Genomic DNA, 48,982 nt, shown 5'->3' with positions numbered 1-48,982 from the left:
CGTCGCGATCAGGGCCGCGCGCGCGCGCGCGAGTCAGATAAACTCCCAAGAGCTAGGTCGCGGAGCCACCCCCCCCCCCTGCCCGGCCCCCCCCCCGGGCGTTCGGGGGCCGGCCCCCGTGACGGGGTCTAAGGGGCGGCGCCCCTGGAGGACGGGACGGGTAGGGGCGGCGGGGGCGAAGAATCCCCCGCCCCCGGAGGGTCACCCCACCGAAGGCAACGTAAGCCCCCAAGCCCCCTCCCGAACCACCCACGTCCGCGTCCGTACCGGCCCCGCCACCACCGCGTCCGCCCGGTAGCGGAAATCCGCCCCGGACACAGTCACCGACCGCCCCCGCGTGTACAGCGGTGACGCCTCCGCCCCCACCGAGACCGGCCGTACCTCCACCTCGGCCAGCCCCGACGCCCCCGGTCTGACCGACACCGTCTCCACCGGCTGGTCCAGGTCGACCAGGGTGACGCCGTCGACCTCGACCCGCAGCCGGGCCGGGCCGAAGCGGGGCTCGCGGGTGAGCGGCTCCCGTGGCGGGCGGGCCGGGACCAGGGTCCGTACCAGCGACTGGCAGGTCCGCAGCCACGAGGCGTGCCCGGTGCCGGCGGGCGACGGCACCGCGGGTGAGGGGAGCGAGGGGATCCGCAGCGCGCCCAGCACCACCCCGTCGCTGTCGTCGACCAGCAGGTCCATCCGCCGTACGACCCCGTCGAGGACCGCCCGTGCCGCCGCCACCGCCCCCGTGGGCACCCCCAGCGCCCCCGCGAGGGACAGCGCGCCGCCCACCGGCACCATCGACAGGGCGCATCCGGCCAGCTCCCGCTGGCGGTGCAGCAGGGACACGGTCCGCATCAGGGCCCGGTCGTCGCCCACCAGCACCGGTCTCCGTGAGCCCCGCCGGGCCAGGACCCGGGCGAATTCCTCGGGCCCCTCCGGCATGCACACCTTGGTCGCCGCACCCGCGCTGAGCACGTCTTTCGCGATGCGGACGGACTCTCCGTCGGTGCGCCGGGCGACCGGATCGATGACGACCAGGAGCTGATCGGAAGTCGCGAAAGTCGCCACCTCGGCCATGCCTCGCTTCCTCGGGTAGCATCTTTGTGCAAGAGCCCCTTGCGCTATTGCGCCAGGGGCTTCGTCTATTCCGGGGCATCCGGTCCGACGGGTTGCGGCCGACGAGGGTCGCTGACGTACGAGGCACACGCTGTGCGGCGTACGTCTCTGACCTTGGACATGCCCCGCCCGGAAGGGGTGTACGCGCGTGCCCGCACTTGTGCTGCTCGGTGCTCAGTGGGGTGACGAAGGCAAGGGAAAGGCGACGGACCTGCTAGGCGGTTCCGTCGACTATGTGGTGCGCTACCAGGGCGGCAACAACGCCGGCCACACGGTAGTCGTGGGCGATCAGAAGTACGCCCTTCACCTGCTCCCTTCCGGGATCCTCACACCGGAGTGCACTCCGGTCATCGGCAACGGTGTCGTCGTCGACCCGTCGGTCCTGTTCTCCGAGCTGAACGGGCTGAACGAGCGCGGCGTCGACACGTCCAAGCTCCTGATCAGCGGTAACGCTCACATCATCACGCCCTACAACGTGACGGTGGACAAGGTGACCGAGCGCTTCCTCGGGAAGCGGAAGATCGGGACGACGGGCCGCGGTATCGGGCCCACCTACGCGGACAAGATCAACCGCGTAGGCATCCGGGTCCAGGACCTCTACGACGAGTCGATCCTGACGCAGAAGGTCGAGGCGTCCCTCGACGTCAAGAACCAGATGCTCACCAAGCTCTACAACCGGCGCGCGATCGCGATCGAGCAGGTCGTCGAGGAGCTGCTGTCCTACGCGGACCGCCTCAAGCCGTACGTCGCCGACACGGTCCTCGTCCTCAACCAGGCGCTGGACCAGGACAAGGTCGTCCTCTTCGAGGGCGGCCAGGGCACCCTCCTCGACATCGACCACGGGACCTATCCCTTCGTCACGTCCTCGAACCCCACCGCCGGTGGCGCGTGCACGGGCGCGGGTGTCGGCCCCACCAAGATCAGCCGGGTCATCGGCATCCTGAAGGCCTACACGACCCGCGTCGGCTCGGGCCCGTTCCCGACCGAGCTGTTCGACGCGGACGGTGACGCGCTGCGCCGTATCGGCGGCGAGCGGGGCGTCACCACCGGCCGCGACCGGCGCTGCGGCTGGTTCGACGCGGTCATCGCCCGCTACGCGACCCGCGTGAACGGCCTGACCGACTTCTTCCTCACCAAGCTCGACGTCCTCACCGGCTGGGAAGAGATCCCGGTCTGTGTGGCCTACGAGATCGACGGCAAGCGCGTCGAGGAACTCCCGTACTCGCAGACCGACTTCCACCACGCGAAGCCGATCTACGAGAACCTGCCCGGCTGGAGCGAGGACATCACGAAGGCCAAGACCTTCGCGGACCTCCCGAAGAACGCGCAGGCGTACGTGAAGGCGCTGGAGGAGATGTCGGGCGCGCCGATCTCCGCGATCGGTGTCGGACCGGGACGTACGGAGACGATCGAGATCAACTCGTTCATCTAGGACGGCGGTTGCTTGCCGCACTTGGGCCGGTCTTGGGAAACCTTGACCGGCCCTTGGGCTGTCCGTGGTTACGCCGGTAACAGGCGGAGGCCAGCATCTACGCGGGTAGCCCGCCGCGCCCCGCACGCAACACCCGCCCTCTGTGCCCTTCCAGGAGTCCTTAATGCCCGTCAATCCCATGAACCGCCGTGAGTTCGTGCAGAAGTCCGCCGTCACCGGCGCTGTCGTGGCCGTCGCGGGGACGGCGGCGGCGACCCCGGCCGAGGCCGCCGACCGGCACAAGCCGAAGCCCAAGCCCAAGACCTGGTCGTTCTCCGTCCTGGGCACGACCGACCTGCACAGTCACGTCTTCAACTGGGACTACTACACCAACGCCGCCCCGGTGGACTCCAAGGGCAACACCTACGGCATCGCCCGCATCGCCACCCTGGTCAAGAACCTGCGCGCCGAGAAGGGCAAGGACCGGGTGCTGCTCGTCGACGCGGGCGACATCATCCAGGGCACGTCCCTCGCGTACTACTACGCGAACGTCGACCCCATCACGGGCAAGGACGGCAAGCGCGGCCCCAAGCACCCCATGGCCGTCGCCATGAACGAGATGCGCTACGACGCCGCCGCCCTCGGCAACCACGAGTTCAACTACGGCGTCGACGTGCTGCGTGCCTTCGAGAAGCAGTGCCACTTCCCGCTGCTCGGCGCCAACGCCCTGGACGCGAAGACCCTCAGGCCCGCCTTCGAGCCCTACACGGTCAAGCGCATCAAGGTGCCCGGCGCGCCGGACATCAAGGTCGGCATCCTCGGCCTCACCAACCCGGGCATCGCGCTGTGGGACAAGGACAACGTCAGCGGCAAGCTGGTCTTCCCCGGGCTCGTCGAGCAGGCGAAGAAGTACGTGCCGCGGCTGCGCGCGCTCGGCTGCGACGTCGTCTTCCTCACCGACCACTCCGGTCTGGACGGGTCGACGTCGTGGGGCGACGAGCTCCCGTACGTGGAGAACGCGTCGAACCTGGTCGCCCAGCAGGTCCCCGGCATCGACGCGATCCTCGTCGGCCACACCCACGTCGACGTCCCCACCTACACGGTGAAGAACGAGGAGACCGGCGAGGACGTCCTCCTGTCCGAGCCGTACTGCTACGGCTACCGCCTGTCCGTCTTCGACTTCGAGCTGGAACTCGTGCGCGGCTGCTGGAAGATCACCAGCAAGACGGCGACCACGCTCAACAGCAACACGGTCGCGGAGGACAAGAGGATCACCGAACTCCTCACCGCCGACCACGACCTGGTCGTCAAGTACGTCAACACGGCGATCGGCACCAGCACCGAGAACATGCCGACCGCGGAGGCCTGCTGGAAGGACGTCCCCGCCATCGACTTCATCCACGAGGTCCAGATGGAGACGGTGAAGGCGGGCCTGTCGGCGGCGGACGCCGCGCTCCCGCTGATCTCGGTGGCAGCCTGCTTCAGCCGTACCGCCGACATCCCCAAGGGCGACGTGACCATCCGCGACGTCGCCGGCCTCTACATCTACGAGAACACCCTCTACGGCAAGAAGCTCACCGGCGCCCAGCTCAAGGACTACCTGGAGTACGCGGCGAAGTACTACCACCAGGTCCCGGCCGGCACCGCGGTCGACACCGCGACCCTCACCAACGCCAACAGCTTCTGGGACTACATGTACGACACGGCGGCCGGTGTCTCCTACGAGATCGACATCGCGGCGGCCGAGGGCTCCCGCATCAAGAACCTCACCTACAACGGCGCCGCGATCCCCGACGACCAGGTCTTCGTCGTCGCGGTCAACAACTACCGCGCCAACGGCGGCAGCGGCTACCCGCACATCGCCGCCGCGGAGTCCGCCTACAGCTCCACCAACCAGGTCCGCGACCTGATGATCGCCTACGCCACGGCCAAGGGCACCATCGACCCGTCCACCTTCGCAGCCACCAACTGGAAGCTGACCCAGGCCGGCACGCCGGTCTTCTAGACTCCGCACCTACCTTCTGCGCCGAGCGTGAGGAGCACGGATGTCCATGGCAGTCCTGGGGCGGGGCGAGACCCGCACCGCTCTGATCCTGGAGTCCGTGCTCAGCACGGCGGCCGTGGTGTGGTGGTCGACCCTCCTGTGGGCGCACCGCGACGCCCTGTACGCGGTGCCCGACGCCGTGGCGCTGATCCTCGCGGTAGTGCTGTCGCTGCTGGTCACGTGGACCGTGTGGCTTCGGGCCGGCCGGCTGCGGAGCGCGAATCTGACGCTGGTCGCGGTCCGCGGCGTCGCGGTGCTGACGTTGTGTCTCTGGCTCCTTCAGGACCTGTAGGTCAGTCGGGGCAGGTGGGTGGCAGGCCGAGGCAGGCGTGCAGGGCCTGGCTCAACCGGGTGTCGACGGCCGCCCGTTCGGTCTCGGAGGGTGGTTCCTCCGGCGGGATCAGTGCGTACGGCAGCGCCGTGGTGAGTACGGCGAGCGTGACCGTGTCCCGCTCGGCGCTGCCGCGCAGCTGCGGGGTCACATGCTTGGCCAGCCACTGCCGGGCGATCCCGTGCCACTCGGTGTCCGTGCGGAGGACGGCGGCGTACGTCATCGCCGGTTCGGTCCGCGCCATCGCCGCGACGACCGGATGCTCCCGCAACAGCCGGGCCGCCCGCACCACGAAGCGCACCGCCAGACACTCCGGCGGCGGCAACGGGCCGTGGACTTCCAGGGCCACGTGCAGCACACGCTTCAGTTCCTGCAACGCGGCCTCGCGCAGGAGTACCTGGGGAGAGGCCCAATTCCGGTAGAAGTACTGGCGGTTGGAGTCGGCCAGCCGGGCGATATGGGTGACACCCACGCGCCGGGGCCCGCGCACGGCCATCGCGTCCAGCGTCGCGCGGTACACCGTGCCCATTCCGGGCGGGGCCTGGACATGCCGTGAGCTGCTCATGTGAGCAGTTTGGGGTGGGGGGAGGGTGGGTGTCCCAAAAAAGTGTGTCGGTTTCGCCTGAAAGTGTCACGCTTTTTTGAGGAGGGGTAGGGGGCGCTCTCACTGGGACGCTCCCTTTGTCCGGGCATATCCTGAACTTGTCCGCCCCGCGCACGCCGATCAGAAGAAGGTGACTGCGATGCGCATGATGCTGAAAGCGTCCATGGACACGGAGAAGGGGAACGAGGCCATCCGCAACGGGACTCTGGGGAAGCTGATGGAGGAGTCCCTGGAGCAGATCAAGCCCGAGGCGGCCTACTTCACCGCCGACGGCGGCAAGCGCACCGCGTTCCTGTTCTTCGATCTGAAGGACCCCTCCGACATCCCGTCCATCAGTGAGCCGTTCTTCCTCAACCTGGGTGCCGACCTGACCTGGACCCCGGTGATGAACGCGGAGGACGTCCAGACGGGTCTCGGCAAGATCCGCTAGGCCCTCACTGCCGCGGTGTCCCCTGGATCTTGGCGAGGGTCAGGACACCGCCGCCGATACCCCATCCCGCGTCGGCGACCTCTTCCACCAGGACGAGCGTGGTGGCCCGTGCGCCGTCGCCGAAGATCTCGGCGTACAGGTCAGTGGTGCGCGTGATGATCTGCTCCTTCTGCTCGGCGGTGAGGGTGCCGGCGGGGACCTTGAAGTTCGCGAAAGGCATGGTGCTCTCTTTCATTGCGCTGTCGGTGTGGGGCAACTGTCCGTCGCCGGCGTCCGCCAGGCCAGGGCTGAGCCCACCCAGGGGTTGCCATCCCCTGGCTCGGACCCCGCCGCAGGGGAGACGATGAGCGGGTGAACCTTCCCGAGCTCGCGGCCTTCCTCAAGTCCCGGCGCGACCGGGTCCGGCCGGCCGACGTCGGCCTGCCCGTCGGGCCCCGGCGCCGGGTGCCAGGCCTGCGGCGCGAGGAGGTCGCGCAGCTCGCGGGCCTGTCGGCCGACTACTACACCGAGCTGGAGCGCGGACGCGGCGCCCAGCCCTCGGCCCAGACACTGAACGCCCTCGCCCGGGCACTGCGGCTGGGCGGCGACCAGCGTGACCACCTGTTCCACCTCGCCGACCGGCCGCTGCCCGAGTCGGCGCGCGGCACGGGCGCGCGGCACGTACAGCCCGCCCTGCTCGGGCTGCTGGACCGGCTGGCCACCACCCCGGCCCAGGTCATCACCGACCTGCACGAGACCCTCGTACAGAACGAGTTGGCCGCCGCGCTGCTCGGGCGGGCGCCGGAACCGCGCGGGCCCGCCACCGGGTTCGCGTACCGCTGGTTCACCGATCCGGCCGCCCGTGCCCTCTACCCGCCCGAGGACCATCCGCACCACTCGCGGGTCTTCGTCGCCGACCTGCAGGCGGTCGCGGCCCGCCGGAGCCGCGACAGCGAGGTCGCCGGGATGACGGCCGCACTGCGGCGGCGCAGCGCGGAGTTCGCCGCCCTGTGGGACACCCACGACGTCGGCCTGCGCCGCACCGATCACAAGCGCATCGTGCACCCCACGCTGGGCGTCATCGAGCTGGACTGCCACAGCCTGTTCAGCGAGGACGGCCGCCAGCGCCTCCTGTGGTTCACGGCCCCGCCCGGCACCGAGGGCGCCGCCCAGCTCGAACTGCTCGGCGTCATCGGCACGCAGGACATGGCCGCGACCGAGGACCCCTCGCGCACCACCGGCTGACATCGTCTGCGCTCCGGCCGGCAACGCTCCCCCCTCACGCCCGCCTCATGTGGGCCTCGATGTGGTCGAGCATCGCGTCCAGTGCCACCTCCAACGGCCTGACCTGGCGGTGCAGTTGGGTGAGCAGAAGGCCGCCCTGGAGTGCGGCGAGCGTCGCGAGGGCGAGGTCGTCGGGGTCGGTGTCGAGTTCACCGCGGTCGTGCATCGCCTGGAGGCCGCCGCGGATCGCCGACTCCCAGCGCAGGAAGCCGCTGGCCGCGGCGAGCCGTGCCTCGGGGTTGGTCTCGGCGACCTCGCTGCCGAGGGATCCGATCGGGCAGCCGCCGCGGCACTGCATCCGGAGCTGGTACTCGACCAGCGCGTCCCGCCACTGCCGTAGGCCCGACATGGTGTCGAGTCCGGCGAAGAGCGGTCGCTGCATGTCCAGCACCGCCTCGGTCTGGAACTCGATCACGGCCAGCAGCAGTTCCTGCTTGTCGGCGAAGTAGTGGTAGATCTGCGAGCCGCTCACCCCGGCGGCGGCCCGCACATCCTCCAGCGTCGCCTCGGTCACGCCCCGCTCGTACATGAGCTGCGCGGCGGCGGCCACGATCCGGCGCCGGGTCTCCTGACCCTTGCGGGTCAGCTTCTTCTCGGGGGGCCGGCGTACCTCGGTGTTCATGCCCCGACGCTAGCAGATTCTGGATTGGACAACCCATTTTATTCGGACGAGTGTGGGTCATCCAATCCATTCCTGGAAGGACTCGCCATGGAACTCTCCGGCAAGGTCGCCCTCGTCACCGGCTCGACGGGCGGTATCGGTGCCGAGACGGCACGGCTGCTGGCCGCGGCCGGCGCCGAGGTCGTCGTCTCCGGCCGCAATGCCGAGCGCGGGGCCGCGACCGTACGGTCGATCACGGACGCCGGCGGCAGGGCGCGCTTCGTCGCCGCCGACCTCACCGACCCGGACGCGCTGCGCCGCCTCGCCGAAGCGGCCGGGCCGGTCGACATCCTGGTCAACAACGCGGCGATCTTCCCCGGAGCGCCCACCGTGGACCAGGACCCCGGCACGCTCGACGAGACCCTCGCGGCCAACGTCCGCGCCCCGTACCTCCTCACCGCGGCCCTGGTTCCCGCGATGATCGCCAAGGGCTCCGGCTCCATCGTCAACGTCAGCACCATGGCCGCCCGGATCGGCCTGCCAGGGCTGTCCGTCTACAGTGCCAGCAAGGCCGCGCTGGAGTCGCTGACGCGCACCTGGGCGGCCGAGTTCAGTCCGGCGGGCGTGCGCGTGAACACCGTCGCGCCAGGTCCCACGCGGACCGACATGGTCCTGGCGAGCATGGGTGAGGAGAATGCCGTGCAGTTCGCGAAGACCACCCCGCTCGGCAGGCTCGCGGCCCCGCGCGAGATCGCCGAGGTGATCCTGTTCCTCGCCTCGGACCGCGCGAGCTACCTCACCGGCGCCACCCTCGCGGCCGACGCCGGACGCACCGCCGTCTAGCCGGGAGGGGCGGAAGCCGGATCGCGCAGTACTAGCTGAACACGATCATCGAACCCTGCGCCAGGCTCCGCGTCGCCGCCGCGTGCAGCCCCAGCCACACGTGCCGCTCGCGCGCGAACGGGCTGGGGTCGTACGGCGCGGCGACCGCCGGTTCCTCCAACTCCGTGGGAGCAGCGGGGGGTTGCGGTGCCGTGGGCGGGTTCGCGGGGTCGATGCCGATTGTCGGGGCCACGAACTCCAGCTCGCGCAGGAGGGTCTGGGAGGAGCCCAAGGGGCCGCCGCCGGCGAGGAGTTCGTCGTTCGAGAGCGGGTGCGGGAAGTCGACCGGGACGTAGGCGCCCGCGTGGTCGTAGTGCCAGACCAGGTGGGACTGCTGGGCCGTGGTCTCGAACATCTCCAGGAGCTGCTCGTAGTCACCGCCCAGGTCGTCGACCGGGGTCACCGGGAGGCCGCAGACCTGGAGGAGGTAGGCCCGGCGCAGGAAGTGCAGCGCGTCGTAGTCGAAGCCCGCGACCGGCGCGACCTCCCCGGACAGTCCCGGCATGTACTGGTACACCGGCACCGGAGGGAGCCCGGCCTCGGCCAGCAGCGAGTTGTAGAGCGCGAGTTCGTCGGCGAACGGATTGTCGGGGGTGTGGCACAACACGTCGACGAGCGGGACCAGCCACAGGTCACAGGCCAAAAGGGGCTCCTCGGTTACTCGCTGCGCAGCGTGGTGTTCGCATGGTGGTCAGGCAAGAGTAGGGGGAAGAGTAGTCGGTGCGGCCCGGGTCAGCTCCCCTCGTGCAGGTCCCATACCCACACGCCGTCCACCCACCTACCGGGTTTGCCGGTCAGCTTCTCCACCGCCGTACGGAGCTTGTCGTCGTGGGGCTGCGGCGCGATCACCAGGGCGCCCGCGTGCCAGTACGCGAAGTCCGCCTTGGCCTGCGCCTGCCAGTTCTTGCCGATGGTGGGGATGACGCCGGTGTAGCGCACGTCCCGCAGCATGTTCGAGGTGTAACGGGGCGAGGCGCCGTAGATCCCGATGCGGTCGGCGCCGTAGGGGCCGTTGAAGTAGCCGCCGGGCATCTTGAAGCCGAGGCCGGCCGCCGTCTGCCAGTGCAGAGGCTCCGCCGCGCCGGGGTCGGCCAGCGGGATCGGGACCAGGGATTCGCCGGCGCGGACGTACGACTTGTAGGTGCCGTCCGTGAAGAAGGCCGGTACCGCCGCCCGGTCGACCGCCTTGAGCGGCGCGGGGACCAGGGGGAGCAGTGCCAGGCATACGGCGAGCAGGCCCACGTACTGCGTGCCCAACTCCCGTGTCGCCGCGAGCCGTTCGACCGCGAGCGCGACCAGCATGCCCAGCGCGGGTGCGCAGATCATCGCGACCCGGCCCTCGATCACCGACTCGAGGAGCGGCTTGTGGGCGAGCAGGGCCCAGGGGCCGGGGTAGATCGTGTCCGTGAGCGGGATGCGGATCTTGGGGCCCATGGAGAGGATCGCCGCCGCGACCGCCGTGAAGGCGAGGGCCTTGACCAGGGCGTGTTCCCACAGTCGTACGACGATGGCGAAGGCGAGGGCGACCAGCGGCCAGCCGTAGAAGGCGTTCTGTTCGGTGGGGTTGAGGGAGAGGGAGTTGGCGCGGATCTCGTCGCCCGCCATCAGGGAGCGTTCGGCGAACGAGAGGAGCGCGAGGGGGCTGTTGCCCGCGTTGTCGCCGTGCAGGACGCTCTTGTAGCTCTGCGGTCCGACGAACTGATACCAGAGGGGAATCAGGATGATCGGCGCGCAGATTCCCGCCGCGATGCCCAGGCCCGTGAGGAGCGGGCGCCAGGACGCCCGGACGACATCCCTGTTGAGGACGCCGTAGGACGCGGCGAACAGGACCATGCCGATGGAGGCGAGCAGCAGGGGCTCCTCGCCGAGGAAGATCTGGTAGGCCGCCATCAGGCCGAGCACGACGCCGTCGCGGACCACCCGGGTGCCCGTGCACAGGCGCAGGGCGCGGTCGATGATCAGCGGGATCATGAAGAGGATGACGAAGTTGGGGTGCGCGTTGGCGTGGCTGACCATCGGCGGGGCGAAGGCCGCCAGCGAGGCGCCGACGAAGGCCGCGGCCCGTTGCCGTACGACGCGCTTCACGATCAGCCAGTACCAGGCGGCGGCCGTGGCCGCGAGGCCGAGCGTCATGCAGACGCTGAGGGAGACCGCGGGTCCGGCCAGCAGGGTGAGCGGCGCGAAGGGGACCGACAGGCCGAGCATGACCGTGTTGGCCATGAGGTTCACGCCGTCGGGGAAGCCCTGGAGGTTGGAGAAGAACGGGTTGTGGAGGTGGGCCACGTTGTCGGCCGTCACCGCGAAGAACCACTCCCACTGGTTCTGGTCCTGGAGCGAGTCCTCCAGGTAGCGGTGGCTCGGGTCGAAGAAACGGCCCGAGTAGAGGGCGACCGACATCAGGAGGAAGAGGACGGGGACCAGCACGTCCACCGGGCGCAGGGAGCGGGCGCGGAGGCGGGCGAGTTCGGTGAGGACCCGGGCGTAGTCCAGGGGCCGTACCTTCGAACCGGACTGGTGGGCCCAGCGCACCGGGACCTCGGCGACGTCCCAGTCGGCGCGGCGGAAGTGCTGGAGGACCTCTACGTCGATGCCCCAGCCGTTGATGCGGGAGGCGGCGAAGGCCTCGCGGGCGCGGTCGCCGTCGAAGAGCTTGAAACCGCACTGGGTGTCGCGTATGCCGGGGACCGCGGCCTGCCGTATGAGGAAGTTGCCCGCGCGGCCCAGGAGTTCGCGGACCGGGTGCTGGTGGCTCTCGATGGTCGCGCCCGGCGCGGCCCGGGAGCCGATCGCCGCCGCGCGGCCCTCGCTCAGCTCCTTGTCGAGTTTCTCCAACTCCTCGATGGGCGCGGCCAGATCGGCGTCCGTGACCAGGACCCGGCGTCCGCGCGAGGCGGCGACCCCGAGGCGCAGGGCGTGGCCCTTGCCGCGGTTGCGGGGGCTGGTGACCAACTGCACACGGGGATCAGCGCGGGAGGTGACGACCTCACGGGTGCCGTCGTCGGAGCCGTCGTCGGCGACGACGATCTCCCAGTCGCCGAAGCGGCCCTCGTTGTCGCGCAGATACGTGGTGATCGCGTCGAGCGTCGGCCCGAGCCGCTGTTCCTCGTTGTAGGCGGGCACGACGACACTGAGGTCCACGACGACGACACTGGGGTCCACAGAGGCACTGTCCACGGCCGGAGCGGCCCTTTCCGGTCCGGTCACCGGGCGGCCAGCCGCTCGATGAGGTCGAGGGAGTGCTTGTTGTACGCCAGGACGATCGCGCGCGCGGCCGGGGTGTCGCGGCGCGCCAGGGCGTCGACCAGTTCGGTGTGCTCGGACCACAACTGCCCGCGCAGATCGGTCAGTCGGCGCAGATGCTGCACCGTGCACACCCAGGACTGGACGCGCAGCCGGTGCAGGAAGTCACCTAGGTAGGGGTTGCCGAACATGGTGCTCAGCTCGCGCCAGTACCGCAGGTCGTAGCCGATCAGCACGGTGAGGTCACCGGCCTCGGCGGCGCGCTGCGCCTCCTCGCCGCGGCGGCGGACCCCGGCGAGCGCGGCGACCGTGCGGGGGTCGTCGGTGCGGTCGAACGCGGGGTGGCCGCCGGTCAGCGCCAGGAACATGCCCTCGGTGACCAGGGCGCGGGCCTCGATCATGCCGCGGTGGTCGGCCACCGAGTACTCGTGGACGCGGAAGCCGCGGTGCTGGTCGGCCTCCAGGAGTCCCTGCGCGGAGAGATCGACGAGCGCTTCCCGGACCGGGGTCGCGGAGACGCCGTACTGCTCGGCGATCTCCTTCACCGTGAACTCCTGGCCGGGCTGGAGCCGGCCGGCCAGGACCTCGTCGCGAAGCGCGTCGGCGATCTGCTGCCGCAGGGTGCTGCGGGTCACGGCGCCGTTGCCGCTGCTTCCGGGCATCGTCGGAGCGTCTCCCTCGTCGCGTTCGATGGCGTACTCGTATATGTCTACGAGCACGTCACCTTACGCGTTCGGGTTCCCGCCCTGCCCGTATCCGGGCACCAGGGAGACGGACCCGCCCATTCCGGGTACTACGAGGTGAATTCGTCGGCCACGGAGAGCGCTGTGTCGAGCGCGGCGAGGCCCTCCTTCAGCTCGGCCTCGCTCACATTGAGCGGCGGCACGACGTGCGTGCGGTTCATGTTCACGAACGGCCACAGCCCCTGCTGCTTCGCGGCGGCCCCGAACGCGGCCATCGCCGCGTTCGCCTCACCGGCCGCGTTGTACGGCACCAGCGGCTCGCGAGTCTCCCGGTCCTTCACCAGCTCCAGCGCCCAGAACATGCCGACCCCGCGCACCTCCCCGACACTCGGGTGCCGCGCCGCCAGCGCGCGCAGCGCGGGCTCGACGACCGTCGTACCAAGGGTCTTCGCGTTCTCTACGACACCCTCCTCGGCCATGACGTTGATCGTCGCGACGGCCGCGGCACAGGCCAGCGGGTGCCCGGAGTACGTCAGCCCGCCCGGGTAGGCCCGCTTGCCGAAGGTTTCCGCGATGGCACCGGAGATGGCGACCCCGCCGAGCGGCACGTATCCGCTGTTCACACCCTTGGCGAAGGTCATCAGGTCCGGTACGACGTCGAACAGGTCGGCCGCGAACCACTCACCGGTCCGCCCGAACCCGGCCATCACCTCGTCCAGGACGAAGACGATCCCGTACTTGTCGCAGATCTCGCGCACTCCCGCGAGATAGCCCGGCGGCGGCACCATGATCCCGGCCGTCCCCGGCACGGTCTCCAGCACGATCGCGGCGATCGTGGCGGGCCCCTCGAAGGCGATCGTCGTCTCCAGGTGCTCGAGCGCCCGCGCGCACTCCTGCTCCTCGGTCTCCGCGTAGAAACGGGACCGGTACAGGAAGGGCGCCCAGAAGTGCACGACACCGGCGGCGGCACCGTCACTGGCCCAACGCCTGGGATCCCCGGTGAGGTTGATGGCCTGCTGCGTACCACCGTGGTAAGAGCGGTACGCCGACAGCACCTTCGGCCGCCCGGTGTGCAGCCGGGCCATGCGCACGGCGTGCTCGATCGCATCGGCCCCGCCATTGGTGAAGAAGATCTTGTCCAGATCCCCCGGCGTCCGCTCGGCGATCAGCCGGGCCGCCTCCGACCGGGCCTCGATCGCGAACGCGGGCGCGAAGGTGGTGAGGGTCGCGGCCTGCTCCTGGATCGCGGCGACGACCTTCGGGTGCTGGTAGCCGATGTTCGTGTAGACGAGCCCACTGGTGAAGTCCAGGTAGCGCCTGCCGTCGTAGTCCCAGAAGTACGACCCCTCCGCGCCGGCCACGGCGAGCGGGTCGATGAGCTCCTGCGCGGACCAGGAGTGGAACACATGCGCACGGTCCGCGGCCTTCACGGCGGCGCCGGCCTGGGGATTGGGCTGAGGGGTCATGGCGGCGAGCGTAAATGTCCGCGATGCGGAAAAGGTATCGGCGGTCTGTCTGCGGTAGCGGGGTTTCCGCGACAGGTTGTCCAGGGTGGGTGTCCGGTGCGGGGGCCTGCTGGAGTGTGTGCCTGAGACTAACCGCTGTCCACCTCTGTGACCGGTTAGTTTCACCGACACAGTTCAGCGAGATGGTGCCGGGCCCGGCGGGGCCGGTCTGCCGTTACGGAACCGTAGACACCGCTCCGGCCGTCTCGTCGATTCCCAGCACTATTCTCGGTCTGTCGCGGAGCACAGGGGCTCGACCGGGGCGTGACCGGGGATTTCAGGGGAGGCGGCGCGGTCGTGGAGAAACTGGGGGCGGCCGATCCGCAGCGGATCGGGGCGTATCGGCTGCTGGGCCGGCTCGGGGCCGGGGGCATGGGGCAGGTGTACCTGGCCCGGTCGGACCGGGGGCGCACGGTCGCCGTCAAGCTGGTGCGGGAGGACCTGGCCGCGCAGGAGGAGTTCCGCGCCCGGTTCCGGCAGGAGGTGCAGGCCGCACGGAAGGTCGGCGGGCACTGGACCGCGCCCGTCCTGGACGCCGACACCGAGGCCGCGGTGCCGTGGGTGGCCACCGGGTACGTTGCCGGGCCCACCCTGCAACAGGTCGTCGGCCGCGACCACGGGGCACTGCCCGAGCGTTCGGTACGTATCCTCGCCGCCGGGCTCGCCCACGCGCTCCAGGACATCCACGCCGCCGGCATCGTCCACCGCGACCTCAAACCCTCCAACGTGCTGGTCACCATCGACGGCCCCCGCGTCATCGACTTCGGCATAGCGCGCGCCCTGGAGACCCAGGCCGGCGACGGGCTCACCCGCACCGGCTCGCTCGTCGGCTCGCCCGGTTTCATGGCGCCGGAACAGGTGCGGGGCGACCGCATCACCCCGGCGTGCGACGTCTTCTGCCTCGGCTCAGTCCTCGTCTACGCCGCGACCGGCACCCTCCCCTTCGGCAGCGCCGGCAGCGGTGTCCACGCGCTGATGTTCCGCATCGCCCAGGAGGAACCCGACCTGACAGGCGTCCCCGAGGGCATCGCCGAACTGGTCCGCGACTGCCTGCGCAAGGACCCGGCCGCCCGGCCGACCCTGCACCAGATCCTCGACCGTACGGGCGCGGAGGACACCGTCTCCGGGGGCCGCTCCCGCGACCCCTGGCTGCCGGGCGGCCTCGTCGCCCAACTCGGGCGCCACGCGGTGCGGTTGCTCGACACGGAGGATCCGCAGACTGTGGAGCGGGCCCAGCTGGAGAAGGGCACTCCGGTGGTGCGGGCCCTTCAGTCGCGGGCTTCCGAGCCCTTGGCGCTGGAGGCGGCTCAGGCAACCACCCCCGCCACACCTCCCGCACCGGCACCTCCCGCGTCCGCGCCTGCCGCACCGGCACCTCCCGTGTCCGCGCCTGCCGCACCGGCGCCTTCCGCACCGGCACCTTCCGTGTCCGCGCCTGCCGCACCGGCGCCTTCCGCACCGGCACCTTCCGTGTCCGCGCCTTCCGCACCGGCGCCTTCCGCACCGGCACCTTCCGTGTCCGCGCCTTCCGCACCGGCACCTCCCGCACCGGCACCTTCCGCGTCCGCGCCTGCCGCACCGGCACCTTCCGCACCGGCACCTTCCGCACCGGCACCTTCCGCGTCCGCGCCTGCCACACCGGCACCTTCCGCACCGGCACCTTCCGCACCGGCACCTTCCGCGTCCGCGCCTGCCACACCGGCACCCGCCGTGCCCGCACCTCCCGCGCCCGCACCCGCCGCACCTGCACCCCCCGCACCCGCGTTCGCACCTCCTGCGCCCGCTTCCGCACCCCCCGCACCCGCGTCCGCGGAACCCGTCCCCGTCGCCGTAGAGCATCCCGCCGTCCCCGAAGCCTCCCCCGAACACGCCCCGGCCTCCGACGACGCCTCCCCGCCGCCCCCCGCGCCGGCGGACAGCGGCGCGCCCACCACCCACCTCCCGACAGTGGTGGAGAGCCAGGCCGGACCCACCGGAACACCGCCCCCGCCCACCCCGCACCCGGCCTACGGCCACCCGCAGCAACACCCCCAGCCCGCCCCCGGCTACGGCTACCCGCAACCGCCCGCCCCGCCCGCCGCCGACTACGGCTACCCCCAGCTCCCCGCCCGGCAACTCGTCGGCTGGGGCGGGCAGGTGCCGTACAACCCCTACCCCCACAACCCCGGCCTCGGCTCCACCCCGCCCTACGGCCCGGGGCCCTACCTGGAGCCGCAGGGGACGCGCCGCAGCAAGCGGTCGACCGCGCTGTTGGTCGTGGTCGCGCTGGTCGTCGCGCTGGGGGCGGGCGGTTCGGTGTACGCGCTGATGCAGGGCGGCGGCAACGGCGGCCGTACGGCGGCCGGTTCGGGCGGCCGGGCCACCAGCGCCGCGCCCACCACACCGGGTCCGACCACCGGGGAACCGTCGACGGCGAAATCCCCGTCCCCCTCCGAGACACCGAGCGGCGGCGACGCCGTACCGAGCGGCTATCTCGGCACCTGGAACGCGTCCATCGACAACTCCACGGGCCACAACACCCGCCAACTCACCATCAAGCAGGGGAAGGTGGGGGATCCAGTGCTGAAACTGGTCGCGGACGGTCCCGGCTACCACTGCGTGTTCAGCGCCGACCTCGCCCAACGGCCGGGCGACAACGGTCCGTTGGCGATCGGCGCCTCCACCGTCACCTCCGGACAGCCGCTGTCGTCCTGCAGCCCGGGCGCGGCCAGCGAGGTCACCCTGCTGTCGGACGGCACGCTCCAGCGGGTGAACACCGGCAACGGCGAGAAGCTGACGTACACGAAGTCGGGCTGAAGTCCCTTTACTTCAGGGCCAGTTGAACGTCACCGGAACTTCGGCCGACGGCCCCTGCGGGTTTTCCGGGGCCGACCGTACCGTGACCCCACGATCAGACTGGGGAGCGGGGGCCCGCAGTGGAGTGGCTGAGCGCGGAGAACGTCGTCGCCGTGGGCACCGCGGTGCTCGGCATCGTCGCGTCCGGTGTGATGGTCTGGTACGAACGCCGGACACCGCGCCGCAAGCGGATCGGCTACCGCGTCCAGATGGACAACCCCATTGGCGACGACGTCCGTTCGGGCCGCGCGAACAGACGCCTCGGCCTCTTCGACGAGGTCCCGGGCATGTCCGACGCGACCCTCGTCCTGCTGCGCATCGAGAACGACGGTTCGCAGAGCATCGCCGACAACGACTACACCGGGCGCGAACTCCACGGCCTCACCGCGGTGTTCACCGACCGTACGATCCGGGGGGTCTCGGTCACCCAGCCGGTCGGCACCGACCATCTGATGGACCACTTCACCCCGGCGGCCGGCCTCGGCTACGACGCCAACACCCTGCGCATCCCGCGCGTCCCGCTCAACCCGCGCGACCACTTCAAGCTGCTGGTGCTGCTGTCCGGCGGTGACGTCGGCTGCGACATACGGCTCATAGGGGGTATCCGTGACGGCGAGGTGCACCCCAACCGCAGCGCGACCCCGGACGACAAGGCGCCTCTGTTCAGCCGCGCCTCCCGGCTGATCACCATCATGCTCACGGTGTGCGTGGTGACGCTGGCGACGATCGTGGTGGCCCGCGACGACACCCCGCCGCCGATCGGCTGCGCGCACGGCACCCTCACCGTCACCGGTTCGACCGCCTTCGCGCCGGTGATGGAGGAGGCCGCGCAGAAGTACGAGAAGGACTGCGAGGGCTCGAAGGTCGTGGTGGATCCGCACGGATCGACGGCGGGCGTACGGGAGTTGGAGGCCAAGGGGCTCGCGTCGAAGAAGGGCTCACCGGCGGTCGTGGCCATGTCGGACGGACCCAAGCCGAGCGACATGCCCCAACTGCTGGCGCGCCGGGTCGCGATGTCGGTCTTCGCGATCGTCGTCAACGACGGCGTCCACCTCAAGAACCTGTCCACCGCGGACGTACGACGCCTGTACCGGGGCGAGATCAAGAACTGGCGGGAGCTCGGCGGCCCGAACGTGGCGGTGCACCTGGTCAGCCGGGACGCCAACTCCGGTACGAGACAGGTGTTCCAGCGCCGGGTGCTGAAACGCGGCGAGATCGCCAACTCCTCCGTCGACTGCGTCCACAAGGACGATCCGACGGCACCCGTCATCCGCTGCGAACTCGACTCCACGGACCAGGTGCTGTCCGAGGTCGCCGAGGTCCCCGGTGCGATCGGCTACAGCGAACTCACCCTCGCCTCGCACGCCAAGGGCCTGCACGTACTCACCCTCGACGGCCACGCCGCGTCCGTGGACGCAATCGAACAGGGCACGAGCACCTACCCGTACCGCGAGATCGAGTACGCCTACACCTACGGCACGCCCCCGTCCGACTCCCTCACGTCGAGCTTCCTGAACTATCTGACACAGGGCGTCGGCCAGGACGTGATCCGCGTCCACGGACACATCCCGTGCGGGACCGTTGAGGGCATCAAGCTGTGCACGTAGCCCACGTCAGCGGGGCTCGGGCGGCCGCTGCCGCGGCATGTCCGGCCGTGCCGCCGGGGTCCGCCGGGCCGGTCTCGGCTGATCGTGTGAGGTCCGGCGCCCGCCCCTGCGCGGCCCGCTTGCGCCCTGCCCTGCCCTGCGCTGCGCGCCCGCGTTCACCTCACCGCGGCTCGGGCGGCCGCTGCCGCGGCATGTTCGGCCGGCTGCCGCCGCCCGGTCCGCCCGGGCCCGGCGGCATCGGGAACCTGCCGTGCACGACCGTCCCCTCCTGCCGCCCCCCGCCGGCCACCGTCGACTGGATGCCCAGCGGTGCCGAGCCCGTGCGGAACTCCAGCATCCAGTCGGCCGTCTCCATCCGCACCAGCTCCGTCACGTCCTCCGAGAACCGCCGCAGCACCCCCAGACACCGGTCCGCGGCCTCGCTCGCCGTCCCGTCGGCCGGCCCCAGCACCTCCCGTACGCCCTCCGACGCCCAGTCGAACTGGAGCACCTGAAGACGCCGCTGCACCGCCTGCGCCGTAGCCACGTCCCTCATCCACCCGGACGTCATCCCGAAGAGCCGGTCCCCGGCCACGCACGCCGCCCCGAACAGCAGCGCCAGATAGCCCCAGGCGGCCGGCCCGGCCACCACCCCGGTGAGGTCGAGCAGCGGCAGCGCCGCCCCTACGACCGCCCCCAGCACCGCGCCCGTGCGCAGCATCCGCGCCCCGCGCCGCTTCCACACCCGGTCCGCGAGGTACCAGGCCGCCGTCTCCAGCGCCCCGCGCTCGACCCACCGGTACAGCTCGTCCAGCCGGGCCGCGGGCTCGCCCCAGTCGCCGAGCGGAAACGTCCTCCCGGCCAGATCGCCACCCTCGGGCTGAATCTCCGGCTGACCCACCCGGCACTCCCTTACGTTGTGTGACACCTGATGCTGATGTGCCGGATCCTTCCTACCGCCCAATGGGTGGCGAAGGCTCCGGTTTCACCTCTTTTCCGCCCGGAAGTGGGTCTTGATCAGGTATAGGACGCGGTAAGGACTCACTCGAAAGAGTGCTGGAGCGATGACTGCTCGGACCACGTAGGCTCGTGCCGAGCGGGGAAAACCCTCGCCTGCACAGCCGTACGAAACCAGGAGCTGATCGTGATTCCCGGTGGTGGCCAGCCCAATATGCAGCAGCTGCTGCAGCAGGCCCAGAAGATGCAGCAGGACCTGGCGAACGCGCAGGAGGAGCTGGCGCGGACCGAGGTCGACGGACAGGCGGGCGGCGGCCTGGTCAAGGCCACCGTCACCGGCGCCGGCGAGCTGCGCGCGCTGAAGATCGACCCGAAGGCGGTCGACCCCGAGGACACCGAGACCCTCGCGGACCTGATCGTCGCGGCCGTCCAGGCGGCCAACGAGAACGCGCAGACCCTCCAGCAGCAGAAGCTCGGCCCGCTGGCGCAGGGACTGGGCGGAGGCGGCAGCGGTATCCCGGGTCTGCCTTTCTAAGACGACCCGCGGCCAACTACGGTACGTACGTACATACCTCCCGCACGATCCCGAGGAAGGGCAGGCAGTCCGTTGTACGAGGGCGTGGTCCAGGACCTCATCGACGAGTTGGGGCGGCTCCCCGGCGTCGGTCCCAAGAGCGCGCAGCGGATCGCCTTCCACATCCTTCAGGCCGAGCCGACGGACGTGCGCCGGCTCGCGCAGTGCCTGATGGAGGTCAAGGCGAAGGTCCGCTTCTGCGCGACCTGCGGAAACGTTGCGCAGGAAGAGCTGTGCGGCATCTGCCGCGACCCGCGCCGCGACCTCTCGGTGATCTGCGTGGTCGAGGAACCGAAGGACGTCGTAGCGGTCGAACGTACGCGCGAATTCCGGGGCAAGTACCACGTCCTCGGCGGCGCGATCAGCCCGATCGAAGGTGTCGGACCGGACGACCTGCGTATACGAGAACTTCTCGCGCGGTTGGCCGACGGTACGGTCACGGAGCTGATCCTTGCCACGGACCCGAATCTGGAAGGCGAGGCCACGGCCACGTACCTCGCCCGCATGATCAAGCCCATGGGCCTCAAGGTCACCCGCCTGGCCAGCGGCCTCCCGGTGGGCGGAGACCTGGAATACGCGGACGAGGTGACCCTCGGCCGCGCCTTCGAGGGGAGACGACTCCTAGATGTCTGACGCCACACTGCATGCCACCGCGCAGGACCCGGACGACTTCGCGGTCCAGATCGCGGACCAGGTCGAGAGCTTCCTGGTGGCCGTGTCGGAGGTAGCGAAGGGCGAGGACCCCGACTCCGCGGTCCCCTTCCTCCTCCTGGAGGTCTCCCAACTCCTGCTGGCGGGCGGCCGGTTGGGCGCACACGAGGACATCGTCCCCGACGAGCGCTACGAGCCGGACCTCGGCCCGGAGCCGGACGTGGACGAACTCCGCGAGCGCTTCGCGGTGATGCTGGAGCCGATCGACGTCTACTCGGAGGTCTTCGACCCCTACGAGCCCCGCAAGGCCCCGGTCCCGGCCCGCATCTCCGACGACCTCGCCGACCTCATCACCGACCTCCGCCACGGCATGGCCCACTACCGCGCGGGCCGCACCACGGAGGCCCTGTGGTGGTGGCAGTTCTCCTACTTCTCCAACTGGGGCTCCACGGCGTCGGCGACGCTGCGTGCCCTCCAGTCGGTGGTGGCCCACGTCCGCCTCAACCAGCCCCTCGCGGAACTGGACGGCCTGGACACGGACCAGAGCGTCATGGGCGACGAGACGCTGGAGTTCGAGGCGGGCGCGGTGATGGCGGAGGAGATCGCGGGGCCGTTGGGGATCAGGCCGGTCAAGTAGGGCTTTTCCACGGCACGTTGTGGGGCGCGGCGAGTACGCTGCGCCCCACAGTGCGTGTACGGGGACGAGGGGGACGCCCGATGGCCGACGAGGTATGGATGGGGTTGGCCGAGGCGATCGGAGCGATCCGCGCGGAGCTTCAGCAGGCGGCGCGGGACGGAGCGGGACAGGAGATCCAGTTCCGGACGGGGCCGGTGGAGATCGAGTTCGCCGTGGACATGAAGAAGGACGGGGAGGCACGGGCGAAGGTCTTGGTGCTCCCGTTCGGCGCGGAGGCGAAGGCCTCGCGATCAAAAGGCACGACGAGCAGAGTCAAGCTCACACTTCAGCCTGTCGATGCCGAGGGCGAGGATCGGCGTATCGCGGACGACTCCGGGGAACGCCCCAAGTAACGGGGAACACGGGGGTGTTGGCCTGTGGCTGTGGACGTGCGGCGGGTCGTGGAGATCTGGAATCCGGTCGGGAAGTGTTCGGGGACCGGTTATCTGGTCACGGACGACATCGTTCTGACGGCTCTTCACAATGTGCTGAGCTGTGGGGTCTTGGAAGTCAGGGGCCTCGGCGGCGACTCCAAATGGCTTGCGGCGGAGGTGTTGTGGCCGCTGACGGAGCCACTGCCTGATCTGGAGCGGGAGCCTCAGGCGGACGGGGCGTTGGTCAGGATCACGGATCCGGGGTGGGTGCCACCGGCAGGTGTTGAACCTGTCCGCTGGGGCCGGATCGACGGTGGCCCGGTCGTAGCGGACGAGGGACGGCTGTCGTGTGTCGCGGTTGGCTTCCCCAAGTCCGAAGTACGGGACGGCATCCGGGACACGAAGGAGATCAGCGGCCACATCGAGAGGCTGACGGGGCTCAAGTCCGGTGGGCTGATCACGGCGTACGTCGACCAGGTCGCCGTGCCCGGTGTGTGGGCGGGGGCGTCCGGGGCGGCACTCTTCGCGAGGGGGCGGCTCATCGGGGTCGTGACGACCGATCGGCGGCGGGATTACGACGGGGATCAGCTGACGGCGGTGTCGGTGGTGGGGTTGGCGGCGCGGCCCGGGTTTGTGGCGGCGGTGGGGGAGTTGGTGCCGGAGGACGTTGCGGCTACGGCTGCTGATCGCGAGGGCGCGCGGCGTACGGCAACCGTGTACGACGTCGAAGTCCCGCCGGGCGTCAACAACTTGCCGGAGCTGCCGTCGCCGATTTTCGTCGGCAGGGTGGAGGTGATGGCCGAGTTGGAGCGGGCTCTTTCGGCGGAGTCGCAGACGATCACGCAGACGGTGCATGGGCTTGGGGGTGTTGGGAAGACGACGCTCGCCCTGCACTACGCGCACGACCATGCGGGGACGTATCGGTTGGTGTGGTGGATCCGCTCGGACACGCCTGAGTTGATCGAGGCGGGTTTCGCGGCCCTGACTGTGCGGCTGAGGGGTGAGGAGGCGTCCAACCTCACCACTTCGCAGGCCGCCGAGTGGGCGGTGGGGTGGTTGCAGACGCACCCGGGATGGCTCCTGGTTTTCGACAACGCGGAGAAGCCGGGGGATGTGCATGCCTGGACGGGTCAACTACGGGCATCCGGGCGTCACTTGATCACGAGCCGGTACAAGCGGGGTTGGGTGTGCGAGCCGATCTCCTTGCCTGTGCTGGATCAGGAGGCTTCGCTGGCCCTGCTGTCAGGCCTCGTCGGGGGTGGCGACGAGGAGGACGAGGCACGCGCACTGGCGGAGGAACTCGGTCATCTACCGCTTGCTCTGGAACAGGCCGGCGCCTTCATCGCGCAGAGGGAGGTCTCGATCGCGGCGTACCGAGCCATGCTGGAGCGGTATCCGGCGCGTGCGGCGGCTGCGGCACCGGGTGGCTTTGACCCTGCACGGACGGTCGCGCGGATCTGGCGTATCACCCTGGACGTGCTTGAGCAGCAGGATCCCAGGGCGGTAGAGATCTTGCGGATCGCGGCGTGGTACGCCCCGACAGGCATTCCGCGATCTCTGTTCGAGCCGCTAGCCGAGGACCCGGTGGACCTTGCCCAGCTTCTGGGGCTGTTGGCCGACTACAACATGATCACGCTCGACCGGGCAGGGTTCGGCATCCACCGCCTGGTTCAGATGGTGGCCCGCACGCCGTCGGAGGACGATCCACATCGTGATCAGGCGCGCATCCTGGTTGCGCGTGAATGGGCCACGGAGCTGATACTTGACGAGCTTCCGCGCGATCCCAGCGGAAACGTTGCGGGCTGGTCGACCTGGAGAGCCTTGCTTCCCCACGTCGAAGCCATCCTTGACGTCTTCGAACCGGGCGAGGACACGGCTGAGATTGATGTGATCCTCACTCTGACGGGACAGTTCCTGCAGGAGCAAGGGCAGTTGAGTCAGGCGACCGACTGTTATGACCGCTCTCTGGTGGCGGCTACTCGGCTCTTCGGTGAGGATGACCCGAGCACACTGACTTCGCGGAACAACCTGGCTAGCGCGTATGAGGCTTCGGGGGACGTGATGCGGGCGATCCCGTTGTACGAGCGGACGTTGGAGGATTGTGTGCGGGTGTTGGGTGAGGATGACGCGAGCACGCTGACTTCGCGGAACAACCTGGCTGGCGCGTATCGGGCTTCGGGTGATGTGGTGCGGGCGATCCGGTTGTACGAGCGGACGTTGGAGGATTGTGTGCGGGTGTTGGGTGAGGATCACCCGCACTCGTTGCAGTCGCGGAACAACCTGGCTGGCGCGTATCGGGCTTCGGGTGATGTGGTGCGGGCGATCCGGTTGTACGAGCGGGCGTTGGAGGATTGTGTGCGGGTGTTGGGTGAGGATCACCCGAGCACGCTGGGTTCGCGGCACAACCTGGCTGGCGCGTATGGGGCGTCGGGTGATGTGGTGCGGGCGATCCGGCTATATGAGCAGGCACTTGCCGGTTGTTTTCGTGTACTGGGCGAGGACCACCCGACGACAAAGACCGTCTTCGAGAATCTCTCCATCACGCGCACCCAACAGCCCCGACCTACGCCCCCGCCAACGCCAGCACCGCCCCCAACCGCCCCGCCTCCACAAACGGCGCCGTAACCGTAGGCTCGCTGTACCACCTCAACGGCCACGTGTTCCCGTCCAGCGCCGGAACCCCGATGTACGTGACGGTACGAGCGCCCCGGCCGCCGAACTGCTGCACACCCAAAGGCCAGTTGTGCCGGCGTACTTCCCCGGGCGCCAGCAGGAAGTACATCCACCGGAACCCGGCGGCCTCGCAGACCACGGGCCCCGCATCCCCGTCGGCGGCCTCGATGAGACGCGCGGCGACCCGTTCTCCCCGTACGCCTTCGATACGTACGGCGTCGAAGTGGACCCCGGTGAGGCGGAGTTGGTGACCGGACGCGGGGATCCAGTCCGGCAGGTGAATTGATTCGGTCATGGTCACACGGTGGTGTCTGCGGAGCTACGCTCGGTAGTGACTGAGGTGATACACGCCGGGGTGTATCGGTCGGAGGTGGATGCTGTGCCGGGTCAGTCCAACGCCAAGTCCCTGCCGCCCGTGGCCTGGCGGTACAGCGGGAACCAGCTGAAGCGTTGGCGCACCAAGGCCAACGTGAGCCGGGAGGAGCTGGCCGCCGCCTCCAACTACGCGCCGGACACCATCAAGTCGATGGAGCAGGGCGTACGGATGCCGACGCCGCGCGTGCTCGACGTAGCCGATGGGATGTGCCGGGCTGAGGGGTTGCTGAGCGCCGCGAAGGACTACCTGAACAAGGAGAAGTTCCCGTCGCGGGCACAGGACTTCATGGAGCGGGAGAAAGAGGCGATCACCCACTGGTCGTACGAAACCACGGTCGTCCCGGGGCTGTTGCAGACGCCGGGGTACGCCCGCACGCTGATCGAGAACCGTTGCCCGCCCCTGGACGAGGAGACGGTGGAGGAGCGGATCGAGGGACGCATCGAGCGACAGGCCATCCTCGCCGAGCGGAAGCCGCCGGTGGCCCTGAGTTTCGTCCTCTACGAGGCGGTGCTGCGCAGTCCCCTGGTGGACACCGAACAGCTGCGCCGTCTGCTGGAGGTGTCCCGTCTGCGGAACGTCACGGTGCAGGTGCTCCCCTTCGAACGGGCCATCCCCTCGGCCCTCATGGGGTCCATGGTGCTGCTGGAGACCCGTGACCACGAGCGGTTCGCCTATGCGGAGGGTCCGTTCGCCAGCGAACTGACGGCCGATCCGGAGGTTGTCAGCCGGGTAACCGAGCGGCTTAGCATGATCCGCGCGCAGGCGCTCAGCCCCGCTGAGTCGGCCCGTTTCGTCGAACGGATGGTGGATCAGCCATGAGTGACCAGCTGAAGTGGTTCAAGTCGAGCTACAGCGACGATGAGGGCGGCAACTGCGTCGAGGTCGCCCTCCCCACACCGCAGTTGACCGTCCACATACGCGACTCGAAGATCCCCTCGGGCATCCAACTCCGTGTCACCGTCCCCGCCTGGACGGCCTTCATTTCCGCAGCTCACCCCGGAGCTTGAGCCCCGGGCCCCGAGCTCTTTTCTTGGGTTCTGGGCTGGTTGAAAAACAACCCAACCAACCAAGCCTGTACGTGAGTTGAGGGGGGTTTAACCCGAACGGGTGACGTTCCGTGATCAGCTTGCGCTGCAACGTAAAGCCGCTCTAGGTTCACGGCAAACAAGCAAATAGTTCGGCCCCGGTCGGTGCGCCAACACCGGCTCCGGGGCCTAGACCTACAGATCGAAAGAAGCTCGATCGTGGCTTACGCCAACCCTAGCCCCGCCCTGCCGTCCCCGTCGCACCCCATGGCCAAAACGGGCTACGGAAAACGCGCCACGGGTGACGAAGAATCGCACGCGGACCCGGACTTCGCACACCTGCTCCCCCGGGACGCCGAGATCGCCGTCTTCATCGACCACCTCGACAACGGCCACGCCATGGGCCACAAGGTGCTCGCGGCCGAGCATCCCCGTTACGGCCAGCAGGCCTGCCGTACGTCGCTCAAGAGCCTCACCGAGGCCGGCCACCTGCGCTGGATCAAGGAACACATCACCGTCGAGGACAACTCGATGCGGTGGGTGACGCGGACGTACTGGTCGCGTACGCCCAGGTCGGCGCAGTGGTGGGCGGAGTTCGCGCGGGAGCGCCACGGCAGGGACGTCACGCACGACTACCAGCCGGGCCTGGCGAGGACGGAAGACCCGACCCCGACCCCGACCCCTGCGCCGGAGAGCGACAGCGAGAGCGAGAGCGACGGGACGCCGAAGACGGACCAGACCCCGGAGACGGACCCGACCCCCGAGCCCAGCGCCGCGTACCGCGCACTCGCCCAACTCCGATCCACAGACCCCCGCATGTCCCTCTCCGATGCCGAGTGCCGTGCCCTCGAACCCCTCGCCGCGGAGTGGCTGACACGAGGCGCCACCCCGGCCGACATGGCCCGCGCGCTGACCGACGGACTGCCACCCAATGTCACGAACCCGGGCGGATTCGCCCGCACCCGACTGGAGGCCAAGATGCCCCCGAAGAAGAACGACGCCGCCGAGACCCGGCCCCTCCGCGCCCGTGTGACCCGCGTGCTCATGGCCTGCGCCACCTGCGACGCCGACGAGCGGACGGCGAAGATCATCAACGGCATCTGCGAGGAGTGCCGCGCGGAGCCGGAGATGAGCGAGGAGGAGATCAAGAAGGGGTTCGAGGAGATCGCCTACCTGGGAACCACGACGGCCCGCCTCCTGAAGCAGAAGCTGGAACGCCGTACGGGCGGGCCCGTGCCCGACACGTTCCGCCCCGTGCCGATCGAGGACCGCGTCCACTATCACTACCGCGACAACCGCGACCGCATCGCGAACGGCCTCCCGCCGAGGCGGTGGAACCCGTGACGGTCGGGAAGCGGCAGCAGCCGCAGATGTTCGTCGAAGACTTCGAGGAGCTGGAGCGCCGGGCACCCGAGACCGTCCGGCTGGAGTTCATCAACGGAAAGGTCGTCGTCAAACCCATGCCGGACGGCAACCACAGTGAGATCGTCGCCTGGCTGCAGAGGGTGTGCATGCAGCACCTTCCCGACCTGTGGCTGCACGCGGAGCGCGGGCTCAGGACGGAGCGTCATCGGCAGGGTCGCGCTCGTGCGGATGGCGTCCTCGTTCCCCGGGGCGGCCTCAAGGGACACGGCGAATGGTCGGACACGGGGACAGCCCTGATGGCCGTAGAGGTGACTTCGTGGGACGCCGATGCCGCTCAACGGGACCGGCTCGACAAGCCTGGTGGCTATGCGGCGGCCGGAATCCCGGTCTACTTACTCATCGACCGGGACGACCGCACAGCCACCGTGTTCACTCATCCCGAGGACGGCCGCTACCGCCACCAGGAGAAGCTCCCCTTCGGTGCGACCGTCAAGATCCCGGACCCCGTGAACATCACCCTGGACACCGAGCCCCTGAAAGAGCTCGCGGACTGAACGCTCGCGCCGTGGGGGTGTAGCCCGCTACACCATCTCTTCGGGACCGCACTCCCTCGTCGCGGACCTGCGGAAACGGGATCGTTGAACTCGTCAGCCGGTGAACGAGCCACCGGCCCCGAGATCCCAAGGATGCCCGTCATGAAGAACCTCCTCTCCTCCCGCCCCGTCCTCTGGTTCCTCTTCCTCTTCAACCTCACCGTCGCCGCTGTCGCACCCTTCGTGGTCGACGGAACGCAGGGCGTGATGACCGCCGTCGGTATGGGTGTCGTGTCGTTGGGGGCCGGTGTCAGCCTCGTGCGGGACCGTGGTCAGTCGGACACGGCGCGTTAATTGGAGCAGCCCTTCCCCGCCCCTGTACGTCCGCTGTACGGGCGCTAACCGGTCGAAAGCGAGTCTGGAGTCATCCCAAAAGGCACCAGTACAACTGGAGTTGAGATGACCCGCCGGTCCATGAGCAAGCGCGCAGCCGTCGTCACCGTCACCACTGTCCTGGCCCTCGGCACCGCCGGCACCGTCGCCGCGACCGCCGGGCCCCAGCACAACGCCAAGCCCTCCAAGAAGCAGATAGCCGCCCTCTTCGACGGCTGGAACGCAGCGCTCAAGACCGGTGACCCGGAGAAGGTCGCGAACCGGTACGCGTCGGACGCCGTACTCCTGCCGACCGTCTCCAACAAGATCCGCACCGACCGCGCGGAGATCGTCGACTACTTCGAGCACTTCCTGCCGAACAAGCCGGTCGGCAAGAAGGTCGAGACGATCGTCAACGTCCTCGACAGCAACTCCGCGATAGACACCGGCATTTACGAGTTCACGCTCACCGACCCGAACACCGGCGAGAAGCGTGTCGTGGAAGCCCGTTACACCTACGAGTACGAGAAGCGCGGCGGCAAGTGGCTGATCGTCAACCACCACTCCTCGGTGATGCCCGAAGGGTGATGACGACCGACAGTCCGCTTCCGGACGCGTCCCGCAGGGCCACCGTGCCGCCGTCGTCCGTCACCAACTGGCGTACGACGGCCAGGCCCAGGCCCGAACCGGAGCGCCCGGTGAGGCCCTGACCGCGCCAGAAGCGGTCGAAGGCGCGGGACTTGTCCGCGTCGGACATGCCGGGGCCCTCGTCCGTCACCGTCAACTCGACCTCGTCGCCCCGGGATTCGGACCGTACGGTGATCGTCGCGCCGTCCGGTGACACCTCCAGGGCGTTGGAGAGCACGTTGTCCAGGACCTGTTCGAGATGACCGGGACTGGCCAGCACAAGCGGCCGGCCGTCGACGACACTCCCCCTGAGCGCGATGTGGACACCGCGCTCGTCGGCGGCCGGTCTCCACACGGAGAGGCGTTCGGCCACGATCTCCCGCAGCGGCAGCGGTTCCGCGGCGGTCACCTTCGCCTCGGCCCGCGCCAGCACCAGCAGGCCGTTGACGAGGCGGCTCATCCGGACCACTTCGGCCGTCGCCTGATCGACGTCCTCCCGCACGAACTCGTCGTCCACACCGTCCGCGATGTTGTCCAGCGAGAGCCGCAACGCCGTGAGCGGGGTGCGGAGTTGGTGGGAGGCGTCGGCCACGAAGATGCGCTGCGAGGCGATGAGGGTGTCGAGGCGTTCACCCGCCTGGTTCAACGTCCTGGCCAGTGTCTGGGTCTCGTGCGGGCCCGTCACGGGCGTACGTGCAGTCAGGTCGCCGTCGCTGAACTTGCTCGCCATGTCGTTGAGTTGGCGGAGGGGGCGGGTCAGGCGGCGGGCGACCAGTGCGCCCAGTCCCGCCGCCACCGCCAGGACCGCCAGCGCGAGGATCGCCCGGAAACCCCAGATCTGCCAGAGCCGCCGGGTCAGGTCCGAGGTCGGGTACGAGATGCGTACGGCGCCCACCGTCCGGCCGTCGCGTTTCGCGGGCTCGGTCACCTCCAGCGCCCCGTCGCCCCAGTGTGTTGCCGTCTTCGCCTGCGCGGCTGGCAGTACCTCGGCCGTGCCGGGGGTCTCCTGCGCGTACGCCACCACCATGCGGTCCAGGGCCGCGCGGGAGGCCGCGTCGCCGCTCAGCAGCAACGCCATCGTCTTCGCCTCGCGCCGCACCGACTGCTCGGTGTCGCCCCGGAGTTGGGCGGTCAGCGTGAAGGCGACGGGCACGGTGAAGGCCGTCAGCGCCACGGCCACGAGCAGGACGTAGCTGACGATGAGCTGCCGGATCATGAGGCGGGAGGCCCGTCGACGATCTCCAGGCGGAAGCCGACTCCCCGTACCGCCTCGATCGTGATCGCGCCCGCCAACTTCCGCCGCAGCGCCGCGACATGGACGTCAAGGGTCTTCGTCGGGCCGAACCAGTTCGCGTCCCAGACCGCTTCCATGATCTGCTCGCGCGACATCAGCGCGCCCGGCTCCTCGGTGAGGAACGACAGCAGGTCGTACTCCTTGGGGGCGAGCGGGATCTCCTCGCCGTCGAGGCGGACGCGGGCGGCCTTGCGGTCGATGGTGAGGCGGGTGCCGTAGGCGTCGGGGCCGGCGGCCTCCGAGACACCGCGAGGCTGTGCGCGGCGCATCACCGCCCTTATGCGGGCGATGACCTCGCGGACACCGAAGGGCTTCGACACGTAGTCGTCGGCGCCCAGCTCCAGGCCGACCACCCGGTCCGTCTCGTCGCTGCGCGCGCTGATCACGATGATCGGGATGTCGCCGCGGGCGCGCAGCGCCTTGCACACGTCGAGGCCGTCGGTGTCGGGCAGGCCCAGGTCGAGGAGGACGACGTCGTAGGGCGCGGAGTGGCTCAGCGCCGCGCCGCCCGTGGTGACCCAGTCGACCTCGAAGCCGTAGCGCAGCAGTCCGCGTCGTAGCGACTCGGCCACGGGTTCATCGTCTTCCACCAGAAGTACGCGCACACGGCGACCTTAGTGCCGTAAACCCCGTTCCCGGCTGTCACCTGTGACGCTCGGCACTTTTCCCGCACCCTTGGATTGGGCATGCGCTGACCTGGGCGTCCGAATCTCACCATGCGATACCTGGGAAGGGAATTTCGGGCGCTCGTTAAACTGAGCCGACACACCAGGACTGAGCGAGGAGCGCACGTGGGCCTTGTCGTGCAGAAGTACGGAGGCTCCTCCGTAGCCGATGCCGAGGGCATCAAGCGCGTCGCCAAGCGAATCGTGGAAGCGAAGAAGAACGGCCACCAAGTGGTCGTCGTCGTTTCCGCGATGGGCGACACGACGGACGAGCTGATCGATCTCGCCGAGCAGGTATCTCCGATGCCCGCCGGGCGTGAGTTCGACATGCTGCTGACCGCCGGAGAGCGGATCTCCATGGCACTGCTGGCCATGGCGATCAAAAACCTGGGGCACGAAGCCCAGTCGTTCACCGGCAGCCAGGCAGGCGTCATCACCGACTCGGTCCACAACAAAGCCCGGATCATCGATGTCACGCCGGGGCGCATCCGGACCGCGCTCGACGAGGGCAACATCGCCATCGTCGCCGGGTTCCAGGGTGTGAGCCAGGACAAGAAGGACATCACCACGCTGGGGCGCGGTGGCAGTGACACCACCGCCGTCGCGCTGGCCGCCGCCCTCGACGCCGAGGTCTGCGAGATCTACACGGACGTCGACGGTGTGTTCACCGCCGACCCGCGTGTGGTGCCGAAGGCGAAGAAGATCGACTGGATCGTCTTCGAGGACATGCTGGAGCTCGCCGCCTCCGGCTCCAAGGTGCTGCTCCACCGCTGTGTGGAGTACGCCCGCCGTTACGACATCCCGATCCATGTGCGGTCCAGCTTCAGCGGACTTCAGGGCACGTGGGTCAGCAGTGAGCCGATTGGGGACCAGAAGGTGGAGCAGGCCATCATCTCCGGTGTCGCGCACGACACCTCCGAGGCCAAGATCACGGTCGTCGGTGTGCCCGACAAGCCGGGCGAGGCCGCGGTGATCTTCCGGACGATCTCCGACGCGCAGGTCAACATCGACATGATCGTGCAGAACGTGTCGGCGGCCTCGACGGGCCTGACGGACATCTCCTTCACCCTTCCCAAGGCGGAGGGCCGCAAGGCCATCGACGCCCTGGAGAAGAACAAGGACGGCATCGGCTTCGAGTCGCTGCGCTACGACGACCAGATCGGGAAGATCTCGCTGGTGGGCGCCGGGATGAAGACGAACCCGGGCGTCACCGCCGACTTCTTCACCGCCCTGTCCGACGCGGGCGTCAACATCGAGCTGATCTCGACCTCCGAGATCCGCATCTCGGTCGTGACGCGCGCCGACGACGTCAACGAGGCCGTCCGCGCCGTGCACACGGCGTTCGGCCTGGACTCCGACAGCGACGAAGCCGTCGTCTACGGAGGCACCGGCCGCTGATGGCCACCACCGGAGCGACCGTGCGTCCGACGCTCGCCGTTGTCGGAGCGACCGGGGCCGTCGGCACGGTCATGCTCCAGATCCTGTCCCAGCATGCGGACATCTGGGGCGAGATCCGCCTGATCGCCTCTCCGCGCTCGGCCGGCCGCAAGCTGGCCGTGCGCGGGGAGCAGGTCGAGGTGGTGGCCCTCACCGAGGAGGCCTTCGACGGGGTCGACGTCGCGATGTTCGACGTCCCCGACGAGATCTCCGCCCAGTGGGCGCCGGTCGCCGCCGCCAAGGGCGTGGTCGTCGTCGACAACTCGGGCGCCTTCCGGATGGACCCCGAGGTGCCCCTGGTGGTCCCCGAGGTCAACCCGCACAAGGTGCGTTGGCGGCCGCGCGGCATCATCGCCAACCCGAACTGCACGACCCTGTCGATGATCGTCGCCGTCGGCGCGCTGCACGCCGAGTTCGGGCTGCGCGAGCTGGTGGTGTCGTCGTACCAGGCGGTGAGCGGGGCCGGCCGGGCCGGCGTGGACACCCTGCGTCAGCAGCTCGCCCTGGTCGCGGGCACCGAACTTGGCACCAAGCCCGGAGACGTACGGCGGGCCGTCGGCGACAACACCGGGCCGTTCCCGGAGCCGGTGGCGCTGAACGTCGTACCGTGGGCCGGGTCCCTGCGCGAGGACGGCTGGTCCTCGGAGGAGATGAAGGTGCGGGACGAGACCCGCAAGATCCTCGGCCAGCCCGCACTGCCGGTCGCCGTGACCTGTGTGCGCGTTCCCGTGGTCACCACGCACTCCCTCACCGTCCACGCCCGTTTCCAGGGCGAGGTCACCGTCGACAAGGCGCGCGAGATCCTCGCCACGGCCCCGGGTGTCGTCCTCTTCGACAATCCGGCCGCCGGGGAGTTCCCGACGCCCGCCGACGTGGTCGGCACCGACCCGACCTGGGTGGGGCGGCTGCGGCGGGCGCTGGACGACCCGACCGCGCTCGAACTGTTCGTCTGCGGCGACAATTTGCGCAAGGGAGCGGCCCTCAATACGGCACAGATCGCCGAGCTGGTGGCGCGCGACCTCGGGTGAGAACCGGACCCGCTCACTCCGCCCGGCCGTAAATCCGCTGGCCAGTGGCGCAGAGGTTTGTAGGATCAATGTGCGCGATGTGGCCGGATTAATGGTTGGGACCACTTGAATCCAGCCACCTCCGCATCCGAAGATTTCACTCCCCGCTTCCCGCAACCGCGCGGTGAGCGGGGAGCGTCTTTGCGGACGCCCTTCAGCGGGCGCGGGGATGCGGTGAGGGGCGTGGGGACGCCCCCCACATTCGTGACACAGGGGAAGAGCGGGTAGGCATGAGGGTGTTCGACGCACTGTCGGTTGTGCTGCCTGACACCAGACGGGTGGGTGGACTGTTTGTTTCGTCTGACATAAATGTGACGGTCGGCGCGTACAACCCCCGAGGGGGGAAGCGTGTCCAACTTGCGTGGCTCAGGTACTCGACTTCACTGCGGCACGCGGCACGGCCCTACGGCCTCCGCGTGGATCCCGTGCGCCCGGCGGCATGCCGGTGATCGCGCCGATGCCCGCAGCGCGGCCCGCCCGCATCCCGAACCAGCGCGAAGGTGTCGACGACACCGTCGCGGCCGGAACGACCGTCGACCACCTCACCGAGACCTATCGGGCGCACTACCGCTCGCTGCTCGGCCTGGCCGCGCTCCTCCTCGACGACACCGCCTCCTGCGAGGACGTCGTCCAGGAGGCGTTCATCCGGGTCCACTCGGCGCGCAAACGTGTCCGTGACCCCGAGAAGACCCTGGCGTATCTGCGCCAGACCGTCGTCAACCTCTCCCGCTCGGCCCTGCGCCGCCGCATCCTCGGCCTCAAGCTCCTCTCGAAGCCGATGCCGGACATGGCCAGCGCGGAGGAGGGCGCCTACGACCAGTTGGAGCGCGACTCCCTCATCAAGGCGATGAAGGGCCTGCAGCGCCGCCAGCGCGAGGTCCTGGTCCTGCGCTACTTCGCGGACATGACCGAGGCGCAGGTCGCCGAGTCGCTCGGCATATCGCTGGGCTCGGTGAAGGCGTACGGCTCCCGCGGCATCGCCGCCCTCCGCATCGCGATGGAGGCATCGGCATGAGCGACAACGTCGACGGGAACGGCTCGCGCGCGCGGCGCGAGCCGGAGATCCGGCGCGGTCCGACCTGGGCGCGCAAGGAAGAACCGAACGAATCGCACGCTGGGAACGGAATTGTGAACCACGGCCCCGACGAACAGAGCCCCAACGGGCCGAGCATCGACGGGAACTCCGGAGGCGACTCCGGAGGGGACAACCCCGAGAACCCCGAGAACCGCGACGGCACCGAGAGCCCTGAGAACCCCGAGACCGTCGAGGGGCGCACCCCCGGAGGATCCGGGGGGCTCGCGGGGCTCGCCGCGCAACTCGGCGGGCTCGGCGACCACGACACCGAGGGATTCGCCCCGGACGAGCTGGCGCTGCGCCGGCTGCTGCACCAGGCGGTCCAGGAGGTCGAGCCGCGCGACGGCACGCTGGAGCACCTGCGCAAGGCGGTGCCCGCCCGCCGGGCCCGCAAGCGCCAGGCCGTCGTCGGCATGGCCGCCGCCGCGCTCTTCTTCGGCACCGCCATCCCGGCCCTCGTGCACGTCTCGAACTCGACCGGTTCCGTCGACCCGTCCATGGCGGGCAACAGCTCACAGGCCCAGGGCGGCACCAGCCAGGGCAAGAACCCGGACGGGGGTTCCGGCACCTCCGGCGGCTCCTCCGGGCAGACGTCGGGGCAGAATCCGGGCGGCCACAAGAACACGGGCGGGAGCAAGAGCCCGGGCGCCGGCACCGTGAGCGCCAACCCCTCGTCCAGCACCGGGACGGCCGCGCCCATCTGCGGCGCCGACCAGCTCGGCTCGGCCACCTCGTCCGTGGCCGCCGCCGACGCGGGGGGCATCGTCTACGGCACGTTCACCGTCACCAACACCTCCGGCACCAGCTGTACCGTCGGCGGCGCCGGCACCGTGGGATTCTCCCCGCTGGGGGCCGCGGACAGCACCAAGATCTCCGTGACGCGGCACGCGGCGGGGGACGCGGCGACCGGCCTGCCCGACCCGTCGACGGAGCCCGCCGAACTGGTGCTGCTGCCGGGCTCCGCCTACCAGGTCAAGTTCGCCTGGGTGCCCTCTGAGACCTGCCCCACCAGCAGTGGCGGCAACAGCGGCGGCACCACCACCGGCGGCACCACGCCCAGCCCGTCGCCCTCGGAGGACGCCAGCACCACCAGCGGCTCCACCGCCGGTGACACCGGTACGTCCACCCAGCTGCTCCACGAGGACGGCACGCTCGACGGCAGTGTCCAGGTCTCCCACACCGCGGAGGCGGGCTCACCGACGACCTCGGCCGTCGTACCGAACGCGTGCGCGGGGACGATCTACCGGACGGGCCTGCTGCCGGCGTCGTAGGACGCGGGACGGCCGCCGGTCGCCGGTCCACGGGGGACCCGGCGGCGTCAGACGGTGACGCGGGCCGCCTGCTCGCTCTCGTCCTCGGGCAGCAGCCCCAGTTCCGCGTCCCGCGCGAACTCCACCTCGCGGCGCAGCAGCCGGAACCACATGAAGACGACGAAGCCCGCGAAGACGAACCACTCGCCGGTGTAGCCCAGGTTCTGGAACGCCTTCAGGTCGAGGCCGGTGTTCGCGGGCGCGGTCGCCGGTACGGCCGTCATCCCGGAGTCGGCCTTGTCGAGCGTGATCCACGCGTCGTACACGGGGTACGGCACCAGGTTCACCAGCGAGGCCGCGCTGATCGCCGCGGTCTGGCCGGACGGCAGCCCGCCCTGGGCGCTGACGCCGTTGTCGCCGGGGGTCTCGGAGGCCTGGAGCGAGCCGGTGACGGTGACCTCGCCGGTGGGAGCGGCCGGTGCCTTCGCCGCGTCGGGCGTGCCGGGCAGCCAGCCGCGCACCACGGGCAGCGCCTTGCCGTCGTCGGTGCGCAGCAGGGTGAGGACGTAGTAGCCGTTCTTCCCGTCCAACTGGCGGCCGGGGACGAGGAGTTGCTTGCCGTAGCGGCCGGTCGCGGTGGTCTGCCGACCCGAGGTGGCCTGGTCGACGGGCAGCAGTTCGGCGAGCGGGCGGGCGGCCTCGGTGCGGTCCGTCTCGACCTGCTTGGTGGCCTGGTGGCTGCTGTCCACGCGCGCCTGGAACCGGCTCAGCTGCCACGACCCCATGAAGATGCAGAAGGGGATGGCGAGCAGTACGAAGACGTTGATGCCCCACCAGCGCGATGTCAGCAGAAACCGGTACACGCCTTCCACGGTACGGGGCTGCCGTGAGGGCCTCGGCCCTGGGGTCGGCCCGGAGGTTCACCCGCCGTCGGCAATGCTCCGACCGGGTCTTGGTCGAAGTTATCCACAGGCTGAGGATCCGGTCAGTGCAATGTCTGTGAGGGCGGGCAGTATGGGGCCATGACTGAGAGCAACGGGTCCGCGTACACACCGGACTGGGAGAAGCGCTTCAGGGCGCCCCGAGTGTCCCTGCCCGACTGGGCGGAGGACGCACCCGACCGTTCCCTGTTCGTGTCGAACGCGACAGGGACGTATGAGCTGTACGCCTGGGACCGGGCGACGGGCGAGCAACGCCAGGTCACGGACCGGCCGAACGGCACGACGGACGGTGTGCTCTCCCCGGACGGGGAGTGGATCTGGTGGTTCGACGACAAGGACGGCGACGAGTTCGGCGTCTGGCGCCGCCAGCCCTTCAAGGGCGGCCCCGACGAACCGGCCGTCCCAGGCCTCGAACCGTCCTACCCGGCCGGGCTGGCCCTCGCGCGCGACGGCCGCACGGCGGTCGTGGGCCGCTCGACGGACGAGGACGGTACGACGATCCACCTCGCCCGCACCGGCGAGGAGACCACACTGCTCTACCGCCACCGCGAGTCCGCGGGCGTCGGCGACCTCTCGCACGACGGCACGCTGATCGCGATCGAGCACACCGAGCACGGCGACGCGATGCACTCGGCGCTGCGTGTCCTGCGCCCGGACGGCACGGCGGTCGCCGACCTGGACGACACCAGGGGCGGCACCGAGGAACTGGGCCTCGAAGTGCTCGGCTTCGCACCCGTCGAGGGCGACACCAGGCTCCTCATCGGCCATCAGCGGCGCGGCCGTTGGGAGCCCCTGGTGTGGGACGTGGTGAAGGGCGGCGAGACCGACCTGGCCCTTGACCTGCCCGGTGACGTGAGCGCCGAGTGGTACCCGGACGGCTCGGCCCTCCTCATCGCGCACAGCTTCGAGGCCCGCAGCGAGGTCTTCCGCTACGACCTCGCCTCGGGCGACCTGGAGAAGGTGCCGACCCCGCCCGGCTCCGTCTCGGGTGCGACGGCCCGCCCCGACGGCAGCGTCGAATACCTCTGGTCCTCGGCCGCCGAACCGTCCGCCGTGCGCTCGACGACCGGCGAGGTCGTGCTCGATCCGCCCGGCCTGAAGTCGCCCGGCTCGGTCCCGGTCGAGGACGTGTGGGTGGAGGGCCCCGGCGGCCGCATCCACGCCCTGGTCCAGAAGCCGGCGGGCGCGACCGGCCCCCTCCCGACCGTCTTCGACATCCACGGCGGCCCGACCTGGCACGACAGCGACTCCTTCGCGGCGGGCCCGGCGGCCTGGGTCGACCACGGTTACGCGGTCGTCCGGGTCAACTACCGCGGCTCCACCGGGTACGGGCGCGCGTGGACCGACGCGTTGAAGGTCCGGGTCGGTCTGATCGAGCTGGAGGACATCGCGGCGGTCCGGGAGTGGGCGATCAGCTCCGGCCTCGCCGACCCCGACAGGCTGATCCTCACCGGCGGCTCCTGGGGCGGCTACCTCACCCTCCTCGGCATCGGCACCCAGCCCGACGCGTGGACGCTCGGCATCGCGGCCGTCCCGGTCGCCGACTACGTCGCCGCGTACCACGACGAGATGGAAGCCCTGAAGGCCATGGACCGCACCCTGCTGGGCGGCACCCCCGAAGAGGTCCCCGACCGCTTCGAGGCGTCCTCCCCGCTGACCTACGTCGACAAGGTCACGTCCCCCGTCTACATCTCGGCCGGCGTCAACGACCCCCGCTGCCCGATCCGCCAGATCGACAACTACGTGAAACGGCTGGAGCAGCGGGGCGCCGTCCACGAGGTGTACCGGTACGACGCGGGCCACGGGTCACTGGTGGTGGACGAGCGGATCAAGCAGGTGAGACTGGAACTGGACTTCGCGGCAAGGCACTTGGTGAAGTAGCCCCGTTTTCCCAGCAGGTTTTTTCCTGGCGGCGCGTGAGGAGCGGGGGTCCGGAACCCCTGCTCCCTACGTCCCCGCCCGGTCCCGGGGCCGCCGCCCCAGCAACTCCGCCAGCCCCCGCCGGGTCGCGGCGAGCACCACCCGGTCCGAACCCCGCAGGACATACGTGTCGGGCAGGTCCCACACCAGCCCCGACCGCCGTACGTCCTCCGACGCGTCCGGGTTCGCCGTGTCCAGGGCCAGCACCCGCCACGACCCGGCGCGGAACGCCTCGGCGACCGTCTTCCCCTCCAGCTGGGGATGCCCGCCCACGGCCATCGCCGCGAACAGCAGCACCCGCCGCTCGACGGGGATCGCGCCCAGGATCTGCCGCCCCATCATCGCCCCGGCGAACGCGGGCGCGGCCAGATGCGAGACGCTCCGGCTCCGGGTGAGGGCACCGGGGTGGGCGGCGCGCAGGGTGCGGTACACGGCGGTCGCGAAGTCGTCGTCGTAGAGCCGGAGGACGACGCGCAGATCGGACCGTACGGAGCGGGCGTAGAGGACGGCTTCGAGGTTGGTGGTGTCGGAGCTGGTGACCGCGAGCAGGGCGTGCGCGCGGTGGATCTTGGCGGACTCCAGGACGCCCTCCTGGGTGACGTCCCCGAGGATCACCGGCACCCGCAGCCGGCGCGCGACCGCGAGACCGCGCGCCTCGGGGTCGGCCTCGACGCACACCACGGGGATGTTGAGTTCGCGCAGCCGGGTCAGCACCCGGGTGCCGATCTTGCCGAGCCCGAGCAGCACCACATGCCCCCCGAGCCCGCGCGGCGGCTTGCGCAGCGCGGACGCCGTACGGAACGTGCCGAGGGCCTCGAGGACCGCGGCCAGCAGCACCGGAAGCATCAGCAACCCGACCAGACCGGAGAGGAGTTGGAGGATCTGCCGGCCCAGCGGCGCCCCGATCGCGGGGTCGTCGATCGCGAAGAGATCGAGCAACGTCAGATAGAAGGCCCGCACGGGATGGATACCGGTCACCAGCCACAGCGACACGGCGAGCGCGATCACGCACGCCACCATGCCCGCCAGCGACCAGCGCAGCCGCCGCGAGAAGAGCGAGGAGAAGGGCGGTACGACACCGCCCCCGCGTCCGCCCGGCAACTGCGGCCCGGCGTACGAGACTTGTTCGAGGACGACGGTCCCGCGCCCGGTGGCCGAGGCGACGGCCGCCGCGTCGGGCAGCAGGCGCGGGCCCTGTTCGCCCATGCCCTCGGAGCCGTCCGCGCCCGCCGGATCGCTGCTGGTCGCCGACAGCAGGGCGAGCGTGGCCAGCCCGGGGTCGGCGACCTCGCCGGGCGCGGGCGGTGGCCGTTCCACCGCGCGCAGCAGCAGCCCGTCGGTCTGGACGACCTTGCTGGTACCGGCGAGGGCGGTGGCGGCGAGCGCGGGCGCGGCGGTGTCGGCGTCGGAGAGCACGGTGGTGGACGCGTCGAACCCCGAGACAGAGCTGTCCCCGGTCGCCAACGCGGCCGCCTGGTCGAGGAGTTCCTCGATGTGCTGGCCGAGCCGCCGGTTGTAGAGGCGCAGCACGAGCCGGATACGGGGGTTGAGGCGGCGGGCGGTGAGGGCGGCGCGGATGTTGGTCTCGTCGTCGTCGTGCACGAGCGCCAGCGCGGTCGCCCGCTCCACGCCCGCCTCCGCGAACACCGCCTCGGTCAGCTCGGGAACCTCCAACACCCGCTCCCCGCGCGGGGTTTCGGGGGCGGGCGGTGCGCCGTTGCCGTTCGCCCTGGCCACCGCCGCGTTGACCCGGTCGCGCAGTGCCACCGAGGCGGCACGGGCGCGGCCCACGACCGGCGGGCGGGAGTTGGCCTCGGAGAGCGGTACGACGAGGGTGATCTGTTCGCCGTAGACCGTGCGCAGTTCGGCCGCGAGCCGGTGCGCGAGCGCGTCGTCGCCGCACACCACCATGTGTGCCCGGGCGGTGCCCGGCGGGGTCTGATGAGGAACGCTGCTCGCCACGAGGGGAAAGACTGCCCCAAGGAGGCGGGTGGTTCCAGTATTGCGCTGAACACCCGCGCCCTGGTTGCCGTATGCAGAGACAGGGAGCAAAACTCGCGAAACCCCGCACTTGCCGGAGGTAGCACAGCCGTGGCCATCACCACCGAACCAGCCGCGCCGACCACGGAGACTCCGCCGACCCCGGAAACACTCCCGGAACCCCAGGCGTCGGCCAAGGAACCCCAGGCACCGGCCAAGGAACCCCAGGCACCGGCCAAGGACGGCTGGCAGCTCAACTCGCCACTCGTGCTGACCATGGTGCTGCTCCTGGTGGTGCTGGCGCAGGGCCCCATCCGTACGGCCCTGTCCGCGCCCGTGATGCAGAGCTGGATGACGGTGTTCGTCGCCGTGGTCGTCCAGGCGCTGCCCTTCCTGGTGCTGGGCGTGCTGCTGTCGGCGGCCATCGCGGTGTTCGTGCCGGCCACGTGGTTCACCCGCGCGCTGCCGAACAATCCCGTGCTGGCCGTACCGGTGGCCGGGATGGCGGGAGCGATCCTGCCGGGCTGCGAGTGCGCGTCCGTGCCGGTGGCCGGGGCGCTGGTGCGCAGGGGCGTCACCCCGGCGGCGGCGATCGCGTTCCTGCTCTCCGCCCCGGCGATCAACCCGATCGTGCTGACCGCGACGGCGGTGGCGTTCCCGCGCAACCCGGAGATGGTCCTCGCCCGGTTCGCGGGCAGCCTGCTCGTGGCCTGTCTGATGGGCTGGCTGTGGACGCGGCTCGGCCGCACCGACTGGCTGAAACTGCCCGCGCACGAGCCGCACGAGGGGGAGACCAAGGGGGCCGCGTTCTGGGGCTCGGTGCGGCACGACGTGATGCAGGCCGGCGGGTTCCTGGTGCTCGGCGCGATGTCCGCGGCGACGCTCAAGGCGGTGGCGCCCGCGAGCTGGCTGCGGACGGCGGCCGACAACCCGGTGGTGGCGGTCCTCGCCCTCTCGATCCTGGCCGTCCTGCTGTCGATCTGCTCGGAGGCGGACGCGTTCGTGGCGGCCTCGCTGACCCAGTTCTCCCTGACGGCGAAACTCGCGTTCCTGGTGGTGGGCCCGATGATCGACCTGAAACTCTTCGCCATGCAGGCGGGCACGTTCGGGCGCGGCTTCGCGATGCGTTTCGCGCCCGCCACCTTCGTCCTCGCCATCGCGGGCGCGGTCGTCACCTCGGCGGTGCTGCTGTGAGCCGCCAGGCGCAGGCGGCCGTCCTGTTCCTGATCGGCACGGCCCTGCTGCACGCCGGCCTCACCAACCTCTACCTCCGCTACGTCAAGGCCGGCCTCCAGCCGCTCCTGCTGCTCTCCGGAGGCGTACTCATCCTCGCGGCCCTGGCGACGGCCTGGTACGAGTGGCGCCGGGCGCGGGCGGAGAAGGCGCGGGCAGCACTGCACACGGAGGCTCACGCGGAGACGGAAGGCGAGGGCCACGGCGGTCATGTGCACCGCGAACCCCGCATCTCCTGGCTCCTGTTGCTCCCCCTCTTCGCACTCATCCTGGTCGCCCCGCCCGCCCTCGGCTCCTACAGCGCGGTCCGCACGGGCACGGCCATCCAGCAGCCCTACGGCCTCTCCAAGCTCCCGGACAGCAACCCGCTCACCATCGGTCTCGTCGACTACGCGACCAGGGCGGTCTACGACCACGGGCACTCCCTCGGAACCCGTCAGCTCAAGGTCACCGGCTTCATAGCCCTGGACAAGTCCGGCGCCCCCTACCTCGTCCGCATGGCCCTCAACTGCTGTGCCGCGGACGCCCAGCCGGTGAAGATCGCCCTGACCGGCAAGATCCCACCGGTCCTGCAGCCCGACACCTGGCTGCTGGTCACCGGCACCTACTCCGCCAAGCAGACCAAGGACCCCGTCAACAACCGCCCCATCCCCTACTTCCAGGTCACCCAGGCCAAGCCGGTCCCGACGCCGAAGGACCCGTACGACGAGAGCTGGAACCAGTGACGCGGTAGCGCGCGGCTGCCGGACCTCGGCTCCAGGCCGTGCCCCACCCCGCGGGCGTACCGTGAAGGGACCGAGGATTTCTCGTGTGCCGGATATCGCGCCGGTGCCGTCCTCGGCGAACGACTACGCCGGGGCGGACGTGTCCGCACCCGGGGCAGGGCTCGCCCCATGACCGTGAATGTGCCCGGTCGGCCGATGACCGCGGACCTCGTCAGGCACGGCGGTGCGGACGCGCACGGCGGTACCGGCGCGGCCCACGGGGAGCCGTGGTCCCCCGGCCGGGAGCGCGGCCCCTCACCCCGGCAGGGGGACCGGCTCCGCCCGCTCAGCCGACGCCAGGTCGAGGACCGGTTCGAGGACCTGGGCGATCTGTACGAGGAGACCTCCGGCGGCGCCGCCCGCGCCGGGACCCGCTCCCGCGCCGAGTTCCTGCGCCGCCTCGCGGGTGAGGTCCGGCGGCCCGGGTTCACCCTGCTGATCGCCGAGAACACCACCCTGACGGCCTTCGCCCACGGCTTCCCCGTGCGCGGCGCCGATCCCTGGTGGCAGGGGTGCGACACGCGTCTGCCCCGGACCGTGCGCGGCCTCGCGGTCACCGGCGGGCTCTTCGCGGTCTCCGGGATCGTCGTCCCGCCCCGGGTGCGCACCCACTACCAGGACCGGGACTGGAACCTCGCCCGGCGACTGCAGCGCCGGCTGCTCGACGACCACGCGCCGGCCCTCGGCGTCACCCTGCTGCCCGCCGCCGACACCGAGACGCTGGCCGCGTACCGGGCCTGGGGCTGGCGGGACGTCGCAGCGGAATCGCGTGATCCGCGACCGCCCGCCGGGGCCTGCCGGGTCCTGCTCCTGGGCCGCTGAGCGCGTCAACCGGCGTCCACGGGCGGGAGCACATCTGTGTTCGCCGCGACAGAGATTCCCCCGGTGCGACTAGAGTTCCCGTAGGGGGAAACACGCTCCCCTGCGGCGGGCCGTCCCTCTCCGGTGGCCCGCAGGAAAGGTGTACATGCCCGCAGAAAGCCAGCAGCCCGCGGCCGACCGGCTCGACGACGACGACTACCCCGCCTACACCATGGGCCGGGCCGCCGAGCTGATCTCCTCCACCCCCGGTTTCCTCCGGTCACTGGGTGAGGCCGGGCTGATCACGCCGACGCGGTCGGACGGCGGTCACCGCCGCTACTCGCGTCATCAGCTCCGTACGGCCTCCCGCGCGCGCGAGCTGGTCGACCAGGGGACGCCCATCGAGGCCGCCTGCCGGATCATCAGCCTGGAGGACCGGCTGGACGAGGCGCTGCGGGTGAACGAGGAGCTGCGGCGGTCCTCCCATCGCTAGAAAATCTGATGTCGACGAAACAGAAATTCACTGTTTTGGGCGGCGCTTTTCTCACCCAATTCCGCCGCCGCCGAAATGGGTTCCGTGCTAGGCTGACTTCAGTTGCAGTTGTGGTTGCCAATTTTGAACCGGTTCTCCGGGCAGGTGATCATCACGGCGATGGAGGAGATTCGTAAAGTGCGGATCTCGTGCACTGCCTAGGAGTTAAGACATGGCCACCGGTACCGTGAAGTGGTTCAACGCGGAAAAGGGCTTCGGCTTCATCGAGCAGGACGGCGGCGGCGCTGACGTCTTCGCCCACTACTCGAACATCGCCACCCAGGGCTTCCGCGAGCTGCAGGAAGGTCAGAAGGTGACCTTCGACATCACGCAGGGCCAGAAGGGCCCGCAGGCGGAGAACATCGTTCCCGCCTAAGCACGCGAAGCTGCGAAACAGGGGCCCGCACCTTGGGTGCGGGCCCCTTTTCGTATCTGCTCATTTACCCGCTGTTCCACCTGCCGTTCTACGGCCACCCGCTGTTCTTCCGCCGTTCTCCGGCTTCCCGGTTTTCCCCGAGGAGAAATCCTCCCCTCTCCTCCCGCTCGAACCCCTTGGTGAGGCACCATGCGCTGCGTGATCGCCCGTTACCCCTTCGATCTGACGAAGAGCGAGGTGGAGGAGATGCTCAAGGGCATCCGCCCGGAGCAGCCCGTCAGCGGCCCCTGCGCCGTCATCAGCCGCAAGCTGTACCCGGTCAAGCAGGTCGGCGAGGTGATCACCAAGCAGGACCGCCGTGACTTCACCGCCTTCGAGGTGACCCGGGCCCTGACCCGCCTCGGCTTCACCTGCCACGAGACGCCGCCCGCGCCGGCCACGCCCGCGCCCGCCGCACCCTCCGCCGAGTCCGACTCCGGCCCCGAATCCACCTCGTACATCGGCACCACCCTGGGCTGACGCCTCCGCCCCCGCACACCTCCGTACCCCCCAAGCGACCACGCCGCCGACGAACCATCCGGGCGCGGGGTCGCTTTTCTCTGTGCCGAACGGTCTGCCTCACAGCTCGTTGTCGGGCCAGTCCAGCAGCCGTGCGCCGATCACCGCCGTCTGGAGCATGTAGCGCTGGCCGGGGTCCGCCGGGTCCGCGCCGGTCAGCTGGTGGATGCGTTCGAGGCGGTACGTCAGGGCGCGCACGCTCAGGGAGAGCCGGCGGGCGGCCTCCGCGGCCACGCAGCCGCAGTCGAAGTAGGTCGAGAGCGTGTCCAGCAGGGGGCGCGGGCCGCCACGCGCCTTGGTGAGCGGGCCCAGCGCGTCGAGCACCAGGTCGGCCATCGCCTGCCGGTCCCGGGTGAGCACCGGGTAGACCAGCAGGTCGGCGGCGCGCAGCAGCGGGCCCTCCAGGGTGAGCCGCTCGGCCAGTTCGAGGGTGTTCAGGGCCTCCTCGTACGACTGGACGATCCCGCCCGCGCCCGGCTGCGGCCGGCCGATCGCCACCCGGGCGCCCTCCGCCGCCACGTACGACTGCTTGGCGAAGTGGGTGAGGACGTCGTCCTGGTCGCCGGGCGCGACGCACAGCATCCGGCCGGCCTTGGTGGTGAGCAGGATGTTGCGGTCACCGAAACGGCTGATCATCGCGCGCTCCACCTGACGCGGCACCGGCGCGCTCTCGTCGTAGGGCGTCGGTCCCTGGACGACGGCGACGGCGTGGCTGTGGGACAGGCGCAGGCCGAAACGCTCGGCGCGTTCGGCGAGGCGGCCCAGGTCGCTGCGGCCGTAGAGCAGATCGTCGATGAACTCCCGCCGGGCCGCCTCTTCTTGGCGTACGGCGAGCCGCTGGGCGCGTTCGTAGCCCTCGGCGAAGGCGTCGACGACCTGCTGCACGGCGGCGAGGGTGCAGTCGGCGGCGCCCGGAGTCTCCGGCCAGGCGGTGCGGGTCGCGGCGAGATGGGCGTTGACCAGGGCGCGCAGCCCGTGTCCGGCCTCGGCCGCGTGTTCGCCCAGGGTGCGGCGGGCCTCCAACTCGGCCCGGGTCAGCCGCCGTCCGGTGACGGCGACCTCCGCCAGGAGCTGCGCGTACCCCGCCAGATACTGCTCAGGTCTTCCGCGCTCCGGCAACGCCGCCCCCTGTTTTCTTGACGCCCTGGTGACGCTTTCTTAGCGCGTCACCGGCATCAAGACCCTAATGAACACTGCCGGGTTCCGGCAATGCGCGGGCGCGCACCCCGCGTGCACCATGGCGCCAGGGGAGCACCGCGGATGGTTCGGGTGCCGGACACCGGCAGGTTTCCGGCACCAGAACCGCGATCCGGGTGTCCCCGTCGACAGTCGGGCGAGTAAGAGAACGGGGGGCCGGGATCATGGGGGCGTTCATCGCTGCCGCGACCGGTTTTCCCGCCGTCGTCTTCACCGCGGCGCTCGCCGTGGTCGTCCTCTACTGGCTGCTGGTCGCCCTCGGCGCGGCCGACGCGCACGGTCACGGTCATGCCCATGGGCATTTTCACGTCGGCGGCCGCTGGCTCGGCGGGGTCCCGGTGACCCTCGCCTTCTCACTCTTCGTCGCCGTCGGCTGGCTGATCAGCTTCTGCGCGAGCGTGCTGCTCGTCCCCTCGGGCCCGGCCGGCGTCCTGGTCGGGGCGGTCGTGCTGATCGTCACGGTGTACGTCTCCTGGCAGGCGACCAAGCTGCTCGTACGGCCGCTGCACCGCCTGTTTCCCGACGAACACGGGCCGTCCCGGCTGGACTTCGTCGGGCTGACCTGCACGATTCGCACCGGGCGGGTGGACGCCGGGTTCGGGCAGGCCGAGGTCAGGGCGGCGGACGGCTCGGCCGCGACGGTCCAGGTCCGGCAGACGGGCAACGAAGCCCTCGCCGGCGGCAGCACCGGACTGCTCTACGCCTACGACGAGACCGGCGAGTTCTTCTGGGTCGCGCCCTACGACAGCGCGCTGGACCCGAGGACCGGACCCGGCACGACGGGATAGGCCGCCAACTCGCGCCACCCGCACGCCCGTTGATCTCCACTCGCCGATTCCGGCCTGCTTGCCGATCACCCTTCTCATCCCATGAGGACCCATGTCATGAACGCCATCACCGTGGGCATCGGTGTGTTCGTCGCCGTTGTCCTGCTCATCGCGCTCGCCCTGCTCCTGCTGGTCGGGCGGCTGTTCCGGAAGGTGGAGCAGGGGCGGGCGCTGATCGTCTCCAAGACGAAGAAGGTCGACGTCACCTTCACGGGGGCCGTCGTCCTGCCGGTGCTGCACAAGGCCGAGTTCATGGACATCTCGGTGAAGACGATCGAGATCCGCCGCACCGGGCGCGAGGGCCTGATCTGCCAGGACAACATCCGCGCCGACATCCACATCAGCTTCTTCGTGCGGGTCAACAAGACCGTCGAGGACGTCATCAAGGTCGCGCAGGCCATCGGCACCCAGACCGCGAGCGACCCGGCGGCGATCCAGGACTTCTTCGCCGCGAAGTTCTCCGAGGCGCTCAAGACCGTCGGCAAGCAGCTGGACTTCGTCGATCTCTACACCAAGCGCGAGGAGTTCCGGGACCGGATCATCCAGGTCATCGGCACCGACCTCAACGGCTACCACCTCGACGACGCGGCCATCGACTTCCTCGAACAGACACCGATGACCCAGCTCGACAACCAGAACATCCTGGACGCGCAGGGCATCCGCAAGATCACCGAACTGACGACCATCGAGCACGTCCGCACCAACGAGTTCCAGCGCACCGAGCAGAAGGAGATCACCCGGCAGAACGTCGACGCCCGGGAGACCATCCTGGAGCTGGAACGCCGGCAGGCCGAGGCGGAGATCAAGCAGCGCCGTGAGGTGGAGGTGCTGCGGGCGCGCGAGGAGGCCGCCACCGCGAAGGTCCAGGAGGAGGAACGCCTCGGCGCCCAGGCCGCGTTCCTGCGCACCGAGGAGCAACTCGGCGTCCAGCGCGAGAACCAGGCCCGCGAGATCGCCGTGGCGCAGAAGAACCGCGAGCGGGTCATCGCCGTCGAGAACGAGCGCATCGAGAAGGACCGCCTCCTCGAAGTCATCGCCCGCGAACGGGAGACCTCGCTGTCCGGGATCGCCCGCGACAAGGAGGTCGAGGCCGAGCGGCGCGAGGTCGCGGACGTGGTCCGGGAACGGATCGCCGTGGACCGTACGGTCGCCGAGCAGGAGGAGGCCATCAAGAAGCTGCGGGTGGTCGAGGAGGCCGAGCGCACCCGGCAGGCCGTGATCATCGCGGCGGAGGCCGAGGCGCAGGAGAAGCTGGTCAAGGACATCAAGGCGGCCGAGGCCGCCGAAGCCGCCGCCAAGCACCGCGCCGGTGAGCAACTCACCCTCGCCGACGCCCGGTTGAAGTCCGCCGACCTCGACGCCCGCGCCAAGCTCCGGCTCGCCGAGGGCATCCAGGCGGAGGCCGCCGCGGCCGGACTCGCCGAGGTCCAGGTCCGCGACAAGGAGGCCGAGGTCACCGTGAAGGCGGGCCGCGCCGAGGCCGAGGCCACGGGGGCGCGGCTGCGGGCGGAGGCGGAAGGCGCCGAGGCCCGGCTGCGCGCGGAGGCCGAGGGAACCCGGGCCCTGGCGCTCGCGGAGGCCGAGGGCGCGCAGGCCAAGGTGCTCGCGCAGGCCGAGGGCGTACGGGCGAACGCGCTCGCCGAAGCCACCGGTATCGGCGAGAAGTTGAAGGCCGAGGCGGAGGGGCTCACCGAGAAGGCCGCCGCGATGGCCGCCCTCGACGACGCCTCGCGCGGCCACGAGGAGTACCGGCTGCGGCTCCAGGCCGAGAAGGAGATCCGGCTGGCCGGGCTCGATGTGCAGCGGCAGGTCGCGGAGGCGCAGGCCACGGTCCTCGCGACCGGTCTCGAGCACGCCGACATCGACATCGTCGGCGGCGACACGGTCTTCTTCGACCGGCTCGTCTCCGCGGTCTCGTTCGGCAGGAGCGTCGACGGCTTCGTCCAGAACTCCGATACGGCACAGGCGTTGGCGCGCCCGTGGCTGGACGGTACGTCGAACATCGCCGACGACCTCGGGCGGGTGCTCGGCTCGGTCTCCACGGCCGATGTGCAGAACCTCACCGTGTCCGCGCTGCTGATGAAGCTGATGCGGACGGACCCGGCGAACGCCGGTCAGCTACGGCAACTACTCGACCGGGCCGGTGAGTTGGGCCTCGCGGACACCCCGCTGACCGCGCTCAACGGCCACCCGGCGAAGGCCTGACACCCGGCCGAGGTGAGACCCGGCCGTGGCTGAGCCCGGCCCCACAGACGGGGGGGGGGGGGGGGGCCCCGGGGGCGGCGCGCGCGCGGGGCCCCCCCCGCCACGCCCCCCCCCCCCACGACGAACCCCCCCCGACAC

47 protein-coding genes are annotated in these 48,982 nt (G+C 70.2%); 32 read left to right on the top strand and 15 right to left on the bottom strand.

Features of this window, described 5'->3' with window-relative positions; genetic code table 11:
• Positions 1 to 201 precede the first annotated feature (201 nt).
• Entirely contained in the window at positions 202 to 1,065 is an 864-nt protein-coding gene (locus tag ACFXC1_RS23040; protein ID WP_381245341.1) for a diacylglycerol kinase family protein, read from the bottom strand.
• Between the two features lie 187 nt (positions 1,066 to 1,252).
• Here ACFXC1_RS23040 and ACFXC1_RS23035 point away from each other — a divergent pair, with 187 nt between their 5' ends.
• From ACFXC1_RS23035 to ACFXC1_RS23025, 3 genes are all read left to right on the top strand, one after another.
• Positions 1,253 to 2,536, top strand: coding sequence for an adenylosuccinate synthase (locus ACFXC1_RS23035; RefSeq protein ID WP_381245339.1), 1,284 nt, complete (start codon positions 1,253 to 1,255; stop codon positions 2,534 to 2,536).
• 163 nt (positions 2,537 to 2,699) lie between these two features.
• Positions 2,700 to 4,520: a bifunctional metallophosphatase/5'-nucleotidase gene (locus ACFXC1_RS23030; protein ID WP_381245337.1), complete on the top strand. Its 1,821-nt coding sequence runs from the start codon at positions 2,700 to 2,702 to the stop codon at positions 4,518 to 4,520.
• 40 nt (positions 4,521 to 4,560) lie between these two features.
• Positions 4,561 to 4,851, top strand: coding sequence for a hypothetical protein (locus ACFXC1_RS23025; RefSeq protein ID WP_381245335.1), 291 nt, complete (start codon positions 4,561 to 4,563; stop codon positions 4,849 to 4,851).
• 1 nt (position 4,852) lies between these two features.
• On the opposite strand, the gene ACFXC1_RS23020 is transcribed toward ACFXC1_RS23025, so the two are convergent.
• Positions 4,853 to 5,455, bottom strand: coding sequence for a TetR/AcrR family transcriptional regulator (locus ACFXC1_RS23020; RefSeq protein WP_381245334.1), 603 nt, complete (start codon positions 5,453 to 5,455; stop codon positions 4,853 to 4,855).
• 178 nt (positions 5,456 to 5,633) lie between these two features.
• Here ACFXC1_RS23020 and ACFXC1_RS23015 point away from each other — a divergent pair, with 178 nt between their 5' ends.
• Positions 5,634 to 5,924: a hypothetical protein gene (locus tag ACFXC1_RS23015; RefSeq protein ID WP_381245332.1), complete on the top strand. Its 291-nt coding sequence runs from the start codon at positions 5,634 to 5,636 to the stop codon at positions 5,922 to 5,924.
• 4 nt (positions 5,925 to 5,928) lie between these two features.
• Here ACFXC1_RS23015 and ACFXC1_RS23010 read toward each other — a convergent pair whose 3' ends face one another.
• Positions 5,929 to 6,144 carry a tautomerase family protein gene (locus ACFXC1_RS23010; protein ID WP_381245331.1) on the bottom strand — a complete coding sequence of 72 codons (216 nt, stop codon included), beginning with the start codon at positions 6,142 to 6,144 and terminating at the stop codon, positions 5,929 to 5,931.
• A gap of 131 nt (positions 6,145 to 6,275) precedes the next feature.
• Between ACFXC1_RS23010 and ACFXC1_RS23005 the strand changes: the two genes are divergently transcribed.
• Positions 6,276 to 7,148, top strand: a complete 873-nt coding sequence (locus ACFXC1_RS23005) for a helix-turn-helix transcriptional regulator (protein ID WP_381245330.1) — start codon at positions 6,276 to 6,278, stop codon at positions 7,146 to 7,148.
• A 34-nt stretch (positions 7,149 to 7,182) separates the two neighbouring features.
• Here the strand turns inward: ACFXC1_RS23005 and ACFXC1_RS23000 are convergent, their stop codons facing one another.
• The gene (locus ACFXC1_RS23000; protein ID WP_381245328.1) at positions 7,183 to 7,809 is read right to left on the bottom strand and encodes a TetR/AcrR family transcriptional regulator; all 627 of its coding nucleotides are present in this window, start codon (positions 7,807 to 7,809) and stop codon (positions 7,183 to 7,185) included.
• A gap of 87 nt (positions 7,810 to 7,896) precedes the next feature.
• Between ACFXC1_RS23000 and ACFXC1_RS22995 the strand changes: the two genes are divergently transcribed.
• Positions 7,897 to 8,631, top strand: coding sequence for an SDR family NAD(P)-dependent oxidoreductase (locus ACFXC1_RS22995; protein WP_381245326.1), 735 nt, complete (start codon positions 7,897 to 7,899; stop codon positions 8,629 to 8,631).
• Between the two features lie 31 nt (positions 8,632 to 8,662).
• Here the strand turns inward: ACFXC1_RS22995 and ACFXC1_RS22990 are convergent, their stop codons facing one another.
• The 4 genes from ACFXC1_RS22990 to ACFXC1_RS22975 form a co-directional block, all read right to left on the bottom strand.
• Positions 8,663 to 9,313, bottom strand: a complete 651-nt coding sequence (locus ACFXC1_RS22990) for a hypothetical protein (protein WP_381245324.1) — start codon at positions 9,311 to 9,313, stop codon at positions 8,663 to 8,665.
• Positions 9,314 to 9,402: 89 nt separating this feature from the next.
• Complete coding sequence (locus ACFXC1_RS22985; protein WP_381245323.1) at positions 9,403 to 11,829, bottom strand: dolichyl-phosphate beta-glucosyltransferase; 2,427 nt, start codon at positions 11,827 to 11,829, stop codon at positions 9,403 to 9,405.
• Between the two features lie 41 nt (positions 11,830 to 11,870).
• A complete protein-coding gene (locus tag ACFXC1_RS22980) occupies positions 11,871 to 12,572 on the bottom strand; it encodes a GntR family transcriptional regulator (protein WP_381245543.1) in 702 nt (233 codons plus the stop codon).
• Between the two features lie 131 nt (positions 12,573 to 12,703).
• Positions 12,704 to 14,059: an aspartate aminotransferase family protein gene (locus tag ACFXC1_RS22975; protein ID WP_381245321.1), complete on the bottom strand. Its 1,356-nt coding sequence runs from the start codon at positions 14,057 to 14,059 to the stop codon at positions 12,704 to 12,706.
• Between the two features lie 336 nt (positions 14,060 to 14,395).
• Between ACFXC1_RS22975 and ACFXC1_RS22970 the strand changes: the two genes are divergently transcribed.
• Both ACFXC1_RS22970 and ACFXC1_RS22965 read left to right on the top strand, forming a co-directional pair.
• Positions 14,396 to 16,894 carry a serine/threonine-protein kinase gene (locus ACFXC1_RS22970; RefSeq protein WP_381245319.1) on the top strand — a complete coding sequence of 833 codons (2,499 nt, stop codon included), beginning with the start codon at positions 14,396 to 14,398 and terminating at the stop codon, positions 16,892 to 16,894.
• A 119-nt stretch (positions 16,895 to 17,013) separates the two neighbouring features.
• Complete coding sequence (locus tag ACFXC1_RS22965) at positions 17,014 to 18,540, top strand: substrate-binding domain-containing protein (protein ID WP_381245318.1); 1,527 nt, start codon at positions 17,014 to 17,016, stop codon at positions 18,538 to 18,540.
• Positions 18,541 to 18,700: 160 nt separating this feature from the next.
• On the opposite strand, the gene ACFXC1_RS22960 is transcribed toward ACFXC1_RS22965, so the two are convergent.
• Positions 18,701 to 19,420 (bottom strand): SLATT domain-containing protein, encoded by a 720-nt coding sequence (locus tag ACFXC1_RS22960; protein ID WP_381245316.1) that lies wholly within the window; start codon positions 19,418 to 19,420, stop codon positions 18,701 to 18,703.
• Positions 19,421 to 19,663: 243 nt separating this feature from the next.
• On the opposite strand from ACFXC1_RS22960, the gene ACFXC1_RS22955 reads away from it, so the two are divergent.
• From ACFXC1_RS22955 to ACFXC1_RS22935, 5 genes are all read left to right on the top strand, one after another.
• Complete coding sequence (locus tag ACFXC1_RS22955; protein ID WP_381245314.1) at positions 19,664 to 20,011, top strand: YbaB/EbfC family nucleoid-associated protein; 348 nt, start codon at positions 19,664 to 19,666, stop codon at positions 20,009 to 20,011.
• Between the two features lie 72 nt (positions 20,012 to 20,083).
• A complete protein-coding gene (recR, locus tag ACFXC1_RS22950) occupies positions 20,084 to 20,683 on the top strand; it encodes a recombination mediator RecR (protein WP_019070339.1) in 600 nt (199 codons plus the stop codon).
• Positions 20,676 to 21,338, top strand: coding sequence for a DUF5063 domain-containing protein (locus ACFXC1_RS22945; protein WP_381245312.1), 663 nt, complete (start codon positions 20,676 to 20,678; stop codon positions 21,336 to 21,338). Before recR ends, ACFXC1_RS22945 begins: the two co-directional genes overlap by 8 nt.
• Before the next feature lie 80 nt (positions 21,339 to 21,418).
• The gene (locus tag ACFXC1_RS22940; RefSeq protein WP_381245310.1) at positions 21,419 to 21,730 is read left to right on the top strand and encodes a trypco2 family protein; all 312 of its coding nucleotides are present in this window, start codon (positions 21,419 to 21,421) and stop codon (positions 21,728 to 21,730) included.
• Positions 21,731 to 21,754: 24 nt separating this feature from the next.
• Positions 21,755 to 24,376, top strand: a complete 2,622-nt coding sequence (locus tag ACFXC1_RS22935) for a tetratricopeptide repeat protein (RefSeq protein WP_381245309.1) — start codon at positions 21,755 to 21,757, stop codon at positions 24,374 to 24,376.
• Here the strand turns inward: ACFXC1_RS22935 and ACFXC1_RS22930 are convergent.
• Positions 24,315 to 24,725 (bottom strand): hypothetical protein, encoded by a 411-nt coding sequence (locus ACFXC1_RS22930; RefSeq protein WP_381245308.1) that lies wholly within the window; start codon positions 24,723 to 24,725, stop codon positions 24,315 to 24,317. The two genes, ACFXC1_RS22935 and ACFXC1_RS22930, sit on opposite strands and share 62 nt — an antisense overlap.
• A 78-nt stretch (positions 24,726 to 24,803) precedes the next feature.
• On the opposite strand from ACFXC1_RS22930, the gene ACFXC1_RS22925 reads away from it, so the two are divergent.
• From ACFXC1_RS22925 to ACFXC1_RS22900, 6 genes are all read left to right on the top strand, one after another.
• Complete coding sequence (locus tag ACFXC1_RS22925) at positions 24,804 to 25,619, top strand: helix-turn-helix domain-containing protein (protein WP_381245306.1); 816 nt, start codon at positions 24,804 to 24,806, stop codon at positions 25,617 to 25,619.
• The gene (locus ACFXC1_RS22920; protein ID WP_381245305.1) at positions 25,616 to 25,807 is read left to right on the top strand and encodes a DUF397 domain-containing protein; all 192 of its coding nucleotides are present in this window, start codon (positions 25,616 to 25,618) and stop codon (positions 25,805 to 25,807) included. Before ACFXC1_RS22925 ends, ACFXC1_RS22920 begins: the two co-directional genes overlap by 4 nt.
• 285 nt (positions 25,808 to 26,092) lie before the next feature.
• A complete protein-coding gene (locus ACFXC1_RS22915) occupies positions 26,093 to 27,169 on the top strand; it encodes a hypothetical protein (RefSeq protein ID WP_381245542.1) in 1,077 nt (358 codons plus the stop codon).
• Complete coding sequence (locus tag ACFXC1_RS22910) at positions 27,166 to 27,744, top strand: Uma2 family endonuclease (RefSeq protein ID WP_381245303.1); 579 nt, start codon at positions 27,166 to 27,168, stop codon at positions 27,742 to 27,744. The genes ACFXC1_RS22915 and ACFXC1_RS22910 overlap by 4 nt, the downstream gene beginning before the upstream one ends.
• Positions 27,745 to 27,885: 141 nt before the next feature.
• Positions 27,886 to 28,077, top strand: coding sequence for a hypothetical protein (locus ACFXC1_RS22905; protein WP_381245302.1), 192 nt, complete (start codon positions 27,886 to 27,888; stop codon positions 28,075 to 28,077).
• Between the two features lie 105 nt (positions 28,078 to 28,182).
• Complete coding sequence (locus ACFXC1_RS22900; RefSeq protein ID WP_381245300.1) at positions 28,183 to 28,683, top strand: SgcJ/EcaC family oxidoreductase; 501 nt, start codon at positions 28,183 to 28,185, stop codon at positions 28,681 to 28,683.
• On the opposite strand, the gene ACFXC1_RS22895 is transcribed toward ACFXC1_RS22900, so the two are convergent.
• Positions 28,649 to 29,938: a HAMP domain-containing sensor histidine kinase gene (locus tag ACFXC1_RS22895; RefSeq protein ID WP_381245298.1), complete on the bottom strand. Its 1,290-nt coding sequence runs from the start codon at positions 29,936 to 29,938 to the stop codon at positions 28,649 to 28,651. The genes ACFXC1_RS22900 and ACFXC1_RS22895 overlap by 35 nt on opposite strands.
• Positions 29,935 to 30,621, bottom strand: a complete 687-nt coding sequence (locus ACFXC1_RS22890) for a response regulator transcription factor (RefSeq protein WP_381245297.1) — start codon at positions 30,619 to 30,621, stop codon at positions 29,935 to 29,937. Before ACFXC1_RS22890 ends, ACFXC1_RS22895 begins: the two co-directional genes overlap by 4 nt.
• Positions 30,622 to 30,807: 186 nt before the next feature.
• Here ACFXC1_RS22890 and ACFXC1_RS22885 point away from each other — a divergent pair, with 186 nt between their 5' ends.
• The 4 genes from ACFXC1_RS22885 to ACFXC1_RS22870 all read left to right on the top strand — a co-directional run bounded on the left by ACFXC1_RS22885 (position 30,808) and on the right by ACFXC1_RS22870 (position 35,531).
• Entirely contained in the window at positions 30,808 to 32,079 is a 1,272-nt protein-coding gene (locus ACFXC1_RS22885; protein ID WP_381245295.1) for an aspartate kinase, read from the top strand.
• On the top strand, positions 32,079 to 33,146 hold the full coding sequence (locus tag ACFXC1_RS22880) for an aspartate-semialdehyde dehydrogenase (RefSeq protein ID WP_381245293.1): 1,068 nt from the start codon (positions 32,079 to 32,081) through the stop codon (positions 33,144 to 33,146). The genes ACFXC1_RS22885 and ACFXC1_RS22880 overlap by 1 nt, the downstream gene beginning before the upstream one ends.
• 478 nt (positions 33,147 to 33,624) lie before the next feature.
• Positions 33,625 to 34,200, top strand: a complete 576-nt coding sequence (locus ACFXC1_RS22875; protein WP_381245540.1) for a SigE family RNA polymerase sigma factor — start codon at positions 33,625 to 33,627, stop codon at positions 34,198 to 34,200.
• Positions 34,197 to 35,531, top strand: a complete 1,335-nt coding sequence (locus ACFXC1_RS22870) for a DUF4232 domain-containing protein (RefSeq protein ID WP_381245291.1) — start codon at positions 34,197 to 34,199, stop codon at positions 35,529 to 35,531. Before ACFXC1_RS22875 ends, ACFXC1_RS22870 begins: the two co-directional genes overlap by 4 nt.
• A gap of 47 nt (positions 35,532 to 35,578) precedes the next feature.
• On the opposite strand, the gene ACFXC1_RS22865 is transcribed toward ACFXC1_RS22870, so the two are convergent.
• Positions 35,579 to 36,373 (bottom strand): SURF1 family protein, encoded by a 795-nt coding sequence (locus ACFXC1_RS22865; RefSeq protein WP_381245289.1) that lies wholly within the window; start codon positions 36,371 to 36,373, stop codon positions 35,579 to 35,581.
• Positions 36,374 to 36,532: 159 nt separating this feature from the next.
• Here ACFXC1_RS22865 and ACFXC1_RS22860 point away from each other — a divergent pair, with 159 nt between their 5' ends.
• Complete coding sequence (locus ACFXC1_RS22860; RefSeq protein ID WP_381245287.1) at positions 36,533 to 38,332, top strand: S9 family peptidase; 1,800 nt, start codon at positions 36,533 to 36,535, stop codon at positions 38,330 to 38,332.
• 66 nt (positions 38,333 to 38,398) lie between these two features.
• On the opposite strand, the gene ACFXC1_RS22855 is transcribed toward ACFXC1_RS22860, so the two are convergent.
• The gene (locus ACFXC1_RS22855) at positions 38,399 to 40,282 is read right to left on the bottom strand and encodes a potassium channel family protein (protein WP_381245538.1); all 1,884 of its coding nucleotides are present in this window, start codon (positions 40,280 to 40,282) and stop codon (positions 38,399 to 38,401) included.
• 180 nt (positions 40,283 to 40,462) lie between these two features.
• Between ACFXC1_RS22855 and ACFXC1_RS22850 the strand changes: the two genes are divergently transcribed.
• The 6 genes from ACFXC1_RS22850 (at position 40,463) to ACFXC1_RS22825 (ending at position 44,576) form a co-directional block, all read left to right on the top strand.
• Complete coding sequence (locus ACFXC1_RS22850) at positions 40,463 to 41,545, top strand: permease (RefSeq protein ID WP_381245285.1); 1,083 nt, start codon at positions 40,463 to 40,465, stop codon at positions 41,543 to 41,545.
• Positions 41,542 to 42,309 carry a TIGR03943 family putative permease subunit gene (locus tag ACFXC1_RS22845; protein ID WP_381245283.1) on the top strand — a complete coding sequence of 256 codons (768 nt, stop codon included), beginning with the start codon at positions 41,542 to 41,544 and terminating at the stop codon, positions 42,307 to 42,309. Before ACFXC1_RS22850 ends, ACFXC1_RS22845 begins: the two co-directional genes overlap by 4 nt.
• A gap of 195 nt (positions 42,310 to 42,504) precedes the next feature.
• Complete coding sequence (locus tag ACFXC1_RS22840; RefSeq protein WP_381245281.1) at positions 42,505 to 43,170, top strand: hypothetical protein; 666 nt, start codon at positions 42,505 to 42,507, stop codon at positions 43,168 to 43,170.
• 145 nt (positions 43,171 to 43,315) lie between these two features.
• Positions 43,316 to 43,642 carry a MerR family transcriptional regulator gene (locus ACFXC1_RS22835; RefSeq protein ID WP_381245279.1) on the top strand — a complete coding sequence of 109 codons (327 nt, stop codon included), beginning with the start codon at positions 43,316 to 43,318 and terminating at the stop codon, positions 43,640 to 43,642.
• Positions 43,643 to 43,853: 211 nt separating this feature from the next.
• Positions 43,854 to 44,057: a cold-shock protein gene (locus ACFXC1_RS22830; RefSeq protein WP_019063123.1), complete on the top strand. Its 204-nt coding sequence runs from the start codon at positions 43,854 to 43,856 to the stop codon at positions 44,055 to 44,057.
• 189 nt (positions 44,058 to 44,246) lie between these two features.
• Positions 44,247 to 44,576 (top strand): SCO5918 family protein, encoded by a 330-nt coding sequence (locus ACFXC1_RS22825; protein WP_262061246.1) that lies wholly within the window; start codon positions 44,247 to 44,249, stop codon positions 44,574 to 44,576.
• Positions 44,577 to 44,675: 99 nt separating this feature from the next.
• Here the strand turns inward: ACFXC1_RS22825 and ACFXC1_RS22820 are convergent, their stop codons facing one another.
• Positions 44,676 to 45,734 (bottom strand): PucR family transcriptional regulator, encoded by a 1,059-nt coding sequence (locus ACFXC1_RS22820; RefSeq protein ID WP_381245276.1) that lies wholly within the window; start codon positions 45,732 to 45,734, stop codon positions 44,676 to 44,678.
• A gap of 242 nt (positions 45,735 to 45,976) precedes the next feature.
• Between ACFXC1_RS22820 and ACFXC1_RS22815 the strand changes: the two genes are divergently transcribed.
• Both ACFXC1_RS22815 and ACFXC1_RS22810 read left to right on the top strand, forming a co-directional pair.
• On the top strand, positions 45,977 to 46,600 hold the full coding sequence (locus ACFXC1_RS22815) for a hypothetical protein (protein WP_381245274.1): 624 nt from the start codon (positions 45,977 to 45,979) through the stop codon (positions 46,598 to 46,600).
• 96 nt (positions 46,601 to 46,696) lie between these two features.
• Positions 46,697 to 48,844 carry a flotillin family protein gene (locus ACFXC1_RS22810; protein WP_381245272.1) on the top strand — a complete coding sequence of 716 codons (2,148 nt, stop codon included), beginning with the start codon at positions 46,697 to 46,699 and terminating at the stop codon, positions 48,842 to 48,844.
• The last annotated feature ends 138 nt before the right edge of the window (positions 48,845 to 48,982 follow it).

The sequence above is a fragment of the Streptomyces hokutonensis genome (assembly GCF_042751305.1).
GTDB lineage: Bacteria > Actinomycetota > Actinomycetes > Streptomycetales > Streptomycetaceae > Streptomyces > Streptomyces hokutonensis_A.
This window is presented reverse-complemented; position numbering and strand designations above follow the sequence as displayed.

What these genes read in the sequence shown, in the direction of transcription:
- ACFXC1_RS22835 (WP_381245279.1), top strand. Translation starts at nt 43,316, where the DNA reads ATGCCCGCAGAAAGCCAGCAGCCCGCGGCCGACCGGCTCGACGACGAC.
- ACFXC1_RS23040 (WP_381245341.1), bottom strand. Translation starts at nt 1,065, where the DNA reads ATGGCCGAGGTGGCGACTTTCGCGACTTCCGATCAGCTCCTGGTCGTC.
- ACFXC1_RS22815 (WP_381245274.1), top strand. Translation starts at nt 45,977, where the DNA reads ATGGGGGCGTTCATCGCTGCCGCGACCGGTTTTCCCGCCGTCGTCTTC.
- ACFXC1_RS22980 (WP_381245543.1), bottom strand. Translation starts at nt 12,572, where the DNA reads ATGCCCGGAAGCAGCGGCAACGGCGCCGTGACCCGCAGCACCCTGCGG.
- ACFXC1_RS22855 (WP_381245538.1), bottom strand. Translation starts at nt 40,282, where the DNA reads ATGGTGGTGTGCGGCGACGACGCGCTCGCGCACCGGCTCGCGGCCGAA.
- ACFXC1_RS22895 (WP_381245298.1), bottom strand. Translation starts at nt 29,938, where the DNA reads ATGATCCGGCAGCTCATCGTCAGCTACGTCCTGCTCGTGGCCGTGGCG.
- ACFXC1_RS22975 (WP_381245321.1), bottom strand. Translation starts at nt 14,059, where the DNA reads ATGACCCCTCAGCCCAATCCCCAGGCCGGCGCCGCCGTGAAGGCCGCG.
- ACFXC1_RS23010 (WP_381245331.1), bottom strand. Translation starts at nt 6,144, where the DNA reads ATGCCTTTCGCGAACTTCAAGGTCCCCGCCGGCACCCTCACCGCCGAG.
- ACFXC1_RS22870 (WP_381245291.1), top strand. Translation starts at nt 34,197, where the DNA reads ATGAGCGACAACGTCGACGGGAACGGCTCGCGCGCGCGGCGCGAGCCG.
- ACFXC1_RS22825 (WP_262061246.1), top strand. Translation starts at nt 44,247, where the DNA reads ATGCGCTGCGTGATCGCCCGTTACCCCTTCGATCTGACGAAGAGCGAG.
- ACFXC1_RS22810 (WP_381245272.1), top strand. Translation starts at nt 46,697, where the DNA reads ATGAACGCCATCACCGTGGGCATCGGTGTGTTCGTCGCCGTTGTCCTG.
- ACFXC1_RS22875 (WP_381245540.1), top strand. Translation starts at nt 33,625, where the DNA reads ATGCCGGTGATCGCGCCGATGCCCGCAGCGCGGCCCGCCCGCATCCCG.
- ACFXC1_RS23020 (WP_381245334.1), bottom strand. Translation starts at nt 5,455, where the DNA reads ATGAGCAGCTCACGGCATGTCCAGGCCCCGCCCGGAATGGGCACGGTG.
- ACFXC1_RS22830 (WP_019063123.1), top strand. Translation starts at nt 43,854, where the DNA reads ATGGCCACCGGTACCGTGAAGTGGTTCAACGCGGAAAAGGGCTTCGGC.
- ACFXC1_RS22880 (WP_381245293.1), top strand. Translation starts at nt 32,079, where the DNA reads ATGGCCACCACCGGAGCGACCGTGCGTCCGACGCTCGCCGTTGTCGGA.
- ACFXC1_RS22915 (WP_381245542.1), top strand. Translation starts at nt 26,093, where the DNA reads ATGGCCAAAACGGGCTACGGAAAACGCGCCACGGGTGACGAAGAATCG.
- ACFXC1_RS23030 (WP_381245337.1), top strand. Translation starts at nt 2,700, where the DNA reads ATGCCCGTCAATCCCATGAACCGCCGTGAGTTCGTGCAGAAGTCCGCC.
- ACFXC1_RS22840 (WP_381245281.1), top strand. Translation starts at nt 42,505, where the DNA reads ATGACCGCGGACCTCGTCAGGCACGGCGGTGCGGACGCGCACGGCGGT.
- ACFXC1_RS22940 (WP_381245310.1), top strand. Translation starts at nt 21,419, where the DNA reads ATGGCCGACGAGGTATGGATGGGGTTGGCCGAGGCGATCGGAGCGATC.
- ACFXC1_RS22920 (WP_381245305.1), top strand. Translation starts at nt 25,616, where the DNA reads ATGAGTGACCAGCTGAAGTGGTTCAAGTCGAGCTACAGCGACGATGAG.
- ACFXC1_RS22905 (WP_381245302.1), top strand. Translation starts at nt 27,886, where the DNA reads ATGAAGAACCTCCTCTCCTCCCGCCCCGTCCTCTGGTTCCTCTTCCTC.
- ACFXC1_RS22995 (WP_381245326.1), top strand. Translation starts at nt 7,897, where the DNA reads ATGGAACTCTCCGGCAAGGTCGCCCTCGTCACCGGCTCGACGGGCGGT.
- ACFXC1_RS22900 (WP_381245300.1), top strand. Translation starts at nt 28,183, where the DNA reads ATGACCCGCCGGTCCATGAGCAAGCGCGCAGCCGTCGTCACCGTCACC.
- ACFXC1_RS22860 (WP_381245287.1), top strand. Translation starts at nt 36,533, where the DNA reads ATGACTGAGAGCAACGGGTCCGCGTACACACCGGACTGGGAGAAGCGC.
- ACFXC1_RS23025 (WP_381245335.1), top strand. Translation starts at nt 4,561, where the DNA reads ATGTCCATGGCAGTCCTGGGGCGGGGCGAGACCCGCACCGCTCTGATC.
- ACFXC1_RS23015 (WP_381245332.1), top strand. Translation starts at nt 5,634, where the DNA reads ATGCGCATGATGCTGAAAGCGTCCATGGACACGGAGAAGGGGAACGAG.
- ACFXC1_RS23000 (WP_381245328.1), bottom strand. Translation starts at nt 7,809, where the DNA reads ATGAACACCGAGGTACGCCGGCCCCCCGAGAAGAAGCTGACCCGCAAG.
- ACFXC1_RS22945 (WP_381245312.1), top strand. Translation starts at nt 20,676, where the DNA reads ATGTCTGACGCCACACTGCATGCCACCGCGCAGGACCCGGACGACTTC.